The sequence below is a fragment of the Pseudomonas mendocina genome (assembly GCF_003008615.1).
Classification (GTDB): Bacteria; Pseudomonadota; Gammaproteobacteria; order Pseudomonadales; family Pseudomonadaceae; genus Aquipseudomonas; species Aquipseudomonas mendocina_C.
In genome coordinates this window covers 4932159-4989829 of sequence record NZ_CP027657.1, presented here as the reverse complement: position 1 = coordinate 4989829, position 57671 = coordinate 4932159, and the positions used below count along the sequence as shown (strand labels likewise).

The window sequence follows — 57671 nt, the reverse complement described above, 5'->3', positions numbered from 1 at the left end:
CGAGATCAAGTTCAAAGCCTTCCTCGACTACGCCCTGTCACTCGGAGCCGACCTGATCGCCACCGGCCACTATGTGCGCCGCCGCGACATCGATGGCCGCACCGAACTGCTCAAGGGCCTGGATCCGAACAAGGATCAGAGCTACTTCCTGCACGCCGTGGGCGGTGAGCAGATCGCCAAGACCCTGTTCCCGGTCGGTGAGCTGGAAAAGCCACAGGTGCGCGCCATTGCCGAGAAATACGAACTGGCCACGGCGAAGAAGAAGGACTCCACCGGTATCTGCTTCATTGGCGAACGTCGCTTCAGCGACTTCCTCAAGCAGTACCTGCCGGCGCAGCCAGGCGATATCGAAACCACCGACGGTCAGGTCATCGGTCGTCACCATGGCCTGATGTACCACACCATCGGCCAGCGCCAGGGCCTAGGCATCGGCGGTTTGAAGGATGCCAGCGATGATCCCTGGTACGTGCTGCGCAAGGATCTGACACGCAATGTACTGATCGTCGGCCAAGGCAACGAACACCCATGGCTGTTCTCCCGCGCCCTGCTCGCCTCGGAAATCTACTGGGTCAACCCGGTGGATCTGAGCAGCCCACGCCGCCTGACGGCCAAGGTGCGCTATCGCCAGAGCGACCAGCGCTGCACCCTGGAAAAGACCGAGAACGGCTATCGCGCCGTATTCGATGAACCCCAACGCGCCGTAACCCCCGGCCAGTCCGTGGTGTTCTACGACGGCGAGGTATGCCTGGGTGGCGGCGTGATCGAAACCGCCGAAGCCTGGTACGAGGACGCCCGATGAGCCCACTTCAGGAACAACTGGTCGCGCTCGGCGCCGTATTCGAAGCTGCGGTACTGGCCGACAAGATCGCCCGCACCGGTCAGGTCAGCGAGGCATCGATGAGTTGCATGCTCGGCAGCCTGCTGGTACGCGACCCGAAGAGCACGCTGGATGTCTACGGCGGTGACGATCTCAACCTGCGCGATGGCTACCGCGCACTGATCAGCTCGCTGGAGCGCAATCCGTCGGCATTGCAGCGCGAACCCCTGCGCTATTCCCTGGCGATGATCGGCCTGGAGCGCCAACTGGACAAGCGCGGCGACATGCTCGAGACCATGGGCAATCGCCTGGATCAGATCCAGCAACAGGTCGAGCACTTCGGCCTGGTGCACGACAACGTCATCGCTGCCTGTGGCGGCCTGTACCAGGACACCATCAGCACCTTCCGCCAGCGCATTCAGGTGCAAGGCGACATGCGCTTCCTGCAGCAGCCCAGCAACGCCGCAAAAATTCGCGCACTCCTGCTTGCCGGCATTCGCTCGGCACGTCTGTGGCGGCAACTGGGCGGCCATCGCTGGCAACTGGTATTCAGCCGCGGCAAGCTGCTCAAGGAACTCTACGAACTGACGCGCGCCTGAACATGAGCGCCCCCAGCCGCAGCGTCAAACCGCTGCAGGGCGCTCTCCTGCTGGCTATCTCCGCATTATTGTTTGCCTTCACCGGGGTCGGCATCCGCGAGATATCCGCCAGCGTCAACAACGAGTCGGTGGTGTTTTTCCGCAATCTGGTCGGCGTACTGTTTTTCCTGCCGCTGCTGCTGGTGCGCGGCGTCAGGCCGCTGCGCACCACACGCCTCAAATCCCATCTCTGGCGCACCACCTACGGCCTGGCGGCGATGTACTGCTTCTTCTACGCCATCGCCCACCTGCCGCTGGCCGACGCCATGCTGTTCACCTATTCGGCGCCGATCTTTACCCCGTTGATCGCCCACTTCTGGCTCAAGGAACCGCTGACACGGCGCATGCTGGTCACCAGCCTGGTCGGCTTGTGCGGCGTGGCGCTGGTGGCCAAACCCAGTGCCGCGCTGTTCGACGGAGCGGCGCTGATCGGCCTGGCCTCCAGCCTGCTGGCAGCCTTCGCCTTCGTCTCGATCCGTGAGATGAGCGACAGCGAACCGGCCACGCGCATCGTTTTCTATTTCTCGCTGTTCAGCGCACTGTTCTCCGCCATCCCGCTGACCTGGAGCTGGCAGCCACTGAACGCCACCCAGCTTGGCTGGCTGCTCGGCATTGGCCTGCTGGCCACCGCCAGCCAGATCATCATGTCGCGTGCCTACGGCCTGGCGCCGCCAGGCCTGATCGGCCCCATCGCCTACCTGGCGATCGTCTTCGCCGGCATCATCGCCTGGCTGCTTTGGGGCGAGACACCAGACACGCTGTCGCTGCTCGGCGCTGCGCTGATCTTCGCCGCCAGTCTGTTATCGGTCGCCAGACGTAGCGCATAGACGGCCAAGCGCTGGTTTTCATGTATGATATGCGCCCTTTTCGTCAGAGGCCGTCCCGGCAACTGAGCTAGAGCCTGCTTCATCGGAGCAGGCGCAACGCACAGTGACCCAGGATGGCTTTTCAGCCCGACAGCCCGAGAACGCCTACATGCAGCTTTCCTCGCTCACCGCGGTTTCCCCCGTCGACGGCCGCTACGCCGGCAAAACCAGCGCACTGCGCCCCATCTTCAGCGAATACGGCCTGATCCGTAGCCGCGTACTGGTCGAAGTGCGCTGGCTGCAACGCCTGGCCGCCCACGAAGGTGTCTCGGAAGTCGCGCCCTTCTCCGCCGAAGCCAACGCCGTACTCAACGAGCTGGCCGAGAACTTCGCGGTCGAACACGCCGAGCGCGTCAAGGAAATCGAGCGCACCACCAACCACGACGTGAAAGCCGTGGAATACCTGCTCAAGGAACAGGCTGCCAAGCTGCCGGAACTGGACAAGGTCAGCGAGTTCATCCACTTCGCCTGCACCAGCGAGGACATCAACAACCTGTCCCACGCCCTGATGCTGCGCGAAGGCCGTGACAGCGTACTGCTGCCATTGATGAAGCAGATCGCCAACGCCATTCGCGAACTGGCGGTGAAGTTCGCCGACGTGCCGATGCTCTCGCGCACCCACGGCCAGCCAGCTTCGCCGACCACCCTGGGCAAGGAACTGGCCAACGTCGTCTATCGTCTCGAGCGCCAGATCGCTCAGGTCGCCGCCGTGCCGTTGCTGGGCAAGATCAACGGCGCCGTGGGCAACTACAACGCCCACCTGTCGGCCTACCCGAGCATCGACTGGGAAGCCAACGCTCGTCAGTTCATCGAAGGCGACCTGGGCCTGACCTGGAACCCCTACACCACCCAGATCGAGCCGCACGACTACATCGCCGAGCTGTTCGACGCAATCGCCCGTTTCAACACCATCCTGATCGACTTCGACCGCGACGTATGGGGCTACATCTCCCTCGGCTACTTCAAGCAGAAGACCGTAGCCGGTGAAATCGGCTCCTCGACCATGCCGCACAAGGTCAACCCGATCGACTTCGAGAACTCCGAAGGCAACCTGGGCATCGCCAACGCCATCTTCCAGCACCTGGCCAGCAAGCTGCCGATCTCCCGCTGGCAGCGCGACCTGACCGACTCCACCGTGCTGCGCAACCTGGGTGTCGGCTTCGCTCACAGCGTCATCGCTTACGAAGCAAGTCTCAAGGGAATCAGCAAGTTGGAGCTCAATGCGGGGCGTATTGCTGAAGATCTGGACGCTTGCTGGGAAGTGCTCGCCGAGCCGATCCAGACCGTCATGCGCCGCTACGCCATCGAGAACCCGTACGAGAAGCTCAAGGAATTGACCCGCGGCAAGGGTATCAGCGCCGAGGCACTGCAAACTTTCATCGACGGCCTGGACATGCCCGCCGCCGCCAAGGAAGAGCTCAAGCAACTGACCCCCGCGCGCTACATCGGTAACGCCGTGGCCCAGGCCAAGCGTATCTGAACGCGACCAGCCTCGAGGACGCCCGGCTGAGCCGGGCGTTTTTGTTTTAAGGTTTTTATCTATTTCAAGGGCTTACTGATGAATCCTGATACTCCGCTGCAATTGCTGGGTGGCCTCACAGCCCGTGAATTCCTGCGCGACTACTGGCAGAAGAAGCCGCTGCTGGTGCGTCAGGCGATCCCGGACTTCGAAAGCCCGATCAGCCCGGACGAACTGGCTGGCCTGGCGCTGGAAGAAGAAGTCGAATCGCGCCTGGTGATCGAGCACGGCGAGCGCCCCTGGGAGCTGCAACGCGGCCCGTTCAACGAAGACACCTTCCAGGAACTGCCCGAGCGCGACTGGACGCTGCTGGTACAAGCCGTCGACCAGTTCGTTCCGGAAGTGGCCGAACTGCTGGAAGACTTCAAGTTCCTGCCCAAGTGGCGCATCGACGACCTGATGATCAGCTTCGCCGCGCCTGGTGGCGGCGTCGGCCCGCATTTCGACAACTACGATGTATTCCTGCTGCAGGCTCACGGCCATCGCCGCTGGCAAGTTGGCCAGATGTGCGATTCCGACAGCCCGCTGCTCCCCCACGCCGATCTGAAGATCCTGGCTCAATTCGAACCAACCGATGAATGGGTGCTGGCACCCGGCGACATGCTCTATCTGCCGCCCTGCCTCGCCCACTGTGGCACCGCTGAGGATGATTGCATGACCTATTCCGTGGGCTTCCGCGCGCCGAGCGCCGCTGAAGTACTGACCCATTTCACTGATTTCCTCGGCCAGTTCCTGCCCGACGAAGAGCGTTACAGCGATGCCGACATCCAGCCGAGCGAGGATCCCAACCAGATCCAGCGCGACGCCCTGGAACGCCTCAAGGCCCTGCTCAACGAGCACATGAGCGACGAACGCCTGCTGATGACCTGGTTCGGCCAGTTCATGACCGAACCCAAGTACCCCGAGCTGGTTGCCGGCATCGAGATCGAGGAAGAAGACTTCCTCGGCGCCCTGGATGACGGCGCGATCCTGATCCGCAACCCCAGCGCGCGCATGGCCTGGTCGGAAGTCGGTGAAGACCTGGTGCTGTTCGCCAGCGGCCAGAGCCGCCTGGTTTCCGCCCGCCTGCGCGAGCTGCTGAAACTGATCTGCAGCGCCGATGCGTTACATGTGGAAAACCTCGGCGCCTGGCTGGCTGAGGACGAGGGGCGTACTCTGCTGTGGGAACTGGTCAAGCAAGGCAGCCTGGGATTTGCCGATGAGTGAGATCACTGTCCGTGTCGCGGACTGGCATAGGGACAATGCCGAGCTTCGTCGTATCCGCGACAGCGTGTTCGTCGCCGAGCAATCGGTACCACCGGAACTGGAGTGGGACGCCGAAGACACCGACGCCGTGCATTTTCTCGCCGAAGAAGGTGACTATCCGGTGGGTACCGCTCGCCTGCTGCCCGACGGGCATATCGGCCGCGTTTCGGTGCTCAAGGACTGGCGCGGCCTGAAAGTGGGCGAGAAACTGATGCAGGCCGTGATCGCCGAAGCGGAAAAGCGCGGCCTGCATCAGCAAATGCTCACCGCTCAGGTGCACGCCACGCCGTTCTATGAAAGGCTAGGCTTCAGGATTGTCAGCGACGAGTACCTCGACGCCGGCATTCCGCACGTCGATATGGTGCGCACCAGCCAGTAGAGAGCAAGATGAACGAAAAAGACGCCCCGGCCGAACCGAACGATATGCCAGAAGCCATTGAGCTGACAGCCATCGAATTCGAATCGCCGGGGCGTTTTGCCGTGCACAATCCCGAGCCCGTCACCGCGGATGCCGCGCAATGGGAGCCTGCCCCCTTCGTTCTGGGCGAGCACGAGCGCCTGGAGCGCTTCAGCCAACCCCAGCAAGCGCGTGCTCACGTTCTCGCCCTGATCCAGCAGGCGCAGCGCAACCTGTGCCTGTACAGCGATGACCTGGAGCCCTGGCTCTATCACCACAGCAGCGTACAACAGGCCTGCACCCGATTCCTGTTGAGCAGCCCGAGGTCGCACCTGCGTATCCTGCTGCGCGACCCGACGCGCGCCGTGAAGGAAGGCCACCGCCTGCTCGCCCTGTCACGCAGGCTTTCCTCCAACCTGCATATCCGCAAGCTGAACCCGGACTATGCCAGCGAGGAACTGGCCTACCTGATCGCCGACGACAAAGGACTGCTCCTGCGCCCGGAACTCGACCAGCAGTCCGGCTACACGCTGTACAACGATCCGGCGCGCGTGCGCCAACGCCAGGCCCGGTTCGACCAGGCCTGGGACACCAGCCTCACCGACCCCGATCTGCGGAGCTTTCTGCTATGACCCTGCGCACGCTGTTCGCCGCCCTGCTTCTCGGCCTGTGCCTGCCGCTACAGGCGGCCACCGAGGTAATCCCGCTGAATTACCGCACCGCCGATGACGTTCTCGGCGTCGTGCAGTCGATGCTCGGCAACGAGGGCAAGGTCAGCGCCTATGGCAACCAGCTGATCGTCAATGCGTCGCCGGCCAAGATCGGTGAAGTGCGCGTCCTGCTGCAGCAACTCGACACCCGGCCTCGGCGCCTGCTGATCACCGTGGAAAGTGCCGACAGCAACTACCAGAACGACCGCGGCTATCGTGTCGACGGCACGCTCAGCGCCGGCAATGCAGAGGTTCAGGTCGGTCGCGGCGAAGTGAACGGCCGCGACCAGGTGCGCATCATCCGCCGCAGCACCGACAGCCGTGGTGGTGGCACCCAGCAGGTACAGGCCACCGAAGGCTATCCGGCGCTGATTCAGGTCGGCCAGAGCGTGCCGCTGACCACTACCAGCACCGGGCCTTATGGCCAGGTCTACCAGGACACCCAGTACCGCGACGTGACCCGCGGCTTCTACGTGACGGCCAGCCTCTCCGGCGAGTTGGTGCACGTGTCCATCAGCAGTCAGCGCGACCGGATGAATGACCATCGCCCCGGCGTCATCGACGTGCAAAGCACCGATACACGTGTCAGTGGTCGGCTTGGCGAGTGGATCACCCTGGGCGGCGTCAGCGAGGAGACCAGCTCCAGCGGCCGAGACGTGCTTCGTCGGCACACCACTCAGGGCCGCGAGGACATGTCGCTGCGCCTGAAGGTCGAAGCACTCGACTGAGCCCCCCCCGACCAAAGTCGAATGGCGCTACATCCTTTGCAGTATGGCCAGCGCGCAACCCCCGCTAAATGCTTGAAACGCCCGCCTCATGGGCTGCCGTGCGTGACTGGCCAGTCGTCTACTGAATATGTAGTAGTTTTAAAAAACCACTACAAAACGTTTGACGAAGTATTTTCCCAGAGGCATGATGGCCTCGCTCCCGCTAGCCAGGGGTCCTGAAAAGGATCTCCAGATCGCCAACGAAGCACTTCGTAGCGATCCGTGTCCCAACAGCCCACAAGGCCGTACGACGAGGTTGCGACTGGAACGAAGTTGTCCTGAGGGACGGGGAAGCGTTAAGTAACAGACAGCTCGACACGCTAGCCGCAACGCCAAGGGTTTCCACGAACCCGAAGCCTTGAGACAGCCGACGACCTGCTCGCCTACATCCCCCTCTTCGCAGTACACCCTCGCCTTTCCAGCCGTTTTCTCGCCGTCAAGTGGTAGTCGCCCGCAGCCGTTGCATCCGTGCGCGTCTAGAGTGGGTAGTTGGTGCTCAAACAACACATTCTTTGAAGGATTGACCATGTCCGCATATCAAAACGACATCAAGGCTGTAGCCGCTCTGAAAGAGAAATTCGGCAGCAGCTGGAGCGCTATCAACCCCGAGTCCGTCGCCCGTATGCGCGCTCAGAACCGCTTCAAGACCGGTCTGGAAATCGCTCAGTACACCGCCGACATCATGCGTAAGGACATGGAAGAGTACGACGCCGACTCCTCCGTCTACACCCAGTCGCTGGGCTGCTGGCACGGCTTCATCGGTCAGCAGAAGCTGATCTCGATCAAGAAGCACCTGAAGACCACCAACAAGCGCTACCTCTACCTGTCCGGCTGGATGGTCGCTGCCCTGCGCTCCGACTTCGGCCCGCTGCCGGATCAGTCGATGCACGAGAAGACCGCCGTCTCCGACCTGATCGAAGAGCTGTACACCTTCCTGCGCCAGGCTGACAGCCGCGAGCTGGATCTGCTGTTCACCGCCCTGGACGCTGCCCGTGAAGCTGGCGACCACGCCAAGGCCGCTGAAATCCAGAGCCAGATCGACAACCACGAAACCCACATCGTGCCGATCATCGCCGACATCGACGCTGGTTTCGGTAACCCGGAAGCCACCTACCTGCTGGCCAAGCGCATGATCGAAGCCGGCGCCTGCTGCATCCAGATCGAGAACCAGGTTTCCGACGAGAAGCAGTGCGGCCACCAGGACGGTAAAGTGACCGTTCCTCACGCCGACTTCCTGGCCAAGATCGCAGCCGTTCGCTACGCCTTCCTCGAGCTGGGCATCGACAACGGCGTGATCGTTGCTCGTACCGACTCCCTGGGTGCCGGCCTGACCAAGCAGATCGCCGTGACCAACGAGCCGGGCGACCTGGGCGACCTGTACAACAGCTTCCTGGATTGCGAAGAAGTGTCCGCTGCCGACCTGGGCAACGGCGACGTCGTGATCAACCGCGGTGGCAAACTGCTGCGTCCGAAGCGCCTGCCGTCCAACCTGTTCCAGTTCCGCGCTGGTACCGGCGAAGACCGCTGCGTACTGGACTGCATCACCAGCCTGCAGAACGGCGCCGACCTGCTGTGGATCGAAACCGAGAAACCGCACGTTGGTCAGATCAAGGCCATGGTTGACCGCATCCGCGAAGTCATTCCGAACGCCAAGCTGGTCTACAACAACAGCCCGTCCTTCAACTGGACTCTGAACTTCCGCCAGCAGGTGTTCGATGCGTTCGTCGCCGAAGGCAAGGACGTTTCCGCCTACGACCGCGCCAAGCTGATGAGCGTCGAGTACGACGAAACTGAACTGGCTCAGGTTGCTGACGAGAAGATCCGCACCTTCCAGCGCGATGGTTCGGCACACGCCGGCATCTTCCACCACCTGATCACCCTGCCGACCTACCACACCGCCGCGCTGTCCACCGACAACCTGGCCAAAGGTTACTTCGCCGACCAGGGCATGCTGGCCTACGTCAAAGGCGTACAGCGTCAGGAACTGCGTCAGGGCATCGCCTGCGTCAAGCACCAGAACATGGCTGGCTCCGACATCGGCGACAACCACAAGGAGTACTTCGCTGGCGAAGCTGCTCTGAAGGCAAGCGGTAAAGACAACACCATGAACCAGTTCCACTAAGAGCCGATTCCCGCTGCGGACCACGCATCCGCAGCGAATTTTTGCCTAATCCGCCCCGGCTTGCCGGGGCTTTTTTTTGCCTGCCGATCCTGGCGACCGTCGTGAAACGACACTCATCTCTTCTATGCTGAAAGCATTCTCTGCCCTCTGCGGAAGCCTTTCATGCGTACAAAGCCACTGCTATTCGGTGCTGCACTTCTATTGAGCACACTCGCCCTGACCTGGCACTGGTCGCGCCCCTCCACAGAAAGTACCGAGCCTCCCGCAACGCTCGAAGCACCTATCCCTCAAGCGGCAGATTCCGATGAACCCGATCCAATAGCAGCCAACAGCGAACAGCAGCAACTGCTGAATTCACCTCAGGCGCGCGACCTGGAGCGGCGCCTCGCGTTTCAAAACCAATACCGCAGCTTCGTCCAGCAAGCTGGGCAGCCTGAGCATGCAGCCCGGCAAAGTGAAGCCGAACGCCTGAGCAAGCGCATCGATACCCTGGAAGCCCAAGGTGAACTGGCATTGAGCGAAGCATTGCTGATGCAACTGGGCCTGATCCGCGCGACCGAGAGCGATGAGGCAACACAGAAAATGAAGGCGCAGCGATTGATCGAGCGCTACCAGCAGATCAGCGCCGAACGCGAGGCGCGACTGGCCGCGCAGCCCGATCCGAACTTCGAGCGGTACAAGGCCGAGGAAAAGCGCATCGTCGAGGAAGTGCTGGCCCTGCAGAGCATTCCCGATGGACTGAGCCGCGACGAATACCTGCGCCAGCGCCTGCAGGAGGCACGCGAGCGCAGTTTTCAGTGACGCCGGATCGACTCACTCGACCCGGCTGACACCCTCAGAGCGCTTGATCCAGCAAGTAATACAGCAGGTTGAACGGTTTGTTGCGATCCGCGACATCACTGCTTTCCGATGCATCCAGCACCTGGCCACTGCCCTCGAGCACGCTACTGACGAAATGATCCAGCTGCAGGTTCTGCTCCTGGATATCAGCATTGGCGAACTCGATGATGCTGGTGCAGTGGCTTTCGTTGACGTTACGGAACTGCGGGAAATAGCCACCGACATTGCTCAGGCTGGCCAGCTGACTACGCAGCCGCGTGGTATCGGCTGCCCAGCGCTGCTTGATCAATGCCTCCTTGGTGGCCTGATTCGGCGCATTGACGATCTCCGGATAGAAGCGCTCGTAGGAATAAGACGAGTAGTTCAGATCCTGCCAGAAATGGGTATGCCCCATCCGATCCCCCGGCAGATTGCTCGACAGCGCCGGATACAGGCTACCCAGGTCATTGCGATTGAAGCCGGGCAGTCGAGCCTGCAGGTACTGCAGCGGACCTTGCGGCGAATCCAGCCCCCAGGCCTGACGGATGAATGTCTGCAACGGGTAGGACGGATATGCCTGGTTGTCCCCAGCCAATGCCGTGTAAACCGGGCCGGAGTCATTGATCAGGTAGGCTCGCGGCGGGTCGATGTCCTGGCGGATATTCGCGTAGTTGGTCAGGCTACCAGCACCGCCAGCACTGCACCCGGTGGTTAACATCTGCGTTGGCCGCGGCAGGTTGTCCTTCAGCCAGCCGACCACGGCGCGCATGTTACGCAGACCGTTGTGGTGCCAGACCAGTGGCGGTTGCTGCCCTTGAGGATCCTCATACACCGCTACCTTGTCACCAGAATAGATGTCTCCCGTGCAATAAGGCACGTAAACCATGTTCCAGTTCTGCGTTTTCACCCGTGTCCAGGGATGCAGGCGCACGACGAAGGGGCTGACTAGGCTGGCACCGGGGTTGAGCAGCGACATGTAGTCGTTAGGGATACCATCGGGATTGCGCGCACCGCGAATACCGCTCTGCCCGCTGCAACTGGCGTAGTCCCAACAGGCGCCGCCACCTTCCAGATAGATGATGGTGTTGCGCGTATTCGGCACACGATTGACGAAGAACTTGTAGGGCGAGCCATTGCCGCAGACCGCACCGGTCTGTGGCGCCATCTGGATGGTCTGCCAGCCGTAGTAGTTGCCGGGGTTGAAGCCACTGTTGAACCCGGATGGATTGGCCAGAAGCGGGTAAGGCCCCATGCGCTGCGCAGGTGTCACCGGGTTGTCGGCCTTCGGTGGCGAGAGCAGATTGCTCATGGTCTGCCAGAAGTTGTAGTCGCCCTGCTCCGCCTGCACAGGCAAAGACAGCAGCAAGATGAGAGTAACAGGCAAAGCGCGCTGCAATGACACGGCGACAGGCATGGCAAAACCCTCCTATTGTTTTTGTGTAGAGGGTCGGCATACCCAGGCAGGGGCAACTGCGCAGACCCAATGAAGCATCGGGGACTGCTTGATCAGCGAAAGCACCGGAAGGCGGCGCTTCATGCACGCTAGTACAAGATCAGAAGGACAGCACAGGTTAAAAAATATCTTTTAGGGATATGCAAAACTTTTTTAAGCACATCCAGTTATTTAAAAAATCATTCTCAAGTACAACTTTCCTGCTGCTTTAGTCCTGACCTTAAAAGCAAGCGGCGCTTCGCCCGCCCAATAAAGAGTTATAGAAGTACGACACTTTATTATGCCCGCGCGGCCCTCCGGTTTATGCACGCAAAATAATCGAAGCAGCCCAGGCGCAACGGGCGCTCTCGGGCGAATCAGCGCAGCCCGCTATGCACGAGGCCTTAAGCCGAACGACAGCGTTTAGCGCCAGGCTTATTGCGCAGCTAGTTGACGCCAAGTCAATAGAGAAAGCGCCCTAAATGCACAGGAGAGCGGTTATTTTTTTGCTCGGAAAAATTTACTTACACCGTCACAGGCGCATAGAATTGCGCCCATACTTTGCGGGGCACCCTACCGGGTCGCACTCACTACTAAATTAAAAGCCGTTCCTTGACCTAAGGAGTACCGGCATGCCTGATGCGGTATCGACCATGTCTCACGACTGGGCTTTCGCTGTTTTCCTGCTCGGAGTCTGCGGACTCATTGCCTTCATGCTTGGCCTGTCCAGTCTTCTCGGCAGCAAGGCGTGGGGCCGTAGCAAGAACGAACCCTTCGAGTCCGGCATGCTCCCCACCGGCAGCGCGCGGCTGCGCCTGTCGGCCAAGTTTTATCTGGTCGCGATGCTCTTCGTGATCTTCGATGTCGAAGCCCTGTTTCTGTTCGCCTGGGCCGTATCCGTGCGTGAAAGCGCATGGGTCGGCCTGGTCGGTGCTACCGTTTTCATAACCATTCTGTTCGCGGGTCTTGTCTACGAGTCGGCGATAGGTGCGCTGGATTGGGCACCTGAGGGACGCCGCAAGCGGCAGGCGAAGCTGAAACAATGAGGCTTTGGCGATGCAATACAAACTTACTCGGGTCGACCCGAATGCTGCCAACGAGCAGTATCCGATCGGCCAGCGGGAGATTGTCTCCGACCCGCTGCTAGAGGATCAGGTTCACAAGAACATCTACATGGGCAAGCTGGAAGACGTGCTTAACGGCGCAGTCAACTGGGGGCGCAAGAACTCCTTGTGGCCATACAACTTTGGCCTTTCCTGCTGCTACGTGGAGATGACCACCGCGTTCACTGCCCCGCACGATATCGCCCGCTTTGGCGCGGAAGTCATTCGTGCGTCACCCCGTCAGGCTGACTTCATGGTCATTGCCGGCACCTGTTTCATCAAGATGGCGCCGATCATCCAGCGCCTCTATGAGCAGATGCTCGAGCCCAAATGGGTCATTTCCATGGGTTCGTGTGCCAACTCGGGTGGCATGTACGACATCTACTCGGTCGTCCAGGGGGTGGACAAGTTCCTTCCCGTCGACGTCTACATCCCTGGCTGCCCACCGCGCCCGGAGGCATTCCTGCAAGGCCTGATGCTGCTGCAGGAGTCCATCGGACAGGAGCGCCGCCCGCTTTCCTGGGTCGTTGGCGACCAAGGCATCTACCGTGCCGAAATGCCTTCGCAAAAGGAACAGCGCCGCGAACAGCGTATCGCCGTTACCAACCTGCGTAGCCCGGACGAAGTCTGAATCGCCTTTTCCTGCAGGTAAGGAAACCCGATTCATTCTCTACGTTGACCGAAAGCGACCGAGACCATGACTGCAGACACCGCTCTGTCTATTCCGCCGTACAAGGCCGACGACCAGGATGTCGTCAACGAACTTCAATCGCGCTTCCCTGAAGGCAGCTTCACCTTGCAGGCGACCCGCACCGGCATGCCGGTGATCTGGGTCGTCCGCGATCAGCTGATCGAGGTGTTGCGCTTCCTGCGCCAACTGCCGCGCCCCTACGTCATGCTCTACGACCTGCATGGCATCGACGAGCGCCTGCGCACCCAGCGTCGCGGCCTGCCGAACGCCGATTTCACGGTGTTCTACCACCTGATGTCACTCGAGCGTAATAGTGACGTGATGATCAAGGTGGCGTTGTCCGAAAGCGACCTCAACCTGCCTTCCGTTACCAGCATCTGGCCCAATGCCAACTGGTACGAGCGCGAAGTCTGGGACATGTATGGCGTGCATTTCTCCGGGCACCCGCACCTGACCCGTATCCTCATGCCGCCGACCTGGGAAGGTCACCCGCTGCGCAAGGATTACCCGGCGCGCGCCACCGAATTCGACCCTTACAGCCTGACCTTGGCCAAGCAGCAGCTCGAGGAAGAAGCCGCGCGCTTCAACCCGGAAGACTGGGGCATGAAACGCGGCGGCGAGCACGAGGACTACATGTTCCTCAACCTCGGCCCCAACCACCCGTCGGCGCACGGTGCGTTCCGTATCATCCTGCAGCTCGACGGTGAAGAGATCGTCGACTGCGTGCCGGAAATCGGCTACCACCACCGTGGTGCCGAGAAGATGGCCGAGCGTCAGAGCTGGCACAGCTTCATTCCCTACACCGACCGTATCGACTACCTCGGCGGGGTGATGAACAACCTGCCCTACGTCCTGTCGGTGGAGAAACTGGCTGGCATTCAGGTGCCGGCGCGCGTCGACTTCATCCGCGTGATGATGGCCGAGTTCTTCCGCATCACCAGCCACCTGCTGTTCCTGGGTACCTACATCCAGGACGTCGGCGCCATGACCCCGGTGTTCTTCACCTTCACCGACCGCCAGCGCGCCTACAAGGTGATCGAAGCCATCACTGGCTTCCGTCTGCACCCTGCCTGGTACCGCATTGGCGGCGTCGCCCACGACCTGCCGCGCGGTTGGGACAAGCTGGTCAAGGAATTCGTCGACTGGCTGCCCAAGCGTCTCGACGAGTACGAAAAGGCTGCACTGAAGAACAGCATCCTCAAGGGCCGTACCATCGGCGTGGCGCAGTACAACACCAAGGAAGCGCTGGAATGGGGCGTCACCGGTGCCGGCCTGCGCGCCACCGGTTGCGACTTCGACCTGCGCAAGGCGCGCCCGTACTCCGGCTACGAGAACTTCGAGTTCGACGTGCCGCTGGCCGCCAACGGCGATGCCTATGACCGCTGCATGGTACGTGTCGAGGAGATGCGCCAGAGCATCCGTATCATCGACCAGTGCCTGCGCAACATGCCGGAAGGCCCGTACAAGGCGGATCATCCGCTGACCACGCCGCCGCCGAAAGAGCGCACGCTGCAGCACATCGAAACCCTGATCACCCACTTCCTGCAGGTTTCCTGGGGCCCGGTCATGCCGGCCAACGAAAGCTTCCAGATGATCGAGGCGACCAAGGGCATCAACAGCTATTACCTGACCAGCGACGGCAGCACCATGAGCTACCGCACGCGTATCCGTACGCCCAGCTACCCTCATCTGCAGCAGATTCCTTCGGTGATCCGCGGCAGCATGGTGGCTGACCTGATCGCCTACCTGGGCAGTATCGACTTCGTCATGGCCGACGTGGACCGCTGATTATGAGCACGCTTATCCAGACTGACCGTTTCGCCCTGAGCGAAACCGAGCGCTCGGCCATCGAGCACGAGATGCATCACTACGAAGACCCGCGCGCGGCCAGCATCGAAGCGCTGAAGATCGTGCAGAAGGAACGCGGCTGGGTGCCGGACGGCGCCGCCGATGCCATTGGCGAAGTGCTCGGCATTCCTGCCAGCGACGTCGAAGGCGTGGCCACCTTCTACAGCCAGATCTTCCGCCAGCCGGTGGGTCGCCACATCATTCGCGTCTGCGACAGCATGACCTGCTACGTCGGCGGCCACGAATCGGTGGTCAGCGAAATGCAGAAGCAACTCGGTATCGGCCTCGGCCAGACTACTGACGACAACCGCTTCACCCTGCTGCCGGTGTGCTGCCTGGGTAACTGCGACAAGGCGCCAGCCGTGATGATCGACGACGACACCTTCGGCGACGTTCAGCCCGATGGCGTCGCCAAGCTGCTGGAGGATTACCAATGAGAACCCTGACCTCCATTGGCCCGGCCAACCGCATCGAACGCGGTGAAGAAACCCACCCGCTGACCTGGCGACTGCGTGACGACGCGCAGCCGGTGTGGCTCGAGGAATACCAGCAGAAGAACGGCTACGCTGCTGCGCGCAAGGCCCTGGGCGAAATGGCCCAGGCCGACATCGTGCAGACGGTCAAGGACTCCGGCCTCAAGGGCCGTGGTGGCGCCGGCTTCCCCACGGGCGTGAAGTGGGGCCTGATGCCTGCCGACGAATCCATGAACATCCGCTACCTACTGTGCAATGCGGACGAAATGGAGCCCAACACCTGGAAGGATCGCATGCTGATGGAACAGCTGCCCCACCTGCTGGTGGAAGGCATGCTGATTTCGGCGCGCGCGCTCAAGGCCTATCGCGGCTATATCTTCCTACGTGGCGAATACGTCGACGCGGCACGCAACCTCAACCGCGCCATCGACGAGGCCAAGGCCGCCGGCCTGCTCGGCAAGAACATCCTCGGCAGCGGCTTCGATTTCGAACTGTTCGTGCACACCGGCGCCGGCCGCTACATCTGCGGTGAAGAAACCGCTCTGATCAACTCGCTGGAAGGCCGTCGCGCCAACCCACGCGCCAAGCCGCCCTTCCCCGCCGCCGTCGGCGTGTGGGGTAAGCCAACCTGCGTGAACAACGTCGAGACCCTGTGCAACGTGCCGGCCATCGTGTCCGGCGGCGTCGACTGGTACAAGAGCCTGGCGCGCCCCGGCAGTGAAGACCATGGCACCAAGCTGATGGGCTTCTCCGGCAAGGTGAAGAACCCCGGCCTGTGGGAGCTGCCGTTCGGCGTGACTGCCCGTGAGCTGTTCGAGGACTACGCAGGCGGCATGCGCGACGGCTACACGCTCAAGTGCTGGCAGCCTGGAGGCGCCGGCACCGGTTTCCTGCTACCCGAGCATCTCGAGGCGCAGATGTACGCCGGCGGCATCGCCAAGGTCGGCACGCGCATGGGCACCGGCCTGGCGCTGGCGGTGGACGACTCGATCAACATGGTTTCGCTCTTGCGCAACATGGAAGAGTTCTTCGCCCGTGAGTCCTGTGGCTGGTGCACCCCATGCCGCGACGGCCTGCCGTGGAGCGTGAAGATCCTCCGCGCCCTGGAACGCAAGCAGGGTTCAGCGGAAGACATCCAGACCCTGCTCGGCCTGGTCAACTTTCTCGGCCCGGGCAAGACCTTCTGCGCACACGCACCAGGCGCCGTAGAGCCGCTGGGCAGCGCGATCAAGTATTTCCGTGAAGAGTTCGAGGCCGGCGTCGCCGCCGAGGTGATCCCACCGAAGGTGGCAGCCCACGCCTTATGAACCTGACGGCCGGACAAGTGGGCGCATGACGCCGTCCGGCCCGGGTCGTTGAGAAGAATTCCCTTAGCCCGTCCACCTTCGGGTGGGCAAACGAAGACTGAAGAAAATGGCCACTATCCACGTAGACGGCAAAGATTTCGAAGTCGATGGTGCGGACAACCTGCTACAGGCCTGTCTGTCACTCGGACTCGACATCCCCTACTTCTGCTGGCACCCGGCGCTTGGCAGCGTCGGCGCCTGCCGCCAGTGTGCAGTGAAGCAGTACAACGACGAGAACGACACGCGCGGCCGTATCGTCATGTCCTGCATGACGCCTGCCACCGACAACACCTGGATCAGCATCGACGATGAAGAATCCAAGGCATTTCGCGCCAGTGTCGTCGAATGGCTGATGACCAACCACCCGCACGACTGTCCGGTGTGCGAGGAAGGCGGTCACTGCCACCTGCAGGACATGACCGTGATGACCGGGCACAACGCCCGTCGCTACCGCTTCACCAAACGCACCCACCAGAACCAGGAGCTCGGCCCGTTCATTTCCCACGAGATGAACCGCTGCATCGCCTGCTACCGCTGCGTGCGCTACTACAAGGATTACGCGGGCGGCACCGACCTGGGCGTCTACGGCGCGCATGACAACGTGTACTTCGGCCGCGTCGAGGATGGTGTGCTGGAAAGCGAATTCTCCGGCAACCTGGTCGAGGTCTGCCCGACCGGCGTATTCACCGACAAGACCCACTCCGAGCGCTACAACCGCAAGTGGGACATGCAGTTCGCCCCGAGCATCTGCCATGGCTGCTCCAGCGGCTGCAACATCAGCCCCGGTGAGCGCTACGGCGAGATCCGCCGCATCGAGAACCGCTTCAACGGCTCGGTCAACCAGTACTTCCTCTGCGACCGTGGCCGCTTCGGCTATGGCTATGTCAACCGCGAAGACCGTCCGCGTCAGCCACTGCTGGCCGGCCAGGCACTGAGCATCGACGCCGCGCTGGACAAGGCCGCCGAGCTGCTCAAGGGCAAGCGCGTCATCGGCATCGGCTCGCCACGGGCCAGCCTGGAGTCCAACTACGCTCTGCGTGAGCTGGTTGGTGAAGGCAACTACTACAGTGGCATCGCTGCAGGCGAACTGGAAAACATCCGTCTGATTCGCGACGTGCTGCAAAACGGCCCGCTGCCGACGCCAACCCTGCGCGACGTCGAACTGCACGACGCCATCTTCGTCCTCGGTGAAGACCTGACCCAGACTGCCGCACGCCTGGCCTTGGCCCTGCGTCAGGCCGTCAAGGGCAAGGCTACCGAGATCGCCGCTGGCGCCCGTATCCAGGACTGGCACATGGCGGCCGTGCAGAACGTCGCCCAGCACGCCCTGCATCCGCTGTTCATCGCCAGCGTGGGCGAGACCCGCCTCGACGACGTGGCCTCGGAAAGCGTGCATGCCGCACCGGCAGATCTGGCCCGTATCGGTTTCGCCGTGGCTCACGCCATCGACCCGAGCGCTCCGGCCGTCGAAGGCCTGGAGTCCGAAGCACGCGAGCTGGTGCAGCGCATCGCCGATGCTCTGATCAATGCCAAGCGTCCGCTGATCGTTTCCGGCGCCTCGCTGGGCGAGAAGGCGCTGATCGAAGCCGCTGCCAACATCGCCAGCGCGTTGAAGAATCGTGAGAAGAACGGCTCGCTGAGCCTGGTCGTTCCTGAAGCCAACAGCCTGGGCCTGGCCCTGCTCGGTGGCGAGTCCGTCGATGCTGCGCTGGAGGCCCTCAGCAGCGGCCAGGCCGATGCCGTGGTGGTGCTGGAGAACGATCTCTACCGCCGTGCCGATGCTACCAAGGTCGATGCCGCGCTGAACGCCGCTCAAGCGGTGATCGTCGCCGATCACCAGAGCACGGCTACCAGTGAGCGTGCTCATCTGTTGCTGCCCGTGGCGTCCTTCGCCGAAGGCGACGGCACCCTGGTCAGCCTGGAAGGCCGTGCCCAGCGCTTCTTCCAGGTCTATGAACCCAGCTACTACGATAGCAACATCCTCATCCGCGAAGGCTGGCGCTGGCTGCATGCCTTGCACAGCACTCTGCAAGGCCAGGCCGTGGACTGGACGCAGTTGGATCAGGTCACCGCAGCCTGCGCGTCCAGCAACCCGCACCTGTCCGGCATCAAGGATGCCGCGCCAAGCGCCTCGTTCCGTATCAAGGGCCTGAAGCTGGCACGCGAGCCGCACCGCTACAGCGGCCGTACCGCCATGCGCGCCAATATCAGCGTGCACGAGCCACGTCAGCCGCAGGATCAGGACAGCGCCTTCGCCTTCTCCATGGAAGGTTACTCCGGCACTCAGGAAGACCGTCAGCAGATTCCATTCGCCTGGTCGCCAGGCTGGAACTCGCCGCAGGCCTGGAACAAGTTCCAGGACGAAGTCGGTGGCCATCTGCGCGCCGGTGACCCGGGCGTACGCCTGATCGAAGCCAAGGGCGAAACACTGCCCTGGTTCGCCATCAACGCCCCGTTCAATCCGGCTCAGGGCACCTGGCAGGCTGTCGCGCTGCATCACCTGTTCGGCAGCGAAGAGAACAGCTCGCGTGCCGCGCCGGTGCAAACGCGCATCCCGCAGCCATACGTGGCCCTGGCCAAGGATGAGGCCGATCGCCTCGGTGTCAATGACGGTGCCCTGCTCACCCTGACCGTCGCCGGCCAGACCCTGCGCCTGCCGCTGCAGGTGCGTGAAGAGCTGGCGCTCGGCGTGGTTGGCCTGCCGGTCGGCCTGTCGGGCATTCCGGCAGTGTTCGCGGGTGCCAGCGTCACCAACCTGCAGGAGGCCGCACAATGAGCTGGCTGACTCCCGAGGTGATGGAAACCCTGATCGCGGTGCTCAAGGCCATCGTGATCCTGCTGGTGGTGGTGATCTGCGGTGCACTGCTGAGCTTCGTCGAACGGCGCCTGCTGGGCTGGTGGCAGGATCGCTACGGCCCGAACCGGGTCGGACCGTTCGGCATGTTCCAGATCGCTGCTGACATGATCAAGATGTTCTTCAAGGAGGACTGGACGCCACCGTTCGCCGACAGGTTCATCTTCACCCTGGCGCCGATGATCGCCTTCGCTGCCATGTTGATGGCTTTCGCCATCATCCCCATCACCCCGACCTGGGGCGTTGCGGATCTGAACATCGGTATCCTGTTCTTCTTCGCCATGGCCGGTCTGTCGGTGTACGCCGTGCTGTTCGCCGGCTGGTCGAGCAACAACAAGTTCGCCCTGCTCGGCGCCCTGCGCGCATCGGCGCAGACGGTGTCCTACGAGGTGTTCCTGGCCCTGGCGCTGATGGGCGTGGTGGCTCAGGTCGGCTCGTTCAACATGCGCGATATCGTCGACTACCAGGCCGAGAACCTGTGGTTCATCATTCCGCAGTTCTTCGGTTTCTGTACCTTCTTCATCGCTGCCATCGCCGTGACCCACCGTCACCCGTTCGACCAGCCGGAGGCCGAGCAAGAGCTCGCCGACGGCTACCACATCGAATACGCCGGGATGAAATGGGGCATGTTCTTCGTCGGCGAGTACGTCGCCATCGTCACCGTTTCGGCGTTGCTGGTGACGCTGTTCTTCGGCGGCTGGCACGGCCCATTCGGCATCCTGCCGCAGATTCCATTCTTCTGGTTCGCGATCAAGACCTGCTTCTTCATCATGATCTTCATTCTGCTGCGTGCGTCGATCCCGCGCCCACGGTATGACCAGGTCATGGCGTTCAGCTGGAAGTTCTGTCTACCGCTGACCCTGATCAACCTGCTGGTAACCGGCGCCCTGGTGCTGGTCGCGGCCCAGTAAGGAGAGATGACAATGTTCAAGTACATCTGGGGCATCCTGGTTGGCACCGCCACCCAGTTGCGCAGCCTGGCCATGGTGTTCAGCCATGGCTTTCGCAAGCGCGACACCCTGCAATACCCGGAAGAGCCCGTTTACCTGCCGCCGCGCTACCGTGGTCGCATCGTCCTGACCCGTGACCCCGACGGCGAAGAGCGCTGCGTCGCCTGCAACCTGTGCGCCGTGGCCTGCCCGGTCGGCTGCATCTCGCTGCAGAAGGCCGAGACCGACGACGGGCGCTGGTACCCGGAGTTCTTCCGCATCAACTTCTCGCGCTGCATCTTCTGCGGCCTGTGCGAGGAGGCCTGCCCGACCACTGCGATCCAGCTCACCCCCGATTTCGAAATGGGCGAGTTCAAGCGTCAGGATCTGGTGTACGAGAAGGAAGACCTGCTGATCAGCGGCCCAGGCAAGAACCCGGACTACAACTTCTACCGCGTTGCCGGTATGGCCATCGCCGGCAAGCCGAAAGGCGCCGCGCAGAACGAGGCCGAGCCGATCAACGTGAAGAGCCTGCTGCCTTGAGGAGCTGCTGATGGAATTCGCTTTCTACTTCTGCGCCGGGGTGGCCGTTGCTGCAACGGTTGGCGTCGTCACCCACACCAACCCGGTGCACGCCCTGCTCTATCTGATCGTTTCGCTGCTGGCGGTATCGATGGTGTTCTTCAGCCTCGGCGCTCCCTTTGCCGGCGCACTGGAGATCATCGTCTACGCCGGCGCCATCATGGTGCTGTTCGTGTTCGTGGTGATGATGCTCAACCTCGGCCCGGCGGCCGTGACTCAGGAGCGCAAATGGCTGACGCCCGGCATCTGGTTCGGCCCGGCGATTCTCAGTGCGCTGCTGCTGGCGCAACTGCTGTACGCCCTGTTCATCCAGCCCAGTGGTGCAGTCATCGGCCACACCAGCGTCGAAGCCAAGGCCGTCGGCATCAGCCTGTTCGGCCCCTACCTGCTGGCCGTCGAACTGGCCGCGCTGCTGCTGCTCGCCGCCCTGGTCGCCGCCTTCCACCTGGGCCGCCACGACGCCAAGGAGCCAACCCTATGACCGGCATCCCCATGGAGCACGGCCTGGCACTGGCCGCTGCCCTGTTCAGCATCGGCCTGATCGGCCTGATGGTGCGCCGCAACATTCTCTTCGTATTGATGAGCCTGGAAGTGATGATGAACGCCGCCGCCCTCGCCTTCGTTGTGGCCGGGGCCCGCTGGGGCCAGCCTGACGGCCAGGTGATGTTCATCATGGTGATCACCCTGGCAGCCGCCGAGGCCAGTATCGGCCTGGCGATCCTGCTGCAGCTGTATCGCCGCTTCAATACCCTCGATATCGACGCTGCCAGCGAGATGCGCGGATGAATCTTCTAGCCCTGACTCTATTCTTCCCGCTGCTTGGCTGGTTCCTGCTGGCCTTCTCGCGCGGGCGACTCTCGGAAAACACCAGCGCGGTGATCGGCGTCGGCTCCATCGGCCTGGCCGCTGCCAGCGCGGCGGTGACCATCTTCCAGTTCCTTGGCAACCCACCAGCAGGTGGCTCTTACAGCCTGACCCTGTGGCAGTGGATGAACGTCGACGGCCTCGCGCCGAGCTTCACCCTGTACCTGGACGGACTGGCCGTGACCATGCTCGGCGTGGTCACTGGCGTTGGCTTCCTGATCCATCTGTTCGCCAGCTGGTACATGCGTGGTGAGGAAGGCTATTCGCGCTTCTTCGCCTATACCAACCTGTTCATCTTCAGCATGTTGCTGCTGGTACTGGGCGACAACCTGCTGGTGCTGTTCTTCGGCTGGGAAGGCGTGGGCCTGTGCTCGTACCTGCTGATCGGCTTCTACTACAAGCACGTGCCCAACGGTAACGCCGCGCTCAAGGCGTTCATCGTCACCCGCGTCGGCGATGTGTTCCTGATGATTGGCCTGTTCCTGCTGTTCCTCAACCTCGGCACCCTGAACATCCAGGAGCTGATGGTGCTGGCACCGCAGAAATACGTGGCCGGTGACACCTGGCTGTGGGTCGCCACGCTGATGCTGCTCGGCGGCGCGGTGGGCAAATCCGCCCAGTTGCCGCTGCAGACCTGGCTGGCCGACGCGATGGCCGGCCCGACCCCGGTGTCGGCGCTGATCCACGCAGCGACCATGGTCACTGCGGGCGTCTACCTGATCGCCCGTACCCATGGCCTGTTCCTGCTGACCCCGGAGATTCTCCACCTGGTCGGCGTCGTCGGCGGCGTGACCCTGGTACTGGCCGGCTTCGCCGCGCTGGTGCAGACCGATATCAAGCGCATCCTCGCCTACTCGACCATGAGCCAGATCGGCTACATGTTCCTGGCCCTGGGCGTCGGCGCCTGGGACGCGGCGATCTTCCACCTGATGACCCACGCCTTCTTCAAGGCGCTGCTGTTCCTCGCCTCCGGTGCAGTGATCCATGCCTGCCACCACGAGCAGAACATCTTCAGGATGGGTGGCCTGTGGAAGAAACTGCCGCTGGCTTACGCCAGCTTCATCGTCGGTGGCGCCGCTCTGGCTGCGCTGCCGCTGCTGACCGCCGGTTTCTACTCCAAGGACGAGATTCTCTGGGAAGCCTTCGCCAGTGGTAACAGCGGCCTGCTCTATGCCGGTCTGGCCGGCGCCTTCCTGACCTCGATCTACACCTTCCGCCTGATCTTCATCGCCTTCCACGGCGAGCAGAAGACCGAGGCTCACGCAGGTCATGGCATCGCCCACAACCTGCCGCTGATGGTGCTGATCGTGCTGTCGACCTTCATCGGCGCCTGGATCACTCCGCCGCTGGCCGGCGTGCTGCCGCAGAGCGTTGGCCATGCCGGTGGCGAGGCCAAGCACAGCCTGGAGATCGTCTCGGGCTGCATCGCCCTGGCCGGTATCCTCCTGGCGGCGCTGCTGTTCCTAGGCAAGCGCAGTTTCGCCACGGCAGTTGCGCAGAGCGCCCCGGGCCGCTTCCTGTCGGCCTGGTGGTTCGCCGCCTGGGGCTTCGACTGGCTCTACGACAAACTTTTCGTGCAGCCCTACCTGCTGCTGTGCCGCCTGCTGCGCCGCGACCCGATCGACCGTGGTCTGCGTGCAGTGCCACTGCTGGCGCGTGGTGGCAACGCCCTGCTGTCGAGCAGCCAGACCGGCCAGACCCGCTGGTACGCCGTATCCATAGCGGCCGGCGCAGTGCTGGTACTCGCCGTCATCCTCTTTCTGAGCTAAGGAACGCAGCCTGTCATGATTCTGCCCTGGCTAATCCTGATTCCCTTCATCGGCGGCCTGCTCTGCTGGCAGCTTGAACGCTTCGGCAATGTGCTGCCGCGCTGGATCGCCCTGATCACCATGGGCCTGCTGTTCGGCTTGAGCCTGTGGCTGTGGCTGACCGGCGACTTCGGTCTGGCTCCTGCACCCGGCAGCGATCCGCGCTGGGCCCACGAATTCGTGGTGGACTGGATACCGCGTCTGGGTATCACCATCCACCTGGCGATGGACGGTCTGTCGATCCTCATGGTGGTGCTCACCGGCCTGCTCGGTGTGCTCTCGGTACTCTGCTCGTGGAACGAGATCCAGAACCGCGTCGGCTTCTTCCACCTCAACCTGATGTGGATTCTCGGTGGCGTGGTCGGCGTGTTCCTCGCGGTCGACCTGTTCCTGTTCTTCTTCTTCTGGGAAATGATGCTGGTGCCGATGTACTTCCTCATCGCGCTCTGGGGTCATAGCGGCAGCGACGGCAAGACCCGCATCACCGCCGCCACCAAGTTCTTCATCTTCACTCAGGCCAGCGGCCTGCTGATGCTGCTGTCGATCCTCGCCCTGGTGTTCGTGCACTTCAATCAGACCGGCCTGCTGACCTTCAACTATGCCGACCTGCTGAAGACCGAACTGGCACCCGGCACCGAATACCTGCTGATGCTCGGCTTCTTCATCGCCTTCGCGGTGAAGTTCCCGGTGGTGCCGGTGCACTCCTGGCTACCGGACGCGCACGCCCAGGCGCCCACCGCCGGCTCGGTGGATCTGGCCGGTATCCTGCTGAAAACCGCGGCTTACGGCCTGATGCGCTTCGCCCTGCCGCTGTTCCCCAATGCCTCGGCCGAGTTCGCGCCGATCGCTCAGTGGCTTGGCGTATTCGCCATCGTCTATGGCGCCCTGCTGTCGTTCGCACAGACCGACATCAAGCGCCTGGTGGCTTACTCCAGCGTGTCGCACATGGGCTTCGTGCTGATCGCGATCTACTCCGGCAGCCTGATCGCCCTGCAGGGCGCGGTCGTGCAGATGGTCGCCCACGGCCTGTCCGCCGCAGCGCTGTTCATCCTCTGCGGCCAGTTGTACGAGCGCATCCACACCCGCGACCTGCGCGAAATGGGCGGCATCTGGGCGCGCATGCCCTGGTTGCCAGCCATCAGTCTTTTTTTCGCTGCTGCCGCCCTGGGGCTGCCGGGTACCGGTAACTTCGTCGGTGAGTTCCTGATTCTGCTCGGCAGTTTCCCGAGTGCGCCGTGGGTCGTGGTACTGGCCGCAACCGGCCTGGTGCTGGGCTCGGTGTATGCACTGGCAATGATCCACCGCGCTTACTTCGGCCCGGTGAAGAACGAAGCGGCGCTGCCAGGACTCAAGGCGCGCGAGCTGAGCATGGTGCTTGGCCTTGGCGTGCTGCTGATTCTGCTCGGCGTTTACCCGCAACCGGTGCTAGACACCTCCGCTGCCAGCATGCAAGGCGTGCAGCAGTGGATCGCGGGCGCCCTCACTCAACTCGCTTCGGCTCGGTAGCCTTATGGAACATCACGCTGTGGAATTCACGACCCAACACCTGATCGCCCTGTTGCCGCTGGTGGTCACCAGTGTGACCGTGCTGGTGGTGATGCTGGCCGTCGCCGCCAAACGCAATCACGCCCTGACGTTCATTCTCTCGGTCATCGGCCTGAACCTGGCCTTGCTGTCACTGATCCCGGCCATGGGCGTGGCACCAATCCAGGTCACCCCGCTGCTGCTGGTCGACAGCTTCGCCGGCTATTACATGGCCCTGGTGCTGGCCTCGACCCTGGCCTGCGTCACCCTGATCCATGCCTATCTGGGCGCTGACTCTGGCAAGGGCTATCCGGGCAACCGCGAGGAAATGTACCTGCTGATCCTGCTCTCGGCCGCCGGCGGCCTGGTGCTGGTCAGCGCGCAGAACCTGGCCGGACTGTTCATTGGCCTGGAACTGCTGTCGGTACCGACTTACGGCATGATCGGTTACGCCTTTTTCAACAAGCGCTCACTGGAAGCCGGTATCAAGTACATGGTGCTGTCGGCCGCCGGTTCGGCGTTCCTGCTGTTCGGCATGGCCCTGCTCTATGCGGAGTCCGGCAGCCTGGCCTTTACCGAAATCGGCGCGAGCCTGGCCAATGGCAGCAGCCTGATCGTGGAAATCGGCATCGGCATGATGCTGATCGGCCTGGCCTTCAAGCTGTCGCTGGTACCCTTCCACCTGTGGACGCCAGATGTCTACGAAGGCGCTCCGGCACCGGTGGCGGCGTTCCTCGCCACCGCCAGCAAGATCGCCGTATTCGCCGTGCTGCTGCGGCTGTACCAGATCTCCCCGGCGACCGCTGGCGGCTGGCTGAACGAGCTGCTGACGCTGCTGGCTGTGGCCTCTATCCTCTTCGGTAACCTGCTGGCGCTGCTGCAGAACAACCTCAAGCGTCTGCTTGGCTATTCCTCCATCGCCCACTTCGGTTACCTGCTGGTGGCGTTGGTAGCCAGCAAAGGCCTGGCCGTGGAAGCCATCGGCGTCTACCTGGCCACCTATGTACTGACCAGCCTCGGTGCGTTCGGCGTGATCACCCTGATGTCCACGCCGTACAGCGGCCGCGATGCCGATGCGCTGTACGAGTACCGCGGCCTGTTCTGGCGCCGTCCGTACCTGACCGCCGTGCTGACGGTGATGATGCTGTCGCTGGCCGGCATCCCGCTGACTGCCGGCTTCATCGGAAAGTTCTACGTGATCGCCGCGGGTGTCGAAGCGCAACTGTGGTGGCTGCTCGGTGCCATGGTGCTGGGTAGCGCCATTGGCGTGTTCTACTACCTGCGCGTGATGGTTACCCTGTTCATGCGCGAACCCAACCTGCATCGCCACGATGCACCGTTCGACTGGGGCCAGCGTGCCGGCGGCATCATGCTGCTGGTGGTCGCCCTGCTCGCCTTCTTCCTCGGCGTCTACCCGCAGCCGCTGCTGGAACTGGTGCAACAGGCCGGCCTGGTCGCCCTGGCGCAGTAAACGAAAAGCCCCGCAGATGCGGGGCTTTTTCATGGTGCGTGATTATCGCGGCTAAAGCCCCTCCCACAAGTCACACTGAAACTGTGGGAGGGGGCTTTAGCCGCGAGCGTTTATGACCTAGCGCCGGGCCACGAGGAACAGACGCGGGAATGGCAACAGCACACGGCCATCGGCCTGCGCCGGATAGGCTTCACTGACGGCGGCCAGGTAACGCTCGAGAAACGCAGCCTGCTGCTCGGCATCCAGCGGTTGCAGGAACGGCCGCAGCGCCGTCGACTTGAACCACTCCACCACCGCTGCCGCATCGTCGAGCACATGGAAGTAGGTGGTGCGCCAGATATCCAGCTCGCTGCAGTGCGGGCCCAGGATGTCGTAGTAGGCCTGCGCGCTATGTCGCTGCGGGTGGCTTACTTCACCGATGCGCGCCGCCCATGGCCCATCGGCTGCCACGTCGCGCGCCAGGCGATGGGCTGGTTCCTGCAGATTGTCCGGCGTCTGGATCGCCAGCCAGCCCCCCACAGCCAACTGCGCGAGCAGGTGCGGATAAAGCCGGGCATGATCCGGCAACCACTGCAGCGAGGCGTTGGCCAGAATCAGTTGCGGAGCTTCGCTGGCGCGCCAGTGCTGGATATCCGCCAGATCGAAGCGAATTTTCGGCAAACGCTCGCGAGCCGCGCGCACCATGTCCTCACTATTATCGAGGCCAAGCACGCGTGCCGCCGGCACATGCTCTTGCAGCACCTGCGTGGAGTTGCCTGGGCCACAGCCCAGATCCACGGCCAGGTCGATTCCGTGATTCGGCACTGAAGCAAGCAGGTCGTACACCGGTCGGGTGCGCTGACGCTCGAACAGCCTGTATTGCTGAACGGACCAACTCATCGTCTGACTCCTGATGGCAACGAGGTCTGCAGGATAACAGGCTCTCTAGCACATCCAGCGTACGAGCAACCGGCAATTTTCCGCTCTTGCACAGCACATAAGTGGCGGATATCCGCCACCCTCTGTGAGCCAGATCACAGCCTTTTTACCGCCGCGAGCAGGCTGGCGGAAACTCGCCACAATGGCATAACCCTTGCCACAAAAGGCCCAGCTTTGCTCTGACGAACAGGTGCTGCCACGCGTCTCTCGGCCTGATCCCACGACAAAGCCACCAACACGAGGCGGCCCCAAAGCCACCCCACAACCGATAAGAAGAAAGGTAGCAGTATGTTCAACTCGATCCGCGCCGTGGCCGTCTGCGCCCTGGCGTTAGCCTCTCTCGGCGCCACTGCGGTGCTGGCCGATGAACCTATCCTGATCAAGTTCTCCCACGTCGTCGCCGATAGCACGCCCAAGGGCCAAGGCGCCCTGCTGTTCAAGGAGCTGGTCGAGCAACGTCTGGCTGGCAAGGTTCGTGTCGAGGTTTACCCCAACTCCAGCCTCTACGGCGACGCCAACGAGCTGGAGGCGCTGCGCAATGACGACGTACAACTGCTGGCACCGTCCCTGGCCAAGTTCGAGCAATACACCAAGCAGCTGCAGGTGTTCGACCTGCCTTTCCTGTTCGATGACCTCGAAGCAGTCAACCGCTTCCAGAAGCGCGCCAAGGGCCGCCAGTTGCTGCGCTCGATGGAAGATCACAACATCGTCGGCCTGGCTTACTGGCACAACGGGATGAAGCAGCTCTCGGCAACCCGTGCGCTGAAGCTGCCGGGTGACGCCAATGGCCTGAGCTTCCGTATCCAGCCGTCCGCTGTGCTGGAAGCGCAATTCGGCCAACTGGGCGCAAAAACGCAGAAACTGCCATTTTCCGAGGTATTCAAAGCGCTGCAGAGTGGCCAGGTACAAGGCGCGGAAAACCCTTGGTCGAATATCTACAGCCAGAAACTGCACGATGTGCAGCCCTTCATCAGCGAGACCAATCACGGCGTGCTCGACTACATGCTGGTGAGCAACTCACGCTTCTGGTACGGCATCCCGCATCAGGTGCGCATGGAGCTCGAAAGCATCATCGACGAGGTCACCTACGCAGTTAACAAACAGGCCGAAGCCGCCAATCAGAACGATCGCCAGCGCATCATCGATTCCGGTCGCAGCCAGGTGATCAGTCTCAGTGCCGAGGAACGTCAGGCCTGGCGTGATGCCATGCGCCCGGTGTGGCAGCAGTTCGAACCGGTAATCGGCAGCGACGTGATCAAGGCCGCGCAAACGGTCAATCGCAAGAAGCGCGACTGATCGCGGCCCTCACTCAGTGGGCAAGTGCTCAGCCGGTAGCGGATGGCCGAGCAGATAGCCCTGCAGTGAGTCGCAGCCCAACTGGGTAAGAAACGCCTGCTGCTCGGGCGTTTCCACCCCTTCGGCGACGATACGCAGGTTCAACGCCTGCCCCAGCGCCACGATGGCGGAGACGATGGCGACATCGTCACCGTCATGCTCCAGGTCACGCACGAAACCACGGTCGATCTTCAACTCGTTGGCTGGCAGGCGTTTGAGATAGAGCAGGCTCGAATAGCCGGTACCGAAATCGTCGATGGCGATATCCACGCCCATCTCGACCAGCCGCTCGAGAATCTCCTGACTGGCGCCCACATCGTGCATGGCGGTGCTTTCAGTGATTTCCAGGGTCAGGCAATTGGCCGGCAGGCCGTGGCGCTCCAAGGTCTGCCGTACGTTCTCGACCAGCTCGCTGTGGCAGAACTGCAGCGCCGAGAGGTTGACCGCGACGCGCCAATCCTCATGACCCTGGTCATACCACAGACGCATCTGCCGACACGCTTCGTCCAGCACCCAGTCCCCGATGGGAATGATCAGCCCGGTCTTCTCCGCCAGACCGATGAAGTGGATCGGCGCCAACAACCCCTGCTGCGGGTGCTGCCAGCGCAGTAGGGCTTCGGCGCCGAGCATACGCCCGCTTTCGCTGGCGAACTTGGGCTGGTAGTGCAAACGAAACTCGCCACGCTCCAGCGCCACGCGCAGATCGTGCAACAGCTGCAACTGCTGCCGGGCATTGGAGTTCATCGAACTCTCGAAGAAGCTGTAGCCGTTCTTGCCCAGACTCTTGGCGTGGTACATCGCCGCATCGGCGTTGATCAACAGATCCTGCTGGTCGATGCCATCGCCGGGATACAGGGTGATACCGACGCTGGTCGACACCCGCAATTCATGGCCGTCTATGTCGAATGCCTGACCGAGCAGCCCCACCACATGACTGGCAACCTTGACCGCATCGTCCGGGTGGCGCAGCTCGGCCAGCAGCACGAACTCGTCACCACCAATACGCGCCAGGCTGTCATGGGCCCGCAGATGGGCGCGCAAACGCTGGGCCACGGCTACCAGCAACAGATCGCCGACATGATGACCGAAGGCATCGTTGACGGGTTTGAAGCCGTCCAGATCCATGAACAACAAGGCGAAGTAGCCGCCGTTGCGCTGCACCTTGAGAATGCTCTGGCCAATCCGATCCTCCAGCAGCAGCCGGTTGGGTAGCTTGGTCAGGCTATCGTGCAGGGCCAGTTGGGTGAGCTCTGCATTGGCCTTGGCCAACGAGCTGTTGAGCAGTTCCGTGCGCGCCTCAAGGCGGGCGTCGAGAATCGACGTCAACAGGGCAATGACCAACACGGCGAAGGTGGTGACGATCACCAGGCTGGCCAGCCAACGACTGTCCAGACCGCTGAAAGCAGCGCCGCACAGGCTGCCCTCGGGAAAGCTCGCTGCAGCCATCCCGGTGTAGTGCATGCCGACGATGGCGAAGCCCATGATCACCGCCGCGCCGGCTCGGGCCAGGCGCACGTAAGGCGTATGTCGGCGCAAGCGGAAGGCGATCAACAATGCCGCCCCCGATGCCGCGACCGCGATCAGCAGCGACAAGGCGAACAACAGCGGATCGTAGTCGATGCCTGGCTGCATGCGCATCGCCGCCATGCCGATGTAGTGCATCGCGCCAATGCCAGCACCCATGGCCAACGAGCCCAGCGCGATATGCCAAATAGGCAGCTCGGGCTGGCTCACCAACCATAGGGCGAAACCCGAGGCGAGCATGGCGATGGCCAGCGACAGCAAGGTGATGGTCAGATCGTAACCGAGGGGGATTGGCAGGCTGAAGGCGAGCATGCCGACGAAGTGCATCGACCAGATGCCGATACCCATCGCCACAGCACCGCCAACGATCCACAGGACGCGCGCGGCACCCAGGGCGCTGGCGATGCGTCCAGCCAGATCGAGCGCCGTATACGAAGCCAGAATGGCGACACAAAGCGAAAGCGCTACCAGGGATGAATCGTAACTACCAATCAGCATCGAAGAGCTCTGAGTAGAAAACGCACGACCGAAGGACGTTATCCGCCCCACATCCCTGATGGCCAGTTGCGATTACTGAAGACAACGCGACGAATACTAACGGAAAGTTAGCCTTAGGGTCAGGAAAATAATGCCTAGGCTCCGCACCACAGGTACCTATGCTCGGCGCTTTTTCGTGCAGCCCTAGCGAGCCTCTTCCTCACCCGTGGTAATAGCCGCCGGATCGTGCAATTGCTCCAGCTGCCACCCCCCGCCAAGGGCCGCGATCAATTGCACGCTGGCAGTCAGCCGGCTGCCGAGCAGGGTCAGGTTGGAGCGCTCATTGCTCAGCGCAGTGGCTTGCACGGTAACCACGCTGTTGTAGTCCACGGTACCGGCGCGGTACTGGTTCTCGATCAGGCGTAGCGACTCGCGCGCAGCATCCAGCGCCTGCTGCTGGATACCGCTCTCCTGCTCCAGCACCCGCAGTTGCACCAGGTAATCCTCGACCTCACGGAAGCTGTCCAGGACAGACTGGCGGTACTGAGCCACAGTCTGGTCGTAGGCGGCTTCGGTACGTTCCAGCTCGGCACGCCGCGCGCCGCCATCGAACAGAGTCAGCGCCAGTTGCGGGCCGAGCGACCAGAAGCGGTTCGGCACTTCGATCCAGTCGGCGAAGCTGCTGCCGCGGTAGCCGCCAGTGGCGGAAATGCTCAGATCAGGGAACCACGCGGCTTCGGCCACACCGATCTGCGCATTGGCGGCCATCACCCGACGCTCCGCTGCCGCAACGTCCGGACGACGTTCGAGCAACTGCGACGGCAACGCCACAGGAATCGCCGGCAAGGCCGGCAGACTTTCACGCGGGGCAATGGACAGTTCCGCCGGGCTGACGCCCACCAGCACGGCAATCGCATGCTCCAACTGCGCGCGCTGCCACTGTAGATCGATGGCCTGTGCCTGGGTGCTCCTGAGCTGGGTAGTGGCCTGGGTCACGTCGGACTTGGGCACGATACCGGCCTTGTACTGGTTTTCGGTCAGCCGCAATGAGCGTTGATAGGCCGCCACGGTCGCGTCGAGCAGACGCTTCTGCTCATCCAGAACGCGCAATTGCAGATAGCTCTGCACCAGTTCGCTCTGCAGGCTAAGACGCGCTGCAGCGAGATCGGCTGCACTGGCGTCGTACTCGGCCCGACTTGCCTCAAGGCCCCGGCGCAGCTTGCCCCAGATATCCAGTTCCCAGGCCGCATTGAGGCTCAGGTCATAGCTCTTGGAAATGCGTGAGGCGCTCGAACCGCTGACGGCGACGCCATCGGAGGTTCTCAGCGTGCTATCACCACCGCCCTGCCCGGCGCGCGTCATCCCGGCGCTACCGGACAACGTGGGATAGAAACTGGCCCGAGCGCTGCGCACCAAGGCACGCGCCTGACGATACTGAGCTTCGGCTGCAGCCAGGTTCTGGTTGGACACCTGCAGACGTTCGACCAATGCATTCAACTCAGCGTCGCCGTATAGCGCCCACCAGTTGCCACGCTCCAATGCGTCTGCCGGGGACGCGGCCTTCCAACCCTCGACCTGCTTGAACTGCGCAGGCGCCGCTAATTCGGGACGCTGATAGTCAGGGCCCAGAGCGCACCCGCCGAGCACGCTGGCCAACAGCAGAGAGACGAGGGTTCGGGCAAAGGGAGCTCGGTTCATAGCGGATTTTCCAACGAAGCATCGGTACGCACGCCGCGCCAGCGATTGACACGGTGGCGCAGGCGGTCGAAGTAGAGATAGATCACCGGTGTGGTGTACAGGGTCAGCAACTGGCTGAGCACCAGGCCACCAACGATGGTGACGCCCAGTGGCTGGCGCATTTCCGAGCCCTCCGCGCTGCCCAGCACCAGTGGCAAGGCACCGAGAATGGCCGCCAGAGTGGTCATCAGGATCGGCCGGAAGCGCAGCAGACAGGCGCGACGGATCGATTCCTGCGGGCTGAGCTTCTCGCCGCGCTCCAGCTGCAGGGCGAGGTCGACCATCAGGATGGCGTTCTTCTTGACGATGCCGATCAGTAGGAACAGGCCCAACAGCGAAATCAGGCTGAACTCCATGCCCACCAGTTGCAACGCCAGCAAGGCACCGACGCCGGCAGATGGCAGGGTCGAGAGAATGGTCAACGGGTGCACGTAGCTCTCGTAAAGCACGCCAAGCACCAGATACACGACCACCAGCGCCAGCAGGATCATCAGCGGCTGGTTGTCCTGGGCCTTCTGGAATGCGGCGCCGGTACCGCCCAGCGTGCCCTGTACCTCAGTCGGCAGATTGAGCCGGGCGATGGCCACGTCGATGGCGCGGGTAGCCTGATCCAGGCTCACCCCCTCGGCCAGCGAGAAACCGATGTTCTCCACGGCGAACTGGCCCTGGTGGCTGACCCTGTCGTTCTCCAGGCTGCGCTCCCAATGGGCAAAGGTAGACAACGGCACACGCGTGCCCTCGTCGGTGATCAGCTGAATCTGGTTCAACGCTTCGGGATGCTGGGCATATTTGGGGTTGATCTCCATCACCACGCTGTACTGGTTCAGCGCTTCATAGATGGTCGAGACCTGACGCTGACTGAAGGCGTTGTTGAGCACGGCGGTGATCATGTCCATGTCCACGCCCAGGCGGCGTGCCGCCTCGCGGTCGACCACCAGGCGAATCTGCTGGGCACCCTCGGTTTCCCGGGCATCGATACCGGTCAGCTCGGGCAGCGCGCGCAGCGTCTCGCGCACCTGCGGCAGCCAGGTGCGCAGCACATCGAGATCGTCGGACAGCAGCATGTACTCGTTTTCCGAACTGCGTCCCTGGCGCCCGCCCATCTGCAAGTCCTGATCCGGCATCAGGAACATGCGCCCGCCCGGCACCTTGGGTACGCTGGTACGCAGGCGGTTGATCACGTCCTGGGCGGAATCGCTGCGCTGGGCGATGGGTTTGAGGCGCACGATCATGAAGGCATTGTTGATACCGCCACTGCCGCCGATGAAACCGGCCACGCTTTCCACCGCCGGATCAGCCAGCACTGCGTTGCGGAAGATTTCCATTTTCGGTTGCATGACCTGAAACGAGAGGCCGTCATCGCCACGGATGAAGCCGATCAACTGGCCGGTGTCCTGCTGCGGCATGAAGGTCTTGGGCACGCTGACGAACAGGTAGACATTCAACGCGATGGTCGCCAGGAAGCTCAGCAGCATCAGCAGTGAATGGCGCAGCGCCCAGTCCAGGCTACGGCCGTAGAACGCCAGTACGCGGTTCTGCAGGCGATCGCCCCATTGCTGCAAGCGCCCGCGGGGCTGCTCGTCCTCGGGTTTGAGCCAGCGTGCGCAAAGCATGGGCGTCAGCGTCAGCGACACCAGCAGGGAAATCACCACGGCTACGGCCAGAGTCAGGGAAAACTCGCGGAACAGCCGCTCGATGATGCCGCCCATGAACAGGATGGAGACGAACACCGCCACCAGCGACAGATTCATCGACAGCAGCGTGAAGCCCACCTCGCGGGTGCCCTTGAGCGCTGCCTCCATCGGCTTCTCGCCATTGTGGATATGCCGGGAGATGTTCTCCAGCACCACAATGGCGTCGTCCACCACCAGGCCGGTGGCGATGATCAGCGCCATCAGTGACAGGTTGTTGAGCGAGAAATCCAGCAGGTACATGGCGGCGAAACTGCCGATCAGCGATACCGGCACTGCCAGCGCCGGGATCAACGCGGCACGCCAACGGCCGAGGAAAGCCAGCACCACCAGGATCACCAGGCCCACGGCGATCAGCAGCGTCTGCTCGGCCTCGTGCAGGGTGGCGCGGATCACCGGCGAACGATCCATGGCGATTTCCAGCTCGACGCTGGCCGGAATCACCTCACGCAGTGCCGGCAGCTCGGCGCGAATGTCGCTGATGGTCTGCAGGATGTTCGCCCCGCTCTGCCGGTTGATTACCAGCAGCACCGAGTCCTTGTCGTTATAGAAACCGCTGTTGTAACGATCCTCGACGCCATCGGTGACGGTCGCCACGTCGCCCAGGCGCACCGCGGCGCCGTCCTGATAACGGATGATCATCGGGATGTAATCGGCAGCCTTGGCCAACTGGTCGCTGGCCTGTACCTGCCAGCGGCGCTGTTCGTCCTCTACCGCGCCCTTGGGTTTGAGGGCGTTGCTTGCGGAGATGGCCTGGCGCACTTCGTCGAGGGCGATGCCGTACTGGTCGAGCAGGCGCGGCTCCAGTGCCACGCGCACCGCCGGCAATGAACTGCCGCCGACCTGCACCTCGCCGACGCCGGTTACCTGCGACAGCTTTTGCGCCAGGATGGTCGAGGCCACATCGTAGAGCTGGCCTTTGTTCAGCGTGTCGCTGGTCAGCGAAATGACCATGATCGGCGCTTGCGAGGGGTTGATCTTGCGGTAGCTGGGCATGGTGCGCATGCCACTGGGCAGCAGCTCGCGTGCGGCGTTGATTGCCGCCTGTACCTCACGGGCCGCGGTATTGATGTCCTTGTTCAGGTCGAACTCGACCATGATCCGCGTGCTGCCCTGGCTGCTGTTGCTGTTCATCTGGTTGACGCCGGCGATGCTGCCCAGCGAGCGCTCCAGCGGGGTGGCCACGGTTGCCGCCATGATCTGCGGGCTGGCACCAGGCAGGTTGGCCTGCACGGTTATCACCGGGAAATCCATGTTCGGCAGCGGTGACACCGGCAACAGGCCGAAGCTGACCCCGCCGAGCAACATGATCGCCAGGCTCAGCAGCAGGGTCGCCACAGGGCGACGGATGAAGGGAGCGGACAGGTTCATGCGTGATTGGCCCCGCCCAGGCTTCGCCAATCCCGTAGGAGCGGCTTCAGCCGCGAACAGACCGGTGCAGCATATTCGCGGCTGAAGCCGCTCCTACGCCGGGAGCTCATACCGCCACCCCGGCCGCGCTGCGGCCGCTGACACGCCGTGACAGGCGGTCGAAGTACAGGTAGATAACCGGCGTGGTGAACAGCGTCAGCACCTGGCTGACCAGCAGGCCGCCGACCATCACCAGCCCCAGCGGCTGACGCAGTTCGGCGCCGGAGCCGGATGCCAGCATCAGCGGCACCGCACCGAACAGTGCAGCCAGGGTGGTCATCAGGATCGGTCGGAAACGTAGCAACGCGGCCTGGTAGATCGCCGCCTCCGGCGCCATGCCCTGATGACGCTCTGCCTCCAGGGCGAAGTCGATCATCATGATGGCGTTCTTCTTGACGATACCGATCAGCAGGATGATGCCGATGATGGCGATCAGGCCCAGATCGTTACCGGTCAAGAGCAGCGCCAGCAAGGCGCCGACACCGGCCGACGGCAGCGTGGAGAGAATGGTGATCGGGTGGATGTAGCTCTCGTAGAGCACGCCGAGCACGATGTACATGGTGACGATGGCCGCCAGGATCAGCAGCAGCGTCGAGGACAGCGACGCACGGAACGCCTCGGCCGCCCCCTGGAACTGCGTGTCGATCGCGCCGGGTAGACCGATGTCGGCCTCCACCTGCTCGATCACCGCCACCGCCTCGCCCAGCGATACGCCTGGCGCCAGGTTGAACGACAGGGTCACCGCCGGGAACTGGCCGATATGGTTGATCAGCAGGCTTGCCGGGCGCTCCTCGATGTGCGCCAGCGATGACAGCGGCACCTGACCGCCTTCAGCGGTGGCAACGTGGATCTGCCCCAGCGCGGCCATGCCGATACGCCCACCGTCACGGCTTTCCAGCACCACGCGGTACTGGCTGGCCTGGGTGTAGATGGTGCTGATCTGGCGCTGACCGAAGGCATCGTAAAGTGCGTCGTCGATGGTGCTGACGCTCACGCCCAGGCGCGATGCGGCGTCGCGGTCGATCTGCAGATACACCTGCAGGCCACGGTTCTGCAGGTCGCTGGCCACGTCAGTCAGCTCCGGCTGCTCGCGCAGTGCCTCGACCAGGCGCGGTGTCCACTCTTCCAGCAAGGCGCTTTCCGGCGACTCCAGGGTGAACTGGAATTGCGTGCGGCTGATGCGATCCTCGATGGTCAGATCCTGCACCGGCTGCATGTACAACTCGATGCCGGGAATGCGCGCCAGCTCGGGACGCAGCCGATCAATCACCTCGCTCGCCGTCACGTCGCGCTCAGCGTGCGGTTTGAGATTGATCAGCAGGCGGCCGCTATTGAGCGTCGGGTTGTCACCGTCCACGCCAATCGAAGACGACAGGCTGGCCACCGCCGGATCACGCAGGATCACATCGGCCAGGCGCTGCTGGCGCTCGCTCATGGCGCTGAAGGAAATCGACTGCGGCGCCTCGGAAATGCCCTGGATCACTCCGGTGTCCTGCACCGGGAAGAAGCCCTTGGGCACGGCCAGGTACAGCAGCACGGTCAGGCCCATGGTGGCGATGGCCACCAGCAGGGTCAGCGGCTGATGACGCAGCACCCACTGCAACCACACGCCGTAGCGCTCGATCATCGAATCGATCACACCACCGGCCGCATGGTAGAAGCGCCCCTCTTCCTCAGGCTTCTCGGCCTTGAGCAGGCGCGCGCACATCATTGGCGTCAGCGTCAGCGATACCACCAGGGAAATCATGATCGCCACCGCCAGAGTAATGGCGAACTCACGGAACAGCCGCCCCACCACATCCGCCATGAACAGCAGCGGGATCAGCACGGCGATCAGCGACAGGGTCAGCGACACCAGGGTGAAGCCGATCTGCCGGGCGCCCTTGAGCGCGGCGTTGAGCGGCGTTTCGCCTTCTTCCAGATGGCGGGCGATGTTCTCCAGCATGACGATGGCGTCGTCCACCACGAAGCCGGTGGCAATGGTCAGAGCCATCAGCGTCAGGTTGTTGATGGTGAAGCCGGCCAGGTACATCACGCCGAAGGTACCGATCAGCGACAGTGGCACCACCACCGAGGGAATGATGGTCGCCGACAGTTTGCGCAGGAACAGGAAGGTCACCAGCACCACCAGGGTGATGGCCAGCAGCAGTTCGTGCTGCACGTCGCGTACGGCGGCGCGGATGGTCTGGGTGCGGTCGGTGAGCACCTTGACCTCGACGCTGGCCGGCAGGCTTTCGGTCAGGTGCGGCAACAGGGTCTGGATGCGGTCGACCACGTCGATGACGTTGGCGCCGGGCTGGCGCTGCACGTTGACCAGCACCGCCTGGTTGCGGTCGGCCCAGGCAGCCAGGCGCTCGTTCTCGGCGCCGTCGACGATCTCGGCGACATCCTTCAGGCGCAGCGCAGCGCCGTTCTCGTAGCTGAGGATCAGCTCGCGGTATTCCTCGACCGAGCGCAACTGGTCGTTGGCGTCGAGCTGCGACACGCGGGTCGGCCCGTCGAAGTTGCCCTTGGGCTGGTTGACGTTACTGGCGGTGATCAGGCTGCGCACGTCCGCCAGGCTCAGGCCATAGGCTGCCAGAGCTTCCGGGTTGACGCGGATACGCACGGCCGGCCGCTGGCCACCGGCCAGGGTGACCAGGCCGACACCACTGGTTTGCGCCAGTTTCTGCGCCAGGCGGGTATCGACCAGATCGTTGACCTGCGGCAGCGGCAGGCTCTTGGAGCTGACCGCCAGGGTCAGCACCGGCGTGTCGGCCGGGTTGACCTTGTTGTACACCGGCGGTGCCGGCAGATCATTGGGCAGCAGGTTGCTCGCCGCATTGATCGCCGCCTGCACTTCCTGCTCGGCCACCGCCAACGACACTTCCAGATTGAAGCGCAGGGTGATCACCGAAGCGCCGCCCGAGCTGGTCGACGACATCTGCTTGAGGCCGGCCATCTGCCCGAACTGGCGTTCCAGCGGCGCGGTGACGGCACTGGTCATCACGTCCGGGCTGGCACCGGGATACAGGGTGAGTACGCGAATGGTCGGGTAATCCACCTCTGGTAGCGCCGAGACCGGCAGCATGCGGTAGGCAATCAAGCCGCTGAGGAAGATCGCCACCATCAACAGCGTGGTGGCGACCGGCCGCAGGATGAACGGGCGGGAGATGTTCATGCGCCAGTCCGCGGGCTGCCGGAGCGTTTGCTGCTGTCAGGCGCTGCGCTTTGCGTCGGCTGTTCGGCCTGTTTGGAGTCGATCACTTCGACCTCGGCGCCGTCACGCAGGCGGTCGGAGCCTTCCAGCACCAGACGTTCGCCCGGCTGCACACCCTCCTCGACCAGCGTGTCTTCGCCATTGCTGGCGGCGGCATTGACCAGACGGATGCTGACCTTGTTCTCGCCATCGACCACGTAGACGAAGGTGCCGCGATTGCCGAACTGCAGCGACGAGGACGGGATGATGGTGGCCGCCTCGCGGGTTTCCACGCGCAGGCGCACATTGACGAACTGGTTGGGGAACAACATCTGCTCGGCGTTCTCGAAACGTGCCTTGAGCTTGACCGTACCGGTGGCGGTGTCGATCTGATTGTCGAGGCTTTCCAGCACGCCATCGGCCAACTTCAGGCGCTCGCCGCGATCCCAGGCCTCCACCTTTAGCGTCTCGTCGTTGCGCACACGCTTGAGCACTGCGGGCAGATCGCCTTCGGGAATGGTGAAGATCACCGAAATCGGATCGGTCTGGGTGATCACCACCAGCGGCGTGGTATCACCGCTGCTGACCAGGTTACCCACGTCCAGCTGACGCAGGCCCAGGCGACCGCTGATGGGCGCGCGAATCTGCGTGAACTCGAGGTTGAGCTTGGCGGTGGCGACATCGGCCTGGTTGCTCTTGATGCTGCCGCGGTACTGGTTGACCAGCGCACGCTGGGTGTCGAGGGTTTGTTTGGCGATGCTGTCCTCGGCGTACAGACCTTCATAGCGCGCCAGATCGAGTTCGGCGTTGGTGAGTTGCGCCTGGTTCTCCTGCAGCGCCCCCTGCGCCTGCTGCAGTGCCACCTCATAGGAGCGCGGGTCGATCACCGCCAGCAGGTCGCCGGCCTTGACCTGTTGCCCTTCGGTGAACAGCGCCTTGACCAGCTCGCCATCCACCCGCGAGCGCACGTTGACGGTGTTGTAGGCAGTCACCGTGCCCAGCGCTTTCAGCTCGATGGCAAAATCCGCCTGCCTGACCTCAGCCACACGCACCGGCGTCGGTCCCATGTCGCCAAAACGGCCACGCCCCGCCTGTTGCGATTGCGGCTCACTCGGCCAGAACCACCACAGCAGCAGAAACAGCACGGCGAGCAGGGTCAGGCCGACCAGCCATTGGCGGGAGGTTTTGGAAGAGGTCGCGGATGCATTGGACATGGCAGAAAACGAGTCACTTCTTTAGGGAGTCGGAACGATAAGCACTGGCCGGTGGCAAGCAAAGTCTATTTACCGGCTTTTTACTCTCTTCTTACGTAACTAACTGTTTGGATCAGCGAACAATTTATGGCGAGCAAGAGACTGCCGCGTGCACACGGCGTTCGCCCGCAGGCACAAATAAAAACGGCCTGCTAGGCAGGCCGTCTGTTTTTCACTTGCCGCTTACTTGAGTACGGCCAGGGCTGCTGCGTAGTTCGGCTCGTCGGCGATTTCGCCGACCAGCTCGCTGTGCAGCACCTTGTCGTTCTCGTCCAGCACCACCACCGCACGGGCAGCCAGACCGGCCAGCGGGCCACTGGCGATTGCTACGCCGTAGTTTTTGAGGAAATCGGCGCCGCGCAGGGTCGACAGATTGACCACGCTTTCCAGACCTTCGGCACCGCAGAAACGCGCCTGGGCGAACGGCAGGTCAGCGGAGATGCACAGCACCACTGTGTTGTTCAACTGACTGGCCTCGGCGTTGAACTTGCGCACGGAGGTGGCGCAAGTCGGGGTGTCGACGCTCGGGAAGATGTTCAGCACCTTGCGCTTGCCGGCCAGGCTGGCCAGGGTGACGTCGCTCAGGTTGCCAGCGACCAGGCTGAAAGCCGGAGCCTGTTGGCCTACGCTCGGCAGTTGACCATCGACCTGCACCGGGTTGCCTTTGAGGGTGACTTGCGCCATGGGAGTTTCCTTATCGTTCAGGGAGTTGAAGGGCAAATATGTGACACGGGTTTCACCGAAATGAAGAGCCCATCGAATGGCAGGTCACGGCCCGACCATGCATCCAGCCTAGCGCAGAAGCGCGGCCGATACACCTGAGGCCGTGTAGGGGTATAGCGCATAATCAGAAATCCCGGCGATAGAACAGATCCAGCGAACTGGCCAGGCCACTGGCGGCCTCCAGATACAGGCGCCGGCTGAGCATGTAACGCAGCGCGATGGTATTGGCCGGCTCGAACACCCCAACGCCATAACGCAAGCTCAAGCGCTCGGTGATATTGCCGCTGGCCACGACACTGGTGGTCACGCCGCTGCCTTCGGTATCGAGCTGAAAATCCTGAATGCCCAGACTGTTGGCCAGGCTGGTGGTCAACGACGAACTCCCGGCCAGACCAAGCGCCAGCGCGGCCTGGCCGAGCATGTTGTTGTCACCACTGCTCTGCCCCAGCGGACGGCCGAGTACCAGATAGGACAGCGCCTGTTCCTGGCTCATGGCCGGCTCGGCGAATACCGTGGTCGTTGGCTGATCGGCGCTGCCGGAAAGACGAATGCCGGCGACGACGTTGTCGACCCGGCGAATTGCTTCGACATCGAGGAACGGTTGGTCGATGGGGCCGGTGAACAACAAGCGCGCCCGGCGGATGGTCAGGCGTTGGCCGTAGGCGCGGTAGCGGCCATTGACCAGATCCAGCTCACCGCGAGTATCGAGGTCATCGCCTATATGCATACGGCCGCGCAAATCTGCAGTCAGGCCAAAGCCGCTGAACGCCAGCTTGTCCTGGCCGACTTCGACGTCGACATCCATGGCAATGCCCATGCCCTGCTCCGTCGGCGGCGCCTCACGTCCGACCACACGCGCATCGTTGGACAGTTTTACCGTGGAAGGCGGCAGCTCACGCACACTGATCAGCCCACGCGGCACAGCGACCTTGCCCTTGACCGCCAGGTGCTCGGCACGCAATTGCAGTTGCAGATCTGGCGCCACCTCAAGCTCGGCATAAGGCTCGACCTTCACCGGCAGACGCTGCCCCTGCAGGCTCAGATCACCCACCAGCCCCTCGCTCCAGTTCAGCTCGCCCTTTAGGTTGCCACGCCCCTGTTCGCCGCTGCGCCAGTCGCCCGACAACTGCACCTGCTCACCGGCGATCAGCGCCTGCAATTGCAGCGCTTCCAGGCTGACCGGCAATTCGCTGCCTGACAGCTCGCCGTCCTCCAGGCGCAATTGGCCGTTGATCTGCGGCGCCAACAGGTGACCGGCGATATTGCCGCGGCCCTGCAAGCGCCCCTCGAGCTTGTCGGCCATCGGCACGAACGGACGCAGCACGGCCAGATCGAAACCGCTCAGACGAAACTCGCCATTGACCGGTTTGTTTTGCGGACGCGGATCGATCTGCGCCTGCAACGTCAGCTCACCCATGCCGGCGCTGACGAAACGCAGCTCACTGTCCACCCGTTGTGGTCGCAAGGTGCTGTCCAGACGCAGGCTGTCGTAGGGGAAATCGTGCCACTGCTCCTCGTCCGGCTGACGGATGCGCAAGGTGCCTGCCCCGGCATCGAGCAGGATGCGTCCATTGGGGCCGCTGTCCGGCAGGTCGAGCTTGAGCTGGCCGTCCAGGCGACCTTGCCAGGCGAAATCATCAGGCAACCAGGGTTGCAGGCTGGCCAGGGGGAAGTTTTCCAGGCGCCAGTCCAGAGACGGCTGGGGCATCAGACGCTGCTGCGCACCACACAAGCTGGCCTCGCCGGATCGCCAGCAATGCGCGCCCAGGTTCATGCGGCCACTGACCAGGCGCTCCAGACTCGCCGCCTGCTGCAACTGCCAGTCCTGTCCGCCGCTCTGGATACGGCCGCTGGCGATGCGCCCGCGCCAGTCGCCCTGCTCGCTGAGCGTGCCATCGACCGCCAACGCCAATTGCAACAATGGCCCTTGCAGACTCAGCTCCAGTGCCTGCCGGCGCAGGTCACCACTGCCATCGGCCTGCAGACGGCCCAGGTAGGTGTCGCCCACGCGGATACCGCGCAGATTCAGGCCGATTCGGGCCTGTTGCCGGGCATCGAGTGTCGCGTCGAGTTGCAACCTGCGCAGACTGGGATCGCCGAACGCCAGGCGTTCGCCGCTGAGCGCCAGTTGCCCCTGCGGTGCCTGCAGTGTGCCGGCCAGAGAAAGCTGGCCCTGCATCTGCCCCTGCAAGCCGGGCCAGAGCTGCCCCAGGCGCGGCAGCGCCAGTTCCAGTTGGCCACGCAAGCGCTGATCGAGCGCACCCTGGCCACTGATCCGATTGTCGCCCAGGCGCACCAGCAGACGCGCCAGTTGCCACTGCTCACCAGCGCCAGTGCCCTGCACTTGCAGCTGCGCGGGCTGACCGCGCAGGCGCCCGTTCAGGTCGATGTCGGCCTGCGCCTGTAACGCACCGTCATCGAAACGGCCCGAGGTATTCAGCGGCCCGCCGAGGTTACCGGGCATCTCCGCCAGCCAGTATCCAGGGTCGAGTTCGCTGAGCTGCAACATGGCCTGCCAGTCGATGCCGTCGGCAAAACCCAGTTTGACCACACCCTCGGCGCGCCCCTGGCCCGCGACTAGTTGCAGCTGCGGCAGGTTCACCTGGCCCAGATCACCGCTGATCGGGCTGCTCAGGCTGAAATCCCCCGCAGGCCCCTGCAACTGGGCGGCGAAATTGCCCAGGTAGTTACCGCTGCTGTAGCTGACCTCCGCCTGCAACTGTTGCAAGGCCACGGGTGGCGGCGCCTCCAGTGGATAGAGGCGCTGCCAGGGAAACGCCAGCCAGTCCAGTTTCGCATCGGCCTGCAACGCTTCGCTCCAGCCAAGTGCGCCGGTCAGTTGCAGATACTGCCGCTCCTCGGCCTCGATACGCAGCAATTCGATATCAGCGCCTTTGGCGTCCACGCGCCCGCGCAGCGTCAACGGCATCGGGGCCTGTTCGGCTGGCAGGCTGGCGGTGCCTTCAAGGCGATAGCCAGTGGCCAGGTCGCCCTTGGCCTGCACTGTCAGGTCCTGCAGATCCAGCGTCTGCGGCAAGGCGCTGCTGGCCTGGAAACGCCGGCTGGTCAGACGCAGCTCGGCTGGCAGATGCTCGGCCAGCGCCTGCACCTGCCCTTCTAGGCGGGCATCGAGATAGCCGCTGCTATCAGCTTCGAGCCTGAGGCTGCGCTGCAACTCCCCACCGACCTGCAGCGCCACCTGCCAGGCCTTGCCGTCGACTTCCGGCAGTTGCAGGCGGCCACTCAGGGCCAGCGGCCAATCGCCTTGCGGCGTCAGCTGGCCGCTGACATCCAGGCTCAGGTCATCGCGCTGCAAGGCCAGGCGCTGCAGTTGCACACCCTGCTCGTTCCAACTGGCGACCAGTTCGAGATCGCTTAGCTGTGTCTGGCCATCCAGGCGCAGTTCGCCCAGTTGAATATCGCCCAACTGCAGACGCAGCGGCAGTTTCAGGTTCGGCAGACTCAACGGCTCTGCGCTGGACTCCCCACTTTCGGGCAGGGTCACGGCCACCTGCTGCAGATGCAGGCGATCCAGGCACAACGTCAGGCGCAGCAGGCACGAGGGTGACCAGGCCATGTCGAGTTGTTGCAGCTCTATGCGCGTTTCGTCCTGCTGCCAGAGCAACGCATCGGCCTGCCAGGCGCCAGCGAGGCGGCCATTGAAATTGTCGACCTGCAAGCCCGGAACCTGAGCCAGTAGCCACCGGCTGCCGCCCTGGGTACCCAGCACAATCCACAGCACAGCGCCGATCAGCAGCACCAGGCTCAGCAGGGCGATGGCCAACCTTTTCAGCAGACGCCGCGTCATAGCTCCGGCCCCATGGAGAAGTGCAGGCGTACACCACCGTCGTCGTCCAGCGCATGGGCCAGATCCAGACGCAACGGACCGACCGGCGAAACCCAGCGCACGCCGAAGCCGACACCGGTTTTCAAGGTGGGGAAATCCAGCGAGTTGAATGAGTTGCCCTGATCGATGAAGGTCGCCAGACGCCATTTATCGGTCAGGCTGTACTGGTACTCGGCACTGGCAGCCAACAGGTAACGGCCACCGATCTTGTCGCCGCGGTTGTTCTCCGGCGACAGGCTCTGATAGTCATAGCCACGCACGCTCTGGTCACCGCCGGCGAAGAAGCGCAGAGAAGGTGGTACGGAGGAGAAACCATTGGTCTCGGTGCCACCAAACTGCACCCGGCCGAGGACGCGATGGTTGCTGAAAAAGGTGGTCAGGCCCTTGAGCATGACATTGCCGTGCAGCACGTTGGCATCGGACAGCACGCCATCCACCGCACCCGCCAGATCGAACTGCAGTCGATAACCTTCGTTCGGATCAAGGCGGTTATCGCTGCGCAACAACGAATAGCTGACGCCAGGCATCAACAAGGTGCTGAGCCCGGAGTCGTCGCCCAGGCGATATTCCTCACGCTGCCACTTGACCGACAGCACCCGCTGCCAGCCGCCAGCACGCTGGCTATGCCACTCCGGACCGACAGTAAGCAGCCGGCTGAGGCTGTCCTTGCTGGCCAGTTCTTCGTACTGATAGCCTCCAGCCAGACGCAGTTTATCGGTAAGAGGCGGATCACCAGGAATGTCGTACCACAGGCCGACGTTCTGCCGTGGCGCCGATAGCTCGGTTTCCACGCCGTAACTGTGGCCCTGTGGGTTACGCCAGTGGCGCGTCCAGTTGGCACGCAGACGTGGCCCGACGTCGGTGGAAAAACCTAGGCCCAGCCCCATGGTGCGCGGTTCGCGGGTCTGCAGCGTGACTGCAACGGGAATGCGCAACTGGTCGGCCTGGGTAGGAATGGCATCGACCCGCACCGACTCGAAATAGCCACTGGACTGCAAGGCCTGGTACAGCTCGGCGATCAGCTCGGAGTCATAGGGTGTATCGGCCTTGAACGGCACCATGCGCCGCAGCAGATCCTCATCGAAGGGGAAATCGCCGCTGAACGCGATATCACCGAGGCTGTAACGCGGCCCACTGACGAATACCAGGTCGATATCGGCCACGCCTGCGGCCGGGTCGATCGCCAGGCTCTGCAGGGAAAAACGCCCATCGAAGAAGCCATAACGCGACGCCTGGTTCTGGATCAGTCGCTTGGCATCCTCGTAACGCCCATGATTGAGCACCGAGCCCGGTTGCAGGCGGCTGGCATTGGGCACACGGAAGGCCGACAGCTCAATGGCCGGCCCTTCGATGCGGATGTTCACATTGCGCAGACGCACGCGCTCGCCAGGCTCGACTTCGAGCACCAGGCGCGGTGTTTCCCCTGCTTCGATGCGACTGCGGATACGCGCCTGGTAATACCCCAGCGCCTGCGCAGCCTTGTCCGCCTCGCTTTCGGCAATACGGCGCAGACGGCGTAGTGCCTGCGCATCACGACCATCGAGGTTGCCGATATAGCCTTCGATATTGGCCTTAAGCGCCGAATTGCTCGGGGTGACTCGCACGTCCAACTCGCCTGCGGCAAGGGCGCCAGTACTGATCAGCAGCAGTGCAAGGCTGCGCTGCAAATGTCCATATGCACTCATGGCCGGGGATGCTACCACGGAGCGGAGCGCGCGCTAGAAGCTTCGCGCCATGTGCAGACAGCCGGGGTTCAGGCGCTGGCGCGCACCACAGGCTGCGGATTGGGATGGAAAAACACGTGCTCCACCACCGGGCCGATGGCCAACTCGCCGACCTCCTCGTAACCCTGGCGCCGGTAGAACTCCAAATAGCGCGAGTTGCCGGTATCCAGCACCACGCCTTGCGAGCCGGAGTCCTCGGCGCACCAATCGTGCAGGGCCTCGAGCAACTGCTCGCCGCGATGCTGGCCCTGGAATTCGGGATGAATGCCCAGCAAGGGCAGCACGTGATAAGGGCCGGGCGGCAGGCAGGCGAGCACGGCATCGTGGTATTCGAGATAGCGCTTGGTGCAACGAAAGCCGGTACTCAGCAGCATACGCAGGCGCCAACTCCAGCTCTCGGTGATGTCCAGCCGGCGCTGCGGCGGCGCGATCAAGGCGGCGCCGATCAGGCGGTCATCGATCAGCAGCCCGATGGCCGGCAGATCCTCGTCGAAATGCCGCTGCACCAACTCACGGATCGTCGCCCGTACGCGCTGGTCGAACCCGGCACGCTCGGCCTCGAACAGGTAGGCGAAAGTCGGTTCATGGCGGTAAGCGTGATAGAGCAGCGACCGTACCTCGCGGGCGTAACCACCGTCGAGCATGCGGATTTCGGCAGGAGCGTTGTGGGGCATGGCGAACCTCTGTTGTTATCGTTTTCAGAATTTGTTCAGAGTCTGCTGCGCGTCGCGCCATACAGCGTTACAGGCAACTTAGCACCGCTGCCTTCTGCCTGCCAGGCGCTGGTCGCCGGCGCGATGGATCGGCTAGCATCCCCTTTTGTCCCAGAATCCGCCGCCCATGAAAATCGTCTCGTTCAATATCAATGGCCTGCGCGCCCGCCCCCATCAATTGCAAGCTCTGATCGAAAAGCACCAGCCGGACTTGATCGGCCTGCAGGAAACCAAGGTGGCCGATGAGCAGTTTCCGGAAGCGGAAATCCGCCAGCTCGGCTATCACGTGCACTACCACGGCCAGAAAGGTCACTACGGCGTCGCCCTGCTCTCGCGCCAGGAGCCGCTGAGCCTGCACAAGGGCTTTCCCGGCGATGCAGAAGACGCCCAGCGCCGCTTCATCTACGGCACCTTCGCCGACGCACACGGCAATCCGGTCACCGTGATGAATGGCTATTTCCCTCAAGGTGAAAGCCGTGACCACCCGGTGAAGTTCCCGGCCAAGCAACGCTTCTATGCCGACCTGCAACAACTGCTGGTGGAACGCTTCGACCCGCAGCAAGCTCTGGTGGTGATGGGCGACATCAACATCAGCCCCGAGGACTGCGACATCGGTATCGGCGAGCCCAATCGCCTGCGCTGGCTGAAAACCGGCAAGTGCAGCTTCCTGCCGGAAGAACGCGAGTGGTTGGCGACCTTGAAGAGCTGGGGCCTGGTCGACAGCTTCCGCCACCTGCACCCCGAGGTGAATGACCGTTTCAGTTGGTTCGATTACCGCAGCCGCGGCTTCGAGGACGAGCCCAAGCGTGGCCTGCGCATCGACGTGATTCTCGCCAGCCAGCCGCTGCAGGCACGCCTCAAGGATGCCGGCATCGACTATGACCTGCGCGGCATGGACAAGCCCTCGGATCATGCCCCGATCTGGCTGGAACTGGCCTGACGACCAAGCGCGTGCAGGCCACGCGCCTCGTCATATCCCTGCAACCTGACTGACTTAATCTGCGCGGCACTTTCCCTCACCCATCAGAAGGTGCCTGCCGCATGCCGCGCGCTTCGTCCGCTGTCGACCGCGACCTTTGGAGTCGCACCCTGTCCCTGCTGCTTCTGGGCTTCATCTGCTACGCCCTGCCTCTGTCGGTGCTCGCCGCCCTGCCCGCTTCGCAGAACGGCCAACCGGTGCTGCGCATCCAGGGCTCCAACACCATCGGCGCCAAACTTGGCCCGGAACTGGTCAAAGGGCTGTTCGAAGCTCAGGGCCTGCATGACATCCTGATCCAGGCTGGCAGCCGCGATAACGAACAACGCGTGCTCGCGCGCCAGGCCGGCGGTCGCCTGGTGATGATCGAGGTCGCGGCGCACGGCTCAGGTACGGGATTTACCTCGCTCAAGGATGGCACTGCCGAACTCGCCGCCTCCTCGCGTCCGATCAAGGATGGCGAAGTCGCCAGCCTCAAGGCTCTCGGCGACATGCGCAGCTCGCAGGCCGAACAGATCATCGCCATCGATGGCCTGGCGATCATCCTGCACCCCAGCAATCCCATCGCGGCGCTGAGCGTGGTGCAGGTCGCCCAGCTGTTCTCCGGGGAGGTCAATGACTGGTCGGCACTCGGCGGCAAGCCCGGCGCGGTTCGCCTGTATGCGCGCGATGACAATTCCGGCACCTACGACACCTTCAAGGAACTGGTACTGGCCCCCTCTGGCCGCGCCCTGGCGGCAACGGCCCAGCGCTTCGAGTCCAGCACCCAGCTTTCCGATGCCGTCAGTAGCGACCCGAACGGCATCGGCTTCATCGGTCTGCCCTATGTGCGTCAGGCAAAAGCCGTGGCCATCGCCGCAGGCGATTCGCAGCCAATGCCTCCCAGTACCACACTGATCGCGACCGAGGATTACCCGCTGTCGCGGCGCCTGTTTCTGTACAACCAGCCGCAGTTGGACAACCCCTGGGCCCGCGCGCTGATCGACTTCGCCCACAGCCCACGCGGCCAGGCTATCGTCGAGCGTAGCGGTTTCATCGCCCAGACCGTGCAAGCGGTGCGGGTCACCGCCGACGCGAAGATGCCAGCCGATTACCGCCAGCTGGCCGAGCAGGCGCAAAGATTGTCGGTGAATTTCCGCTTCCAGGAGGGCAGCGCAACGCTGGACAACAAGGCCCATCGCGATCTGGGTCGTGTACTGGACTACCTCCGGCAGCATGACAAGCTGCAAGGCAAGGTAGTGCTGGTCGGGTTCGGCGATCCGAAGAACGACCCGCAGCGCGCCGAGCTTCTGTCGAAGTTACGCGCCATGGCCGTACGCCGCGAGCTGGCCAAGCAAGGCGTATTGCCACGCGAGGTCACCGGCCTCGGTGACGAGCTGCCGGTCGCCGCCAACAGTGAAGACAACGGTCGCATTCGCAATCGCCGCGTGGAGGTCTGGGTTTACTGAACCTGCCGCTGTGGCGCGCCGTCACATCGGTGGGGCTTGGCAGAATGACAAAGCGGCGTTAGCCTTTGCACCGCGTGACGCCGGGCCCCTCTGGCGGTGAGTCTCTCACCGTGATGTCGGAGTCACTGAGTCGAATATCAACTCAGGCAGACATAAGGGAGGGCTCATGGACGCTCTACTTGCCTTTTTCACCACTTCGTACTTCGGTACACCCGGCTGGTTCTGGCTAGCCTTTCTGGTACTCATCCTCACCCTGCTGATCCTGGATCTTGGCGTCCTGCATCGCGATCAGCACGAGATCGAGATGCGCGAAAGCCTGCTGCTGTACAGCGGCTATTTCAGCGTGGGCGTGGCCTTCGGCGGCTGGATCTGGTGGCAGCTCGGCGCCACCAAGGCCATGGAGTACTACACGGGATTTCTCGTCGAACAGTCGCTGTCGATGGACAACGTGTTCGTCATGGCGATGATCCTCGGTTACTTCAATATCCCGCGCAAATACCAGCACCGCGTGCTGTTCTGGGGCATTCTCGGGGTCATCGTCCTGCGCGCCATCATGATCGGTCTGGGAACGGCCCTGGTGCAGGAATTCGAGTGGATTCTGTACATCTTCGGCGCCTTCCTGCTGTTCAGCGGCATCAAGATGCTGCGCAGTGGCGATGAGGAATCGCACCCGGATCTGGCGCAGAACCCGATGATTCGCTTCGTGCGGCGGCATATCCGCGTCACCGACGACATGCACGAGGGGCGTTTTCTCGTGCGCATCAAGGACAAGGTCAGCGGCAAGCCACTGCTTTATGCCACCCCGCTGCTGCTGGCGCTGGTGTTGATCGAGCTGGCCGACCTGGTGTTCGCCGTCGACAGCGTGCCGGCGGTACTGGCCATCTCCCAGGATCCGTTCATCGTCTATACCTCGAACATCTTCGCCATTCTCGGCCTGCGCGCCCTGTACTTCGCCCTGGCGGCACTGATGCACCGCTTCATCTACCTGAAGTACGCCCTGGCACTGGTGCTGATGTACATCGGTGGCAAGATCTTCCTGCACGACCTGGTCAAGGTTCCAGCCCTGCTGTCGCTGGCCGTGACGATCGGCCTGCTCGCTGGCGGCGTGATCCTGTCGCTGATCAAGACCCGCGACCAGAAACAGGCCTAGCAAGGAGACGCGATGCCCGACGTGCGCATAGAGCTCATCGAGCGACAAGGCCAGAAACTTTGGCAAGTGCGCGTCGGGCGTCGTGCTCTGACCTTCCGCGAGGAGCAGGCCGCCCGCACCTTCGCCGCCCAGCTGCATGCACGGCTGAGTTGGCTGACAGAAGGCAGGTAGCCGCAGGCTGCGCCGCATTAACCGACTCAGGCGCAGCAAGCTCCACCTGGAAAAACCAAGGCCCGCATATGCGGGCCTTGGTTTTTCTGCCAGTTGCCATCAGCGGCTGGCTTTCATCACATCACGCGGCACGTACTTGCCGATCTCGTACTTGCCGATGGCTGCGCGGTGCACTTCGTCCGGGCCGTCGGCTAGACGCAGGGTGCGCTGCATGGCGTACCAGTAGGCCAATGGGAAGTCGTTGGAGACCCCGGCACCACCGTGCATCTGGATTGCCCGGTCGATCACCTTGAGTGCGACGTTGGGTGCGACCACCTTGATCTGGGCGATTTCGCTGGCAGCGATCTTGTTGCCCACGGTATCCATCATGTAGGCCGCATTGAGGGTCAACAGGCGTGCCTGGTTGATCTCCATACGCGAGTCGGCGATATGGTCGATGTTGCCGCCCAGGCGTGCCAGCGGTTTGCCGAAGGCTGTACGGCTCACGGCGCGCTTGCACATCAGTTCCAGAGCTCGCTCAGCCATTCCGATCGAACGCATGCAGTGATGGATACGGCCTGGGCCGAGGCGGCCCTGGGCGATCTCGAAACCACGCCCCTCGCCCAGCAGCACACTCTCGTACGGCACGCGTACGTTCTCGAACAGCACTTCGGCGTGTCCGTGCGGTGCATCGTCATAACCGAATACCGGCAGCGGACGCAGCACGGTGACACCCGGCGCATCCATCGGCACCAGGATCATCGAATGCTGCTGGTGACGCGGCGCATCCGGGTTGGTCAGGCCCATGAAGATCATCACCTTGCAGCGCGGATCGCAGGCACCGGATGTCCACCATTTGCGGCCATTGATCACCCACTCGTCACCTTCACGGCGGGCGTTGGCCTGCATGTTGGTGGCATCGGACGAGGCGACTCCCGGCTCGGTCATGGCGAACGCAGAGCGGATCTCGCCAGACAGCAGCGGCTCCAGCCACTGCTGCTTCTGCGCCTCGTTGCCATAGCGCACCAGCACTTCCATGTTGCCGGTATCAGGCGCGGCGCAATTGAACGGCTCCGGACCGATCAAGGAGCGGCCCATGATCTCGGCCAGCGGTGCGTATTCGGTATTGGTCAGACCAGCGCCATAGTCCGACTCGGGCAGGAAAAGGTTCCACAGGCCTTCGGCCTTGGCCTTGTTCTTCAGCTCTTCCATGATCGCCGTCGGCTGCCAGCGATCACCTTCGGCTACCTGCTGCTCGAATACCGCTTCAGCCGGGTAGACGTGCGCTTCCATGAATGCCGTGACGCGCTCGCGCAGCTCTTGAACCTTGGGGGAATAAGCGAAATTCATCGGGCTACCTTCTGACGGGGCTGTGTGTAACAAGAGGGTGTGAGGTTGTGGAAATGATGCTAGAACAGCGCTTAAGATTTATCGAACCTATTTTCAGCGTGTATGAACATTCATAACCGATATATGATCGACTGATATCGACGCCCCTGGAGCACTGCCGGCATGAACCTGACCAAGGTGGATCTCAACCTCTTCATCGTCTTCGACGCTATCTACACCGAGGCCAATCTGACCCGTGCCGGACAGATCGTCGGCATTACCCAGCCAGCCGTTTCCAACGCCCTCGCCCGCCTGCGCGAAACCTTCAACGATCCTCTGTTCGTGCGCACCGCCCAGGGCATGGTGCCGACGCCCATGGCGCAGAACATCATCGGCCCGGTGCGCAACGCCTTGCAGTTGCTGCGCGTGTCGGTGCAGGAAAGCCGTACCTTCAACCCGCAGCAGGCGAACAAGACCTACCGCATCAGCATGACCGACCTCTCCGAGCAGATTCTTCTACCGCCGCTTTTTCAGCGCCTGCGCCGTCAGGCACCGAACGTGTGCATCGAGAGCTTCCTGGCCAAACGTCGCGAAACCACCAAGGAACTGGCCGCCGGCCGCCTGGATTTCGCCGTCGATGCACCGCTGAACACCGACCCGCAGGTACGCCACGTCAAGTTGCTGGATGATCGCTACGTTTGCGCCATGCGCCCCGGCCACCCACTGGCCAAGGAAAAGATCAGCCTCGACGAATACCTGTCGCTGACCCACATCCATATCTCCAGCCGTCGTAGCGGCCTCGGCTACGTAGATCTGGCGCTGGGCAAGATGGGCATTCAGCGCAAGATCGCCCTGCGCTCGCAGCACTACCTGATGGCCAGCAGCGTGATGCTGCAAACCGATATGGTGATGACCGTGCCGGAGCGTTTCGCCCGTCGCCATAACCTGCACCATGTGACGCTGCCAGTCGGTGACGTGCCGGCACTGGAAACCCATCTGTACTGGCACGAGAGCACGGATCAGGATCCGGCCAATCGCTGGATGCGCGAACAGATGATCGAGCTGGCCCAGCAGGTTGCCGCTCAGGAGAAGAAGGCCGAGCAAGCGGCGTGAGTGAGAGGCTGTAAATGCAACAAGGCCCGCAAATGCGGGCCTTGTCGTTTTCACTGAAGCTGGATCAGCGGGCGAGCTTGCTATCGACCGACAGCTTGCCGGCGCCTTCGAACACCAGGGCGATGCTGATGGCCAGCAGTGCCAGGGCGAATTCGTAGCCGTTGTTGCTCATGAAGAAACCATTGGCCAGGTGCACGGTGAAGATGGCCACCAGCATGGTCACAGCCAGCACCGCCGCGGCCGGGCGCACCAGCAGACCGATGATCAGCGCCACACCGCCAAAGAACTCGGCGCTACCGGCCATCAGTGCCATCAGGTAGCCCGGCGCCAGACCGATGCTTTCCATCCACTGGGCAACCCCTGCCAGACCATAACCACCGAACCAGCCGAACAGCTTCTGCGAGCCATGGGCGGCGAAGGTGATACCGGCGATGATGCGCAGAACGGTAATGCCGAAACCGGCTTGGCTAGCGGTAATGCTCTTGATCAGGTTGTTCATTTGCAAGGCTTCCTTTGGTGTGTGGGAGTTGATGGCGCACAGAATATCCAATTTATTCGATTAAAAAATAGCAAAAAACCGCTCATAAGAATCGAATAATCAGATAATTAATTGGCCGTCACGCGCTGTCCTTGCGGCTCCAACAGATAGCGCTCACGGTCATAAGCAAGGTAGTACTTATTAACCGCGTTCACATAGCTCACCACGCCCATCCCCATCTGCTCCATGGCCACACGTTCGACCTGGAAGAACCACTGGTTGGGGTTGAGGCCTCGCCGGCGCGCCTCCGCACGCAGACTCTGAACCCGTTGCGGGCCCAGGTTATAGCCCGCCAGCACGAATGCCATGCGCTCACGCTCGTTGAGCTGCGGACTATTGAAGAAATTGCGGCGAATCATCGCCAGGTACTTGCTGCTGGCCTGAACGTTGCCGTCGACGTTCTGGATATTGCTCACACCCACGCTACGCGCGGCTGCCGGGGTAATCTGCATCAAGCCCGTGGCACCGTTGGTACCACGGGCCGCAGGGTTGAGCGTCGACTCCTTGAACGCCAAGGCAGCCAGTAGCAGCCAGTCGAAGTCCTGCTGACGGGCGTGCTGCTGCAACACCGAGCGCACCTTTTCCAGACGCTGACGTTCGGCGCGGCCCAGTGGCGAGTGAACCTTGTACAGGCGCCGGTAGACGCGCTGAAAGGCAGCGTCCTGATCGGCCGGGCTCTGGTAACCGCCGAAGAAACGGTCGATGCTGGCCCGCAACATGGGCGCATCGGGACGCACGAACCATTTCATGTCGCCATCGCGTGCCAGTACCAGGTGCTTGTCGACCCGTAGTTTGGGCATCACCTTGGCCCAGCGCTCGGCAATCGGCAGCTCTACCGCGGTACGCTCGAAGATACCGGCCTGCACCATTTCCAGCACATCCTCGACCGCCAGGGTCGGATCGACCCACTCGACGACGATGGGAGGCAACTTGCGGTCAGCCAGTTGCTGGTTGATCAGTCGCAGCGCTTCGCCAACAGCGCTTCCTGCCGGTAACGAGAGGCTGCGTCCGGCCAGTTGCTCGAGGCTGCGGTAGTGCCTGTTGCCCTGCTTCGATACCAGCACCAGGGGGACATCGCTACGAATCGCCGTACTGGCACTGACATCGTGCCCGGTGCGCACGTTGAGCAGTTCGCCTGGCGCGACCAGATCGCCCTCACCGCGCTGTAGAGCACCGAGCAACTGATCCTTGGCCTTGGGAATGATCTTCAGCGTCAGGCTACGCCCGTCGCGGGAATTGCGGTTGAGGTACTGCTCGAAGGCACGTAAACGGTGGTATTCGACACCGATACTTTGCCCTTTGACCGAGCCCGAGCTGTTGCGGCTTTGATTGACCAGTACACGCAACTCTCCGCTGCTGCGAATGGCCGGCAAGTCCCGGGCACTGCGCGTCTGGCCTGCAACCTCAGGCGGACCGGCCAGGCGCGCGCTGACCGGCAGCGGCAGCATGGCCAACAGGCACAGGATCAGCAGCAATCGCGACATCGATTCTCCAGGAATGGCGGCAAGCCGCCGAAGCCTCGCGGGGTTCATAGCCTGTTCTTCGCCGATGCGCGACAGACGACAACTGGCTGCAAACCCGTCAAACACGTTCCCATGACGGGCACGGGGCGCGGAGAGTGGCACAGCCAAGCGTTGCAGCGCCACCCCATAACCTTGCATCAACCTTAAAAAACAGAGACCAACTTATTGTTTTAAATCGACTTTCTGACGAACGGATGGAAGCTGCTATTCTGCCCTTTCGCTCACAGCAGGTGGCACCATGCAACTCATCGATATCGCCGTCAATCTCACTCACCCCAGCCTCGCCTCGCAAGCCGAAGCCCTGCTCGAACGCGCCTATGCCGCTGGTGTGTGTCAGATGGTGCTGACCGGCACCAGTCTGACCGAAAGCGAAGCCAGCCTCGCACTTTGCCGACAGCTGGATGCCAGCGGCGAGCGCCTGTTCAGCACCGCAGGGGTTCATCCGCACGATGCCAGTTCCTGGAACAACGCCAGCAGCGCAGCACTCAAGGCATTGCTGGCCGAGCCGGCGGTGCGTGCCCTCGGCGAATGCGGCCTGGATTTCGACCGCGACTTCTCACCGCGCCCCGCTCAGGAAAAAGCCCTGGAGCAGCAGTTGGTACTGGCGGTCGAGCTGAACATGCCGGTGTTCCTCCACGAGCGCTCCGCCAGCCAACGCATGCTGGAGATTCTCCGTGACTTTCGCGATCAACTGCCGGCGGCCGTGGTGCACTGCTTTACCGGCGAACGCAGCGCACTGTATGCCTACCTTGATCTCGACCTGCATATCGGCATCACCGGCTGGGTTTGCGATGAGCGCCGCGGCACGCACCTGCACCCGCTGCTCAAGGACATTCCCGGCGATCGCCTGATGCTGGAAACCGACGCGCCCTTCCTGTTGCCACGCAGCTTGCGACCGAAACCCAAGAGTGGGCGCAACGAACCTGCCTTCCTTGGCGAGGTACTGCGCGAAGTCGCCTTGCACAGAGGTCAGTCTGAACAGGCGCTGGCTGCACAGACCACCGCCTGCGCGCGGGCATTCTTCAATATGCCGGCCATACTAGAGGAAGCAACGCAAGAGTTTTGATTGACGTCAAGACTCTGACAAATAGCCGAGGCATACTGCTGGCAATTAGCCAATACCGACCGCAACGAGACGGATAACAACAGCATGGGCGCCTGGATCAGCGATCTTTCCCTCAAGTACAAATTCTGGGCGGTCAACGCCGTCGCACTGATCATCAGCCTGATGCTGGTGCTGTTCGCGCTGCACACCGAGCAACAGGCGCGCAGTGCCGATGCCAGGCAGGCAGCTGTCGAGCAGTCGCGCCTGCTCAAGCAATGGCCACAACAGGCTGCCTTGCCCAACGCGACGAATATCCAGGTGCTGCAAGGCAATGGCAGCTTGCCAAACGCTCAGGGCTCGGCCGATGCCAGCGGCTGGCAGGTGCTGGCCCACGATGCCTGGTTCGGTAACACCCCGCTTATCGGTGCGCAGCGCGTCTCGCTTGATGACGGCCGCAATCTGGCGATCCTCGCGCGTGCGCCCAGCCTGCTGGATCTCTTCGCTCAGCACGCCTTTTCCTATGCGCTCGCGGTCGCGATTCTGATGCTATTGCTGCTGGCCGCCTCGCAATTGCTGATCCGCTTTCTGCTCAGTCACCTCAACACGCTCAAGGACGTGATGCTGCAGGCTGAGCGCAGTGGCGACCTGTCTTTGCGCGTGCCGCTGGATAGCCGCGACGAAGTCGGCCAGATGGCCGCAGCCTTCAATGCCATGCAGGCGGGCTATCAACGTGTGGTCGGTACCGTCGGCCAGGTCGCGGCGGAGCTGAACAACGGCACCCGCAGCATGGCTGAGCGCATGGGTAGCGTGCGTCAGGGCATGCTCAGCCAGCAGAGCGAAACCGATCAGGCCGCCACCGCGATCAATGAAATGTCCACCACGGTGCAGCACATCGCCGAGCATGCCGGCAGCACCCGGGATCAGTCGCACAACGCCGATCAGTTGGCACGCGCGGGGCAGCAGGTGGTCGAGCGCGTCGAGCAATCCATCGCCGCGCTGTCGCAAGGCGTACGGCAGAGCGCCGGCAGCATCGAACGCCTGGCC

At 62.7% G+C, this 57671-nt stretch carries 45 protein-coding genes (2 of these 45 cut by a window edge); 31 read left to right on the top strand and 14 right to left on the bottom strand.

Annotation, left to right across the window (positions count from 1 at the left end; all coding sequences use genetic code 11):
• From mnmA to C7A17_RS23010, 10 genes are all read left to right on the top strand, one after another.
• Positions 1-799: the 3' portion of a tRNA 2-thiouridine(34) synthase MnmA gene (gene mnmA, locus C7A17_RS23055; RefSeq protein ID WP_106741003.1), read on the top strand. It extends 314 nt beyond the left edge of the window; the window shows 799 of its 1113 coding nt (coding positions 315-1113); the start codon falls outside the window, past its left edge; it ends in the stop codon at positions 797-799.
• Complete coding sequence (gene hflD / locus C7A17_RS23050) at positions 796-1416, top strand: high frequency lysogenization protein HflD (protein ID WP_106741001.1); 621 nt, start codon at positions 796-798, stop codon at positions 1414-1416. The genes mnmA and hflD overlap by 4 nt, the downstream gene beginning before the upstream one ends.
• A gap of 2 nt (positions 1417-1418) precedes the next feature.
• Positions 1419-2282, top strand: a complete 864-nt coding sequence (locus C7A17_RS23045; protein WP_106740998.1) for a DMT family transporter — start codon at positions 1419-1421, stop codon at positions 2280-2282.
• Between the two features lie 148 nt (positions 2283-2430).
• The gene (gene purB, locus C7A17_RS23040; protein WP_106740995.1) at positions 2431-3801 is read left to right on the top strand and encodes an adenylosuccinate lyase; all 1371 of its coding nucleotides are present in this window, start codon (positions 2431-2433) and stop codon (positions 3799-3801) included.
• Between the two features lie 78 nt (positions 3802-3879).
• On the top strand, positions 3880-5046 hold the full coding sequence (locus C7A17_RS23035) for a ribosomal protein uL16 3-hydroxylase (RefSeq protein WP_106740993.1): 1167 nt from the start codon (positions 3880-3882) through the stop codon (positions 5044-5046).
• Positions 5039-5464, top strand: a complete 426-nt coding sequence (locus C7A17_RS23030) for a GNAT family N-acetyltransferase (RefSeq protein WP_036999437.1) — start codon at positions 5039-5041, stop codon at positions 5462-5464. The genes C7A17_RS23035 and C7A17_RS23030 overlap by 8 nt, the downstream gene beginning before the upstream one ends.
• A gap of 8 nt (positions 5465-5472) precedes the next feature.
• Positions 5473-6114, top strand: coding sequence for a DUF7931 domain-containing protein (locus tag C7A17_RS23025; RefSeq protein ID WP_106740991.1), 642 nt, complete (start codon positions 5473-5475; stop codon positions 6112-6114).
• Positions 6111-6920, top strand: coding sequence for a secretin N-terminal domain-containing protein (locus tag C7A17_RS23020; RefSeq protein ID WP_106740988.1), 810 nt, complete (start codon positions 6111-6113; stop codon positions 6918-6920). The genes C7A17_RS23025 and C7A17_RS23020 overlap by 4 nt, the downstream gene beginning before the upstream one ends.
• 565 nt (positions 6921-7485) lie before the next feature.
• Positions 7486-9081, top strand: coding sequence for an isocitrate lyase (locus C7A17_RS23015; protein WP_106740986.1), 1596 nt, complete (start codon positions 7486-7488; stop codon positions 9079-9081).
• Between the two features lie 162 nt (positions 9082-9243).
• A complete protein-coding gene (locus C7A17_RS23010) occupies positions 9244-9882 on the top strand; it encodes a hypothetical protein (protein ID WP_106740984.1) in 639 nt (212 codons plus the stop codon).
• 34 nt (positions 9883-9916) lie between these two features.
• Here the strand turns inward: C7A17_RS23010 and C7A17_RS23005 are convergent, their stop codons facing one another.
• The gene (locus tag C7A17_RS23005; protein WP_106740982.1) at positions 9917-11314 is read right to left on the bottom strand and encodes a pectin acetylesterase-family hydrolase; all 1398 of its coding nucleotides are present in this window, start codon (positions 11312-11314) and stop codon (positions 9917-9919) included.
• A gap of 650 nt (positions 11315-11964) precedes the next feature.
• On the opposite strand from C7A17_RS23005, the gene C7A17_RS23000 reads away from it, so the two are divergent.
• From C7A17_RS23000 to nuoN, 13 genes are all read left to right on the top strand, one after another.
• Entirely contained in the window at positions 11965-12378 is a 414-nt protein-coding gene (locus C7A17_RS23000; RefSeq protein ID WP_106740980.1) for an NADH-quinone oxidoreductase subunit A, read from the top strand.
• Positions 12379-12388: 10 nt separating this feature from the next.
• A complete protein-coding gene (locus C7A17_RS22995; RefSeq protein WP_106740978.1) occupies positions 12389-13066 on the top strand; it encodes a NuoB/complex I 20 kDa subunit family protein in 678 nt (225 codons plus the stop codon).
• A 66-nt stretch (positions 13067-13132) separates the two neighbouring features.
• A complete protein-coding gene (gene nuoC, locus C7A17_RS22990; protein ID WP_106740976.1) occupies positions 13133-14914 on the top strand; it encodes an NADH-quinone oxidoreductase subunit C/D in 1782 nt (593 codons plus the stop codon).
• Positions 14911-15411: an NADH-quinone oxidoreductase subunit NuoE gene (gene nuoE / locus C7A17_RS22985; protein ID WP_106740973.1), complete on the top strand. Its 501-nt coding sequence runs from the start codon at positions 14911-14913 to the stop codon at positions 15409-15411. The genes nuoC and nuoE overlap by 4 nt, the downstream gene beginning before the upstream one ends.
• Positions 15408-16754 carry an NADH-quinone oxidoreductase subunit NuoF gene (nuoF, locus tag C7A17_RS22980; protein ID WP_106740971.1) on the top strand — a complete coding sequence of 449 codons (1347 nt, stop codon included), beginning with the start codon at positions 15408-15410 and terminating at the stop codon, positions 16752-16754. Before nuoE ends, nuoF begins: the two co-directional genes overlap by 4 nt.
• Before the next feature lie 106 nt (positions 16755-16860).
• Positions 16861-19569, top strand: coding sequence for an NADH-quinone oxidoreductase subunit NuoG (gene nuoG, locus C7A17_RS22975; protein ID WP_106740969.1), 2709 nt, complete (start codon positions 16861-16863; stop codon positions 19567-19569).
• Complete coding sequence (gene nuoH / locus C7A17_RS22970; RefSeq protein ID WP_106740966.1) at positions 19566-20558, top strand: NADH-quinone oxidoreductase subunit NuoH; 993 nt, start codon at positions 19566-19568, stop codon at positions 20556-20558. Before nuoG ends, nuoH begins: the two co-directional genes overlap by 4 nt.
• A 12-nt stretch (positions 20559-20570) precedes the next feature.
• A complete protein-coding gene (gene nuoI, locus C7A17_RS22965) occupies positions 20571-21119 on the top strand; it encodes an NADH-quinone oxidoreductase subunit NuoI (protein WP_106740964.1) in 549 nt (182 codons plus the stop codon).
• 10 nt (positions 21120-21129) lie between these two features.
• A complete protein-coding gene (nuoJ, locus tag C7A17_RS22960) occupies positions 21130-21639 on the top strand; it encodes an NADH-quinone oxidoreductase subunit J (RefSeq protein ID WP_106740962.1) in 510 nt (169 codons plus the stop codon).
• Positions 21636-21944 (top strand): NADH-quinone oxidoreductase subunit NuoK, encoded by a 309-nt coding sequence (gene nuoK / locus C7A17_RS22955; RefSeq protein WP_106740960.1) that lies wholly within the window; start codon positions 21636-21638, stop codon positions 21942-21944. Before nuoJ ends, nuoK begins: the two co-directional genes overlap by 4 nt.
• Positions 21941-23791: an NADH-quinone oxidoreductase subunit L gene (gene nuoL / locus C7A17_RS22950; RefSeq protein ID WP_106740957.1), complete on the top strand. Its 1851-nt coding sequence runs from the start codon at positions 21941-21943 to the stop codon at positions 23789-23791. The genes nuoK and nuoL overlap by 4 nt, the downstream gene beginning before the upstream one ends.
• A gap of 15 nt (positions 23792-23806) precedes the next feature.
• The gene (nuoM, locus tag C7A17_RS22945; protein ID WP_106740954.1) at positions 23807-25336 is read left to right on the top strand and encodes an NADH-quinone oxidoreductase subunit M; all 1530 of its coding nucleotides are present in this window, start codon (positions 23807-23809) and stop codon (positions 25334-25336) included.
• A 19-nt stretch (positions 25337-25355) separates the two neighbouring features.
• Positions 25356-26825, top strand: coding sequence for an NADH-quinone oxidoreductase subunit NuoN (gene nuoN, locus C7A17_RS22940; protein WP_199796363.1), 1470 nt, complete (start codon positions 25356-25358; stop codon positions 26823-26825).
• 117 nt (positions 26826-26942) lie between these two features.
• Here nuoN and tam read toward each other — a convergent pair whose 3' ends face one another.
• Positions 26943-27704 (bottom strand): trans-aconitate 2-methyltransferase, encoded by a 762-nt coding sequence (gene tam, locus C7A17_RS22935; protein ID WP_106740949.1) that lies wholly within the window; start codon positions 27702-27704, stop codon positions 26943-26945.
• Positions 27705-28031: 327 nt separating this feature from the next.
• On the opposite strand from tam, the gene C7A17_RS22930 reads away from it, so the two are divergent.
• Positions 28032-29039 (top strand): TRAP transporter substrate-binding protein, encoded by a 1008-nt coding sequence (locus C7A17_RS22930; protein ID WP_106740946.1) that lies wholly within the window; start codon positions 28032-28034, stop codon positions 29037-29039.
• A gap of 9 nt (positions 29040-29048) precedes the next feature.
• On the opposite strand, the gene C7A17_RS22925 is transcribed toward C7A17_RS22930, so the two are convergent.
• The 9 genes from C7A17_RS22925 to C7A17_RS22885 form a co-directional block, all read right to left on the bottom strand.
• A complete protein-coding gene (locus C7A17_RS22925) occupies positions 29049-31100 on the bottom strand; it encodes a putative bifunctional diguanylate cyclase/phosphodiesterase (RefSeq protein ID WP_106740943.1) in 2052 nt (683 codons plus the stop codon).
• A 183-nt stretch (positions 31101-31283) separates the two neighbouring features.
• The gene (locus C7A17_RS22920) at positions 31284-32777 is read right to left on the bottom strand and encodes an efflux transporter outer membrane subunit (protein ID WP_106740941.1); all 1494 of its coding nucleotides are present in this window, start codon (positions 32775-32777) and stop codon (positions 31284-31286) included.
• Complete coding sequence (locus C7A17_RS22915; RefSeq protein ID WP_106740938.1) at positions 32774-35878, bottom strand: efflux RND transporter permease subunit; 3105 nt, start codon at positions 35876-35878, stop codon at positions 32774-32776. Before C7A17_RS22915 ends, C7A17_RS22920 begins: the two co-directional genes overlap by 4 nt.
• Before the next feature lie 106 nt (positions 35879-35984).
• Positions 35985-39077: an MdtB/MuxB family multidrug efflux RND transporter permease subunit gene (locus C7A17_RS22910; protein WP_106740935.1), complete on the bottom strand. Its 3093-nt coding sequence runs from the start codon at positions 39075-39077 to the stop codon at positions 35985-35987.
• Positions 39074-40309, bottom strand: coding sequence for an MdtA/MuxA family multidrug efflux RND transporter periplasmic adaptor subunit (locus C7A17_RS22905; protein WP_106740933.1), 1236 nt, complete (start codon positions 40307-40309; stop codon positions 39074-39076). Before C7A17_RS22905 ends, C7A17_RS22910 begins: the two co-directional genes overlap by 4 nt.
• A gap of 222 nt (positions 40310-40531) precedes the next feature.
• Positions 40532-41032: a thiol peroxidase gene (tpx, locus tag C7A17_RS22900; protein WP_106740930.1), complete on the bottom strand. Its 501-nt coding sequence runs from the start codon at positions 41030-41032 to the stop codon at positions 40532-40534.
• Positions 41033-41195: 163 nt separating this feature from the next.
• Positions 41196-44879 carry a translocation/assembly module TamB domain-containing protein gene (locus tag C7A17_RS22895; RefSeq protein ID WP_106740927.1) on the bottom strand — a complete coding sequence of 1228 codons (3684 nt, stop codon included), beginning with the start codon at positions 44877-44879 and terminating at the stop codon, positions 41196-41198.
• Positions 44876-46603, bottom strand: coding sequence for an autotransporter assembly complex protein TamA (locus C7A17_RS22890; RefSeq protein WP_106740924.1), 1728 nt, complete (start codon positions 46601-46603; stop codon positions 44876-44878). Before C7A17_RS22890 ends, C7A17_RS22895 begins: the two co-directional genes overlap by 4 nt.
• Before the next feature lie 68 nt (positions 46604-46671).
• The gene (locus C7A17_RS22885) at positions 46672-47316 is read right to left on the bottom strand and encodes a GNAT family N-acetyltransferase (protein ID WP_106740922.1); all 645 of its coding nucleotides are present in this window, start codon (positions 47314-47316) and stop codon (positions 46672-46674) included.
• Positions 47317-47482: 166 nt separating this feature from the next.
• Between C7A17_RS22885 and xthA the strand changes: the two genes are divergently transcribed.
• From xthA to C7A17_RS26970, 4 genes are all read left to right on the top strand, one after another.
• Positions 47483-48295: an exodeoxyribonuclease III gene (gene xthA, locus C7A17_RS22880; RefSeq protein ID WP_106740919.1), complete on the top strand. Its 813-nt coding sequence runs from the start codon at positions 47483-47485 to the stop codon at positions 48293-48295.
• Positions 48296-48396: 101 nt separating this feature from the next.
• On the top strand, positions 48397-49779 hold the full coding sequence (locus tag C7A17_RS22875; RefSeq protein WP_106740916.1) for a substrate-binding domain-containing protein: 1383 nt from the start codon (positions 48397-48399) through the stop codon (positions 49777-49779).
• A gap of 166 nt (positions 49780-49945) precedes the next feature.
• Entirely contained in the window at positions 49946-50929 is a 984-nt protein-coding gene (locus C7A17_RS22870; RefSeq protein ID WP_106740913.1) for a TerC family protein, read from the top strand.
• A 12-nt stretch (positions 50930-50941) separates the two neighbouring features.
• A complete protein-coding gene (locus C7A17_RS26970; RefSeq protein ID WP_199796362.1) occupies positions 50942-51100 on the top strand; it encodes a hypothetical protein in 159 nt (52 codons plus the stop codon).
• 99 nt (positions 51101-51199) lie between these two features.
• Here C7A17_RS26970 and C7A17_RS22865 read toward each other — a convergent pair whose 3' ends face one another.
• Complete coding sequence (locus tag C7A17_RS22865; RefSeq protein WP_106740911.1) at positions 51200-52429, bottom strand: acyl-CoA dehydrogenase; 1230 nt, start codon at positions 52427-52429, stop codon at positions 51200-51202.
• Between the two features lie 162 nt (positions 52430-52591).
• Between C7A17_RS22865 and C7A17_RS22860 the strand changes: the two genes are divergently transcribed.
• Positions 52592-53521, top strand: a complete 930-nt coding sequence (locus C7A17_RS22860; RefSeq protein WP_106740908.1) for a LysR family transcriptional regulator — start codon at positions 52592-52594, stop codon at positions 53519-53521.
• Positions 53522-53585: 64 nt separating this feature from the next.
• On the opposite strand, the gene C7A17_RS22855 is transcribed toward C7A17_RS22860, so the two are convergent.
• On the bottom strand, positions 53586-54020 hold the full coding sequence (locus C7A17_RS22855) for a DoxX family protein (protein ID WP_106740906.1): 435 nt from the start codon (positions 54018-54020) through the stop codon (positions 53586-53588).
• A 107-nt stretch (positions 54021-54127) separates the two neighbouring features.
• On the bottom strand, positions 54128-55543 hold the full coding sequence (locus C7A17_RS22850; RefSeq protein WP_106740903.1) for an MltF family protein: 1416 nt from the start codon (positions 55541-55543) through the stop codon (positions 54128-54130).
• Positions 55544-55820: 277 nt separating this feature from the next.
• On the opposite strand from C7A17_RS22850, the gene C7A17_RS22845 reads away from it, so the two are divergent.
• Positions 55821-56648, top strand: a complete 828-nt coding sequence (locus tag C7A17_RS22845; RefSeq protein WP_106740900.1) for a TatD family hydrolase — start codon at positions 55821-55823, stop codon at positions 56646-56648.
• Between the two features lie 84 nt (positions 56649-56732).
• Positions 56733-57671, top strand: the 5' portion of a protein-coding gene (locus C7A17_RS22840) for a methyl-accepting chemotaxis protein (RefSeq protein WP_106740897.1). It continues 531 nt past the right edge of the window; 939 of the gene's 1470 nt are visible here — the first part of the coding sequence; it begins with the start codon at positions 56733-56735; the stop codon falls past the right edge of the window.

Excerpts from the sequence above, each read along its gene's own strand:
- hflD (WP_106741001.1), top strand. The coding sequence starts at position 796 with ATGAGCCCACTTCAGGAACAACTGGTCGCGCTCGGCGCCGTATTCGAA.
- C7A17_RS23045 (WP_106740998.1), top strand. The coding sequence starts at position 1,419 with ATGAGCGCCCCCAGCCGCAGCGTCAAACCGCTGCAGGGCGCTCTCCTG.
- purB (WP_106740995.1), top strand. The coding sequence starts at position 2,431 with ATGCAGCTTTCCTCGCTCACCGCGGTTTCCCCCGTCGACGGCCGCTAC.
- C7A17_RS23035 (WP_106740993.1), top strand. The coding sequence starts at position 3,880 with ATGAATCCTGATACTCCGCTGCAATTGCTGGGTGGCCTCACAGCCCGT.
- C7A17_RS23030 (WP_036999437.1), top strand. The coding sequence starts at position 5,039 with ATGAGTGAGATCACTGTCCGTGTCGCGGACTGGCATAGGGACAATGCC.
- C7A17_RS23025 (WP_106740991.1), top strand. The coding sequence starts at position 5,473 with ATGAACGAAAAAGACGCCCCGGCCGAACCGAACGATATGCCAGAAGCC.
- C7A17_RS23020 (WP_106740988.1), top strand. The coding sequence starts at position 6,111 with ATGACCCTGCGCACGCTGTTCGCCGCCCTGCTTCTCGGCCTGTGCCTG.
- C7A17_RS23015 (WP_106740986.1), top strand. The coding sequence starts at position 7,486 with ATGTCCGCATATCAAAACGACATCAAGGCTGTAGCCGCTCTGAAAGAG.
- C7A17_RS23010 (WP_106740984.1), top strand. The coding sequence starts at position 9,244 with ATGCGTACAAAGCCACTGCTATTCGGTGCTGCACTTCTATTGAGCACA.
- C7A17_RS23005 (WP_106740982.1), bottom strand. The coding sequence starts at position 11,314 with ATGCCTGTCGCCGTGTCATTGCAGCGCGCTTTGCCTGTTACTCTCATC.
- C7A17_RS23000 (WP_106740980.1), top strand. The coding sequence starts at position 11,965 with ATGCCTGATGCGGTATCGACCATGTCTCACGACTGGGCTTTCGCTGTT.
- C7A17_RS22995 (WP_106740978.1), top strand. The coding sequence starts at position 12,389 with ATGCAATACAAACTTACTCGGGTCGACCCGAATGCTGCCAACGAGCAG.
- nuoC (WP_106740976.1), top strand. The coding sequence starts at position 13,133 with ATGACTGCAGACACCGCTCTGTCTATTCCGCCGTACAAGGCCGACGAC.
- nuoF (WP_106740971.1), top strand. The coding sequence starts at position 15,408 with ATGAGAACCCTGACCTCCATTGGCCCGGCCAACCGCATCGAACGCGGT.
- nuoG (WP_106740969.1), top strand. The coding sequence starts at position 16,861 with ATGGCCACTATCCACGTAGACGGCAAAGATTTCGAAGTCGATGGTGCG.
- nuoH (WP_106740966.1), top strand. The coding sequence starts at position 19,566 with ATGAGCTGGCTGACTCCCGAGGTGATGGAAACCCTGATCGCGGTGCTC.
- nuoI (WP_106740964.1), top strand. The coding sequence starts at position 20,571 with ATGTTCAAGTACATCTGGGGCATCCTGGTTGGCACCGCCACCCAGTTG.
- nuoJ (WP_106740962.1), top strand. The coding sequence starts at position 21,130 with ATGGAATTCGCTTTCTACTTCTGCGCCGGGGTGGCCGTTGCTGCAACG.
- nuoK (WP_106740960.1), top strand. The coding sequence starts at position 21,636 with ATGACCGGCATCCCCATGGAGCACGGCCTGGCACTGGCCGCTGCCCTG.
- nuoL (WP_106740957.1), top strand. The coding sequence starts at position 21,941 with ATGAATCTTCTAGCCCTGACTCTATTCTTCCCGCTGCTTGGCTGGTTC.
- nuoM (WP_106740954.1), top strand. The coding sequence starts at position 23,807 with ATGATTCTGCCCTGGCTAATCCTGATTCCCTTCATCGGCGGCCTGCTC.
- tam (WP_106740949.1), bottom strand. The coding sequence starts at position 27,704 with ATGAGTTGGTCCGTTCAGCAATACAGGCTGTTCGAGCGTCAGCGCACC.
- C7A17_RS22930 (WP_106740946.1), top strand. The coding sequence starts at position 28,032 with ATGTTCAACTCGATCCGCGCCGTGGCCGTCTGCGCCCTGGCGTTAGCC.
- C7A17_RS22925 (WP_106740943.1), bottom strand. The coding sequence starts at position 31,100 with ATGCTGATTGGTAGTTACGATTCATCCCTGGTAGCGCTTTCGCTTTGT.
- C7A17_RS22920 (WP_106740941.1), bottom strand. The coding sequence starts at position 32,777 with ATGAACCGAGCTCCCTTTGCCCGAACCCTCGTCTCTCTGCTGTTGGCC.
- C7A17_RS22915 (WP_106740938.1), bottom strand. The coding sequence starts at position 35,878 with ATGAACCTGTCCGCTCCCTTCATCCGTCGCCCTGTGGCGACCCTGCTG.
- C7A17_RS22910 (WP_106740935.1), bottom strand. The coding sequence starts at position 39,077 with ATGAACATCTCCCGCCCGTTCATCCTGCGGCCGGTCGCCACCACGCTG.
- C7A17_RS22905 (WP_106740933.1), bottom strand. The coding sequence starts at position 40,309 with ATGTCCAATGCATCCGCGACCTCTTCCAAAACCTCCCGCCAATGGCTG.
- tpx (WP_106740930.1), bottom strand. The coding sequence starts at position 41,032 with ATGGCGCAAGTCACCCTCAAAGGCAACCCGGTGCAGGTCGATGGTCAA.
- C7A17_RS22895 (WP_106740927.1), bottom strand. The coding sequence starts at position 44,879 with ATGACGCGGCGTCTGCTGAAAAGGTTGGCCATCGCCCTGCTGAGCCTG.
- C7A17_RS22890 (WP_106740924.1), bottom strand. The coding sequence starts at position 46,603 with ATGAGTGCATATGGACATTTGCAGCGCAGCCTTGCACTGCTGCTGATC.
- C7A17_RS22885 (WP_106740922.1), bottom strand. The coding sequence starts at position 47,316 with ATGCCCCACAACGCTCCTGCCGAAATCCGCATGCTCGACGGTGGTTAC.
- xthA (WP_106740919.1), top strand. The coding sequence starts at position 47,483 with ATGAAAATCGTCTCGTTCAATATCAATGGCCTGCGCGCCCGCCCCCAT.
- C7A17_RS22875 (WP_106740916.1), top strand. The coding sequence starts at position 48,397 with ATGCCGCGCGCTTCGTCCGCTGTCGACCGCGACCTTTGGAGTCGCACC.
- C7A17_RS22870 (WP_106740913.1), top strand. The coding sequence starts at position 49,946 with ATGGACGCTCTACTTGCCTTTTTCACCACTTCGTACTTCGGTACACCC.
- C7A17_RS26970 (WP_199796362.1), top strand. The coding sequence starts at position 50,942 with ATGCCCGACGTGCGCATAGAGCTCATCGAGCGACAAGGCCAGAAACTT.
- C7A17_RS22865 (WP_106740911.1), bottom strand. The coding sequence starts at position 52,429 with ATGAATTTCGCTTATTCCCCCAAGGTTCAAGAGCTGCGCGAGCGCGTC.
- C7A17_RS22860 (WP_106740908.1), top strand. The coding sequence starts at position 52,592 with ATGAACCTGACCAAGGTGGATCTCAACCTCTTCATCGTCTTCGACGCT.
- C7A17_RS22855 (WP_106740906.1), bottom strand. The coding sequence starts at position 54,020 with ATGAACAACCTGATCAAGAGCATTACCGCTAGCCAAGCCGGTTTCGGC.
- C7A17_RS22850 (WP_106740903.1), bottom strand. The coding sequence starts at position 55,543 with ATGTCGCGATTGCTGCTGATCCTGTGCCTGTTGGCCATGCTGCCGCTG.
- C7A17_RS22845 (WP_106740900.1), top strand. The coding sequence starts at position 55,821 with ATGCAACTCATCGATATCGCCGTCAATCTCACTCACCCCAGCCTCGCC.